52 protein-coding genes (1 of these 52 only partly in view) are annotated in these 55,512 nt (G+C 68.9%); 28 read left to right on the forward strand and 24 right to left on the reverse strand.

Annotated elements, in window-relative coordinates; translation table 11 throughout:
• The 5 genes in view from AB0H36_RS20055 to AB0H36_RS20075 are tightly spaced (at most 26 nt apart) and all read right to left on the reverse strand, a layout consistent with a single transcriptional unit that may run on beyond the window.
• Nucleotides 1–895 carry the 5' portion of an alpha-L-arabinofuranosidase C-terminal domain-containing protein gene (locus tag AB0H36_RS20055; protein ID WP_360525045.1) on the reverse strand. 632 nt of this gene lie to the left of the window's left edge, so only the first 895 of its 1,527 coding nucleotides appear in the window; the start codon lies at nucleotides 893–895; its stop codon lies beyond the left edge, outside the window.
• 26 nt (nucleotides 896–921) lie between these two features.
• On the reverse strand, nucleotides 922–1,863 hold the full coding sequence (locus tag AB0H36_RS20060; RefSeq protein ID WP_360525048.1) for a hypothetical protein: 942 nt from the start codon (nucleotides 1,861–1,863) through the stop codon (nucleotides 922–924).
• On the reverse strand, nucleotides 1,860–2,678 hold the full coding sequence (locus AB0H36_RS20065; RefSeq protein WP_360525051.1) for a carbohydrate ABC transporter permease: 819 nt from the start codon (nucleotides 2,676–2,678) through the stop codon (nucleotides 1,860–1,862). The genes AB0H36_RS20060 and AB0H36_RS20065 overlap by 4 nt, the downstream gene beginning before the upstream one ends.
• A complete protein-coding gene (locus AB0H36_RS20070; protein WP_360525054.1) occupies nucleotides 2,675–3,640 on the reverse strand; it encodes a sugar ABC transporter permease in 966 nt (321 codons plus the stop codon). Before AB0H36_RS20070 ends, AB0H36_RS20065 begins: the two co-directional genes overlap by 4 nt.
• The gene (locus tag AB0H36_RS20075; protein ID WP_360525057.1) at nucleotides 3,637–4,878 is read right to left on the reverse strand and encodes an extracellular solute-binding protein; all 1,242 of its coding nucleotides are present in this window, start codon (nucleotides 4,876–4,878) and stop codon (nucleotides 3,637–3,639) included. Before AB0H36_RS20075 ends, AB0H36_RS20070 begins: the two co-directional genes overlap by 4 nt.
• 32 nt (nucleotides 4,879–4,910) lie before the next feature.
• Here AB0H36_RS20075 and AB0H36_RS20080 point away from each other — a divergent pair, with 32 nt between their 5' ends.
• Nucleotides 4,911–5,936, forward strand: a complete 1,026-nt coding sequence (locus AB0H36_RS20080; protein ID WP_360525060.1) for a LacI family DNA-binding transcriptional regulator — start codon at nucleotides 4,911–4,913, stop codon at nucleotides 5,934–5,936.
• A 175-nt stretch (nucleotides 5,937–6,111) separates the two neighbouring features.
• Here AB0H36_RS20080 and AB0H36_RS20085 read toward each other — a convergent pair whose 3' ends face one another.
• The 5 genes from AB0H36_RS20085 to AB0H36_RS20105 form a co-directional block, all read right to left on the reverse strand.
• On the reverse strand, nucleotides 6,112–6,672 hold the full coding sequence (locus AB0H36_RS20085) for a BON domain-containing protein (RefSeq protein ID WP_360525063.1): 561 nt from the start codon (nucleotides 6,670–6,672) through the stop codon (nucleotides 6,112–6,114).
• A 66-nt stretch (nucleotides 6,673–6,738) separates the two neighbouring features.
• Nucleotides 6,739–7,716, reverse strand: coding sequence for an aldo/keto reductase (locus AB0H36_RS20090; protein WP_360525066.1), 978 nt, complete (start codon nucleotides 7,714–7,716; stop codon nucleotides 6,739–6,741).
• A 71-nt stretch (nucleotides 7,717–7,787) separates the two neighbouring features.
• Nucleotides 7,788–8,180 (reverse strand): VOC family protein, encoded by a 393-nt coding sequence (locus AB0H36_RS20095; protein ID WP_360525069.1) that lies wholly within the window; start codon nucleotides 8,178–8,180, stop codon nucleotides 7,788–7,790.
• Between the two features lie 39 nt (nucleotides 8,181–8,219).
• Nucleotides 8,220–8,720, reverse strand: a complete 501-nt coding sequence (locus AB0H36_RS20100) for an SRPBCC domain-containing protein (RefSeq protein WP_360525072.1) — start codon at nucleotides 8,718–8,720, stop codon at nucleotides 8,220–8,222.
• Nucleotides 8,717–9,289, reverse strand: a complete 573-nt coding sequence (locus tag AB0H36_RS20105) for a TetR/AcrR family transcriptional regulator (RefSeq protein ID WP_360525075.1) — start codon at nucleotides 9,287–9,289, stop codon at nucleotides 8,717–8,719. Before AB0H36_RS20105 ends, AB0H36_RS20100 begins: the two co-directional genes overlap by 4 nt.
• 123 nt (nucleotides 9,290–9,412) lie before the next feature.
• Between AB0H36_RS20105 and AB0H36_RS20110 the strand changes: the two genes are divergently transcribed.
• Genes AB0H36_RS20110 through AB0H36_RS20120 form a run of 3 tightly spaced genes read left to right on the forward strand, consistent with a single transcriptional unit; the run spans nucleotide 9,413 to nucleotide 12,329 of the window.
• Complete coding sequence (locus tag AB0H36_RS20110; protein ID WP_360525078.1) at nucleotides 9,413–10,729, forward strand: MFS transporter; 1,317 nt, start codon at nucleotides 9,413–9,415, stop codon at nucleotides 10,727–10,729.
• On the forward strand, nucleotides 10,729–11,076 hold the full coding sequence (locus AB0H36_RS20115; RefSeq protein WP_360525081.1) for a helix-turn-helix domain-containing protein: 348 nt from the start codon (nucleotides 10,729–10,731) through the stop codon (nucleotides 11,074–11,076). Before AB0H36_RS20110 ends, AB0H36_RS20115 begins: the two co-directional genes overlap by 1 nt.
• Complete coding sequence (locus tag AB0H36_RS20120) at nucleotides 11,073–12,329, forward strand: MFS transporter (RefSeq protein WP_360525084.1); 1,257 nt, start codon at nucleotides 11,073–11,075, stop codon at nucleotides 12,327–12,329. Before AB0H36_RS20115 ends, AB0H36_RS20120 begins: the two co-directional genes overlap by 4 nt.
• Nucleotides 12,330–12,361: 32 nt before the next feature.
• Here the strand turns inward: AB0H36_RS20120 and AB0H36_RS20125 are convergent, their stop codons facing one another.
• From AB0H36_RS20125 to AB0H36_RS20135, 3 genes are read right to left on the reverse strand one after another with little or no spacing between them, the layout of a single operon-like run.
• The gene (locus tag AB0H36_RS20125; RefSeq protein ID WP_360525088.1) at nucleotides 12,362–13,309 is read right to left on the reverse strand and encodes a formylglycine-generating enzyme family protein; all 948 of its coding nucleotides are present in this window, start codon (nucleotides 13,307–13,309) and stop codon (nucleotides 12,362–12,364) included.
• Between the two features lie 15 nt (nucleotides 13,310–13,324).
• Nucleotides 13,325–14,185 carry an LLM class flavin-dependent oxidoreductase gene (locus AB0H36_RS20130; RefSeq protein WP_360525091.1) on the reverse strand — a complete coding sequence of 287 codons (861 nt, stop codon included), beginning with the start codon at nucleotides 14,183–14,185 and terminating at the stop codon, nucleotides 13,325–13,327.
• A gap of 47 nt (nucleotides 14,186–14,232) precedes the next feature.
• The gene (locus AB0H36_RS20135) at nucleotides 14,233–14,985 is read right to left on the reverse strand and encodes an FCD domain-containing protein (protein WP_360525094.1); all 753 of its coding nucleotides are present in this window, start codon (nucleotides 14,983–14,985) and stop codon (nucleotides 14,233–14,235) included.
• A 56-nt stretch (nucleotides 14,986–15,041) separates the two neighbouring features.
• Between AB0H36_RS20135 and AB0H36_RS20140 the strand changes: the two genes are divergently transcribed.
• The 6 genes from AB0H36_RS20140 to AB0H36_RS20165 are packed head-to-tail and all read left to right on the forward strand — an operon-like array spanning nucleotide 15,042 to nucleotide 21,185.
• Nucleotides 15,042–16,298 carry a lyase family protein gene (locus tag AB0H36_RS20140; RefSeq protein WP_360525097.1) on the forward strand — a complete coding sequence of 419 codons (1,257 nt, stop codon included), beginning with the start codon at nucleotides 15,042–15,044 and terminating at the stop codon, nucleotides 16,296–16,298.
• 10 nt (nucleotides 16,299–16,308) lie between these two features.
• Nucleotides 16,309–17,373 carry an ABC transporter substrate-binding protein gene (locus tag AB0H36_RS20145; protein WP_360525100.1) on the forward strand — a complete coding sequence of 355 codons (1,065 nt, stop codon included), beginning with the start codon at nucleotides 16,309–16,311 and terminating at the stop codon, nucleotides 17,371–17,373.
• A complete protein-coding gene (locus tag AB0H36_RS20150; protein ID WP_360525103.1) occupies nucleotides 17,373–18,275 on the forward strand; it encodes an amino acid ABC transporter permease in 903 nt (300 codons plus the stop codon). Before AB0H36_RS20145 ends, AB0H36_RS20150 begins: the two co-directional genes overlap by 1 nt.
• Nucleotides 18,272–19,036, forward strand: coding sequence for an amino acid ABC transporter ATP-binding protein (locus tag AB0H36_RS20155; protein ID WP_360525106.1), 765 nt, complete (start codon nucleotides 18,272–18,274; stop codon nucleotides 19,034–19,036). The genes AB0H36_RS20150 and AB0H36_RS20155 overlap by 4 nt, the downstream gene beginning before the upstream one ends.
• Before the next feature lie 8 nt (nucleotides 19,037–19,044).
• Nucleotides 19,045–20,190, forward strand: coding sequence for an N-methyl-L-tryptophan oxidase (solA, locus tag AB0H36_RS20160; RefSeq protein ID WP_360525109.1), 1,146 nt, complete (start codon nucleotides 19,045–19,047; stop codon nucleotides 20,188–20,190).
• Nucleotides 20,187–21,185, forward strand: coding sequence for an aldo/keto reductase (locus AB0H36_RS20165; RefSeq protein WP_360525112.1), 999 nt, complete (start codon nucleotides 20,187–20,189; stop codon nucleotides 21,183–21,185). Before solA ends, AB0H36_RS20165 begins: the two co-directional genes overlap by 4 nt.
• Here AB0H36_RS20165 and AB0H36_RS20170 read toward each other — a convergent pair.
• Together AB0H36_RS20170 and AB0H36_RS20175 are read right to left on the reverse strand one after the other, a co-directional pair.
• Nucleotides 21,173–22,288: an aminotransferase class I/II-fold pyridoxal phosphate-dependent enzyme gene (locus AB0H36_RS20170; protein ID WP_360525115.1), complete on the reverse strand. Its 1,116-nt coding sequence runs from the start codon at nucleotides 22,286–22,288 to the stop codon at nucleotides 21,173–21,175. The two genes, AB0H36_RS20165 and AB0H36_RS20170, sit on opposite strands and share 13 nt — an antisense overlap.
• Nucleotides 22,289–22,298: 10 nt before the next feature.
• Nucleotides 22,299–23,183 (reverse strand): ornithine cyclodeaminase family protein, encoded by an 885-nt coding sequence (locus AB0H36_RS20175; RefSeq protein WP_360525118.1) that lies wholly within the window; start codon nucleotides 23,181–23,183, stop codon nucleotides 22,299–22,301.
• 33 nt (nucleotides 23,184–23,216) lie between these two features.
• Between AB0H36_RS20175 and AB0H36_RS20180 the strand changes: the two genes are divergently transcribed.
• The gene (locus tag AB0H36_RS20180; RefSeq protein WP_360525121.1) at nucleotides 23,217–23,789 is read left to right on the forward strand and encodes an XRE family transcriptional regulator; all 573 of its coding nucleotides are present in this window, start codon (nucleotides 23,217–23,219) and stop codon (nucleotides 23,787–23,789) included.
• Here AB0H36_RS20180 and AB0H36_RS20185 read toward each other — a convergent pair.
• Complete coding sequence (locus AB0H36_RS20185) at nucleotides 23,755–24,207, reverse strand: GNAT family N-acetyltransferase (RefSeq protein ID WP_360525124.1); 453 nt, start codon at nucleotides 24,205–24,207, stop codon at nucleotides 23,755–23,757. The two genes, AB0H36_RS20180 and AB0H36_RS20185, sit on opposite strands and share 35 nt — an antisense overlap.
• A gap of 33 nt (nucleotides 24,208–24,240) precedes the next feature.
• On the opposite strand from AB0H36_RS20185, the gene AB0H36_RS20190 reads away from it, so the two are divergent.
• On the forward strand, nucleotides 24,241–24,873 hold the full coding sequence (locus AB0H36_RS20190) for a hypothetical protein (protein ID WP_360525127.1): 633 nt from the start codon (nucleotides 24,241–24,243) through the stop codon (nucleotides 24,871–24,873).
• Between the two features lie 851 nt (nucleotides 24,874–25,724).
• Here AB0H36_RS20190 and AB0H36_RS20195 read toward each other — a convergent pair.
• Nucleotides 25,725–26,435, reverse strand: coding sequence for a 2OG-Fe(II) oxygenase (locus tag AB0H36_RS20195; RefSeq protein ID WP_360525130.1), 711 nt, complete (start codon nucleotides 26,433–26,435; stop codon nucleotides 25,725–25,727).
• Between the two features lie 146 nt (nucleotides 26,436–26,581).
• On the opposite strand from AB0H36_RS20195, the gene AB0H36_RS20200 reads away from it, so the two are divergent.
• Both AB0H36_RS20200 and AB0H36_RS20205 read left to right on the forward strand, forming a co-directional pair.
• On the forward strand, nucleotides 26,582–27,400 hold the full coding sequence (locus tag AB0H36_RS20200; protein ID WP_360525133.1) for a hypothetical protein: 819 nt from the start codon (nucleotides 26,582–26,584) through the stop codon (nucleotides 27,398–27,400).
• A gap of 55 nt (nucleotides 27,401–27,455) precedes the next feature.
• Nucleotides 27,456–28,325, forward strand: a complete 870-nt coding sequence (locus AB0H36_RS20205; RefSeq protein WP_360525136.1) for a LysR family transcriptional regulator — start codon at nucleotides 27,456–27,458, stop codon at nucleotides 28,323–28,325.
• Here the strand turns inward: AB0H36_RS20205 and AB0H36_RS20210 are convergent.
• The gene (locus AB0H36_RS20210) at nucleotides 28,282–29,217 is read right to left on the reverse strand and encodes an alpha/beta hydrolase (RefSeq protein WP_360525139.1); all 936 of its coding nucleotides are present in this window, start codon (nucleotides 29,215–29,217) and stop codon (nucleotides 28,282–28,284) included. The two genes, AB0H36_RS20205 and AB0H36_RS20210, sit on opposite strands and share 44 nt — an antisense overlap.
• A complete protein-coding gene (locus tag AB0H36_RS20215; protein ID WP_360525142.1) occupies nucleotides 29,214–29,747 on the reverse strand; it encodes a hypothetical protein in 534 nt (177 codons plus the stop codon). The genes AB0H36_RS20210 and AB0H36_RS20215 overlap by 4 nt, the downstream gene beginning before the upstream one ends.
• A gap of 91 nt (nucleotides 29,748–29,838) precedes the next feature.
• Between AB0H36_RS20215 and AB0H36_RS20220 the strand changes: the two genes are divergently transcribed.
• From AB0H36_RS20220 to AB0H36_RS20230, 3 genes are all read left to right on the forward strand, one after another.
• A complete protein-coding gene (locus tag AB0H36_RS20220) occupies nucleotides 29,839–30,765 on the forward strand; it encodes a 2-dehydropantoate 2-reductase (RefSeq protein ID WP_360525145.1) in 927 nt (308 codons plus the stop codon).
• Between the two features lie 88 nt (nucleotides 30,766–30,853).
• Nucleotides 30,854–31,888, forward strand: coding sequence for a histidine kinase (locus AB0H36_RS20225; protein WP_360525148.1), 1,035 nt, complete (start codon nucleotides 30,854–30,856; stop codon nucleotides 31,886–31,888).
• Nucleotides 31,876–32,547 (forward strand): response regulator transcription factor, encoded by a 672-nt coding sequence (locus tag AB0H36_RS20230; RefSeq protein ID WP_360525151.1) that lies wholly within the window; start codon nucleotides 31,876–31,878, stop codon nucleotides 32,545–32,547. The genes AB0H36_RS20225 and AB0H36_RS20230 overlap by 13 nt, the downstream gene beginning before the upstream one ends.
• A gap of 129 nt (nucleotides 32,548–32,676) precedes the next feature.
• On the opposite strand, the gene AB0H36_RS20235 is transcribed toward AB0H36_RS20230, so the two are convergent.
• From AB0H36_RS20235 to AB0H36_RS20250, 4 genes are read right to left on the reverse strand one after another with little or no spacing between them, the layout of a single operon-like run.
• Entirely contained in the window at nucleotides 32,677–33,162 is a 486-nt protein-coding gene (locus AB0H36_RS20235; RefSeq protein ID WP_360525154.1) for a hypothetical protein, read from the reverse strand.
• Nucleotides 33,163–33,171: 9 nt separating this feature from the next.
• Entirely contained in the window at nucleotides 33,172–35,205 is a 2,034-nt protein-coding gene (locus AB0H36_RS20240; RefSeq protein ID WP_360525157.1) for a glycoside hydrolase family 36 protein, read from the reverse strand.
• Nucleotides 35,206–35,214: 9 nt separating this feature from the next.
• Nucleotides 35,215–35,964, reverse strand: a complete 750-nt coding sequence (locus AB0H36_RS20245) for an FCD domain-containing protein (protein WP_360525159.1) — start codon at nucleotides 35,962–35,964, stop codon at nucleotides 35,215–35,217.
• Nucleotides 35,961–37,280 carry an L-fuconate dehydratase gene (locus AB0H36_RS20250; protein ID WP_360525161.1) on the reverse strand — a complete coding sequence of 440 codons (1,320 nt, stop codon included), beginning with the start codon at nucleotides 37,278–37,280 and terminating at the stop codon, nucleotides 35,961–35,963. Before AB0H36_RS20250 ends, AB0H36_RS20245 begins: the two co-directional genes overlap by 4 nt.
• Nucleotides 37,281–37,420: 140 nt before the next feature.
• Between AB0H36_RS20250 and AB0H36_RS20255 the strand changes: the two genes are divergently transcribed.
• The 10 genes from AB0H36_RS20255 to AB0H36_RS20300 all read left to right on the forward strand — a co-directional run bounded on the left by AB0H36_RS20255 (nucleotide 37,421) and on the right by AB0H36_RS20300 (nucleotide 52,741).
• Nucleotides 37,421–39,796, forward strand: a complete 2,376-nt coding sequence (locus AB0H36_RS20255; RefSeq protein WP_360525164.1) for a glycoside hydrolase N-terminal domain-containing protein — start codon at nucleotides 37,421–37,423, stop codon at nucleotides 39,794–39,796.
• A 25-nt stretch (nucleotides 39,797–39,821) separates the two neighbouring features.
• Entirely contained in the window at nucleotides 39,822–40,814 is a 993-nt protein-coding gene (locus tag AB0H36_RS20260) for an ABC transporter permease subunit (protein WP_360525167.1), read from the forward strand.
• Entirely contained in the window at nucleotides 40,811–41,755 is a 945-nt protein-coding gene (locus tag AB0H36_RS20265; RefSeq protein ID WP_360525170.1) for a carbohydrate ABC transporter permease, read from the forward strand. The genes AB0H36_RS20260 and AB0H36_RS20265 overlap by 4 nt, the downstream gene beginning before the upstream one ends.
• Nucleotides 41,756–41,790: 35 nt before the next feature.
• Nucleotides 41,791–43,473: an ABC transporter substrate-binding protein gene (locus AB0H36_RS20270; RefSeq protein WP_360525173.1), complete on the forward strand. Its 1,683-nt coding sequence runs from the start codon at nucleotides 41,791–41,793 to the stop codon at nucleotides 43,471–43,473.
• Between the two features lie 66 nt (nucleotides 43,474–43,539).
• Nucleotides 43,540–44,976, forward strand: coding sequence for an alpha-L-fucosidase (locus AB0H36_RS20275; RefSeq protein ID WP_360525176.1), 1,437 nt, complete (start codon nucleotides 43,540–43,542; stop codon nucleotides 44,974–44,976).
• 933 nt (nucleotides 44,977–45,909) lie between these two features.
• Nucleotides 45,910–47,214 carry a sugar ABC transporter substrate-binding protein gene (locus AB0H36_RS20280; protein ID WP_360525179.1) on the forward strand — a complete coding sequence of 435 codons (1,305 nt, stop codon included), beginning with the start codon at nucleotides 45,910–45,912 and terminating at the stop codon, nucleotides 47,212–47,214.
• On the forward strand, nucleotides 47,214–48,101 hold the full coding sequence (locus tag AB0H36_RS20285) for a sugar ABC transporter permease (RefSeq protein WP_360525182.1): 888 nt from the start codon (nucleotides 47,214–47,216) through the stop codon (nucleotides 48,099–48,101). Before AB0H36_RS20280 ends, AB0H36_RS20285 begins: the two co-directional genes overlap by 1 nt.
• On the forward strand, nucleotides 48,101–49,030 hold the full coding sequence (locus tag AB0H36_RS20290) for a carbohydrate ABC transporter permease (RefSeq protein ID WP_360525185.1): 930 nt from the start codon (nucleotides 48,101–48,103) through the stop codon (nucleotides 49,028–49,030). Before AB0H36_RS20285 ends, AB0H36_RS20290 begins: the two co-directional genes overlap by 1 nt.
• Nucleotides 49,027–51,480, forward strand: coding sequence for a beta-galactosidase (locus AB0H36_RS20295; protein WP_360525187.1), 2,454 nt, complete (start codon nucleotides 49,027–49,029; stop codon nucleotides 51,478–51,480). Before AB0H36_RS20290 ends, AB0H36_RS20295 begins: the two co-directional genes overlap by 4 nt.
• A gap of 13 nt (nucleotides 51,481–51,493) precedes the next feature.
• Complete coding sequence (locus tag AB0H36_RS20300; RefSeq protein ID WP_360525190.1) at nucleotides 51,494–52,741, forward strand: ROK family transcriptional regulator; 1,248 nt, start codon at nucleotides 51,494–51,496, stop codon at nucleotides 52,739–52,741.
• Here AB0H36_RS20300 and AB0H36_RS20305 read toward each other — a convergent pair.
• Entirely contained in the window at nucleotides 52,738–54,579 is a 1,842-nt protein-coding gene (locus AB0H36_RS20305) for an ABC transporter ATP-binding protein (RefSeq protein WP_360525193.1), read from the reverse strand. The two genes, AB0H36_RS20300 and AB0H36_RS20305, sit on opposite strands and share 4 nt — an antisense overlap.
• A gap of 139 nt (nucleotides 54,580–54,718) precedes the next feature.
• On the opposite strand from AB0H36_RS20305, the gene AB0H36_RS20310 reads away from it, so the two are divergent.
• Entirely contained in the window at nucleotides 54,719–55,138 is a 420-nt protein-coding gene (locus AB0H36_RS20310; protein WP_360525196.1) for a MarR family transcriptional regulator, read from the forward strand.
• Nucleotides 55,139–55,512: the final 374 nt, after the last annotated feature.

A 55,512-nucleotide genomic window follows, 5' to 3' on the forward strand; every position in this document is an offset into this window, starting at 1 on the left:
GGTCGTAGGCGTCCATCACCGCGGAGTGGCCGCGGATGATCCGGTCGATGTCCTGCGCCTTGATCAGCGTCCGGTAGTAGTCGTCGAGCGCGAACTCGGTCGCGCTGCCCTTGCTGTCCCAGCTGCCGGCGATCGTGTAGTAGTGGAACGAGATCGCCTGGAAGATGTTCTTCGGCTCCCGGCCGCAGCCCAGGCAGCTGATCGCCTTCATCAGCGCCTCGGTCCAGGCCAGGTCGTAGTCGGACGCTCCGGCCGCGATCCGGTAGAGCTTGTTGTCGCCGTAGCTGCGGCAGAAGGTGGCGTACCGGCGGGCCAGGTCGGCGTACGCCTCGGCGCGCATGTTGCCGCCGCAGCCCCAGGTCTCGTTGCCGACACCCCAGAACGGGACCTTCCACGGCTCGTCCCGGCCGTTCGCCTTGCGCTGCCGGACCATCGGGCTGTCACCGTCGCGGGTCAGGTACTCGACCCACTCGCTCATCTCCTGGACGGTCCCGCTGCCGACGTTGCCGTTCACGTACGGGTCGGCGCCGAGCAGCTCGCACAGCGCCATGAACTCGTGGGTGCCGAAGTGGTTGTTCTCCTCGACGTTGCCCCAGTGCGTGTTGATCATCGACGGGCGGTCGGCCTTCGGGCCGATGCCGTCCTTCCAGTGGTACTCGTCGGCGAAGCAGCCACCCGGCCAGCGCAGGTTCGGGATGTCCAGCGCCTTCAGGGCCTCGACCACGTCGAGCCGGATCCCGCCCTCATTCGGCAGGCCGGAGTCCTCGCCGACGTAGAAGCCGCCGTAGATGCAGCGCCCCAGGTGCTCGGCGAAGTGGCCGTACAGGTGCCGGCTGATGGTCGGTCCGGAAACGTCCAGGTCGATCACGACCCGTGACGACGATGCGTTCGACAACGAAGTCTCCTTGTTTTCTTGATGTTTCAGACAGTACGACGCAGGTCAAGAGCGACCGGTGCGTCGCGGTCGCAGCCGAGCCGCTCCCCGTCCGCGCGCAGTACGGCGACGTGGATGTCGGTCAGCCGCCGCGGGTCGACCACGTTGTCGACGGATCCAGAGATGCGGTGGGTGAAGTAGAAGATCCAGCCGACCTCGAGCCCGTCCTCGTCCCGGCCCACCACGACGTCCGCGTGGTGACCGACGCCGCGGTCGAGGGAGCGGGATCCGGGTTCGTCGAGGATCCGTCCGGCGGGCTCCCAGGTGGTCAGGTCGGTCGACCGGTACACCGCCTGGCCGCGCCACTCGTCGGTGATCATCCAGTAGTACTCGCCGAGCCGGAACACGTTCGGCCCTTCGTGCGGAGCGCCACCGATCACCTCGACCGGCGCCGACCACTCGGTGAGGTCCGTTGAGTCCACCGACCAGGTGGTCGACCCGTGCGCCTCGTCCTTGTACCAGAGCCGCCAGCCGCCGCCGGGCAGCTCGTGCGCGCAGGCGTCAATCACCCGATCCGACGAGAGCGGCAGTACTCCGTCGTACTGCCAGGCGACGAGGTCGCTCGAGCTGTGGTGCAGGATCGATCGCGGATGCCCTTCCCAGCGGTCGGGTACGCCGGGGATGTAGCTGGTGAACATGTGGAAGCGATCGCCGGCGCGGATCACCTCTGGCGCCCAGAGCGTGTTGCGGCCCGGATGCGGATCGAGGCCGGCCACGACCCCGTCGTACGTCCAGGTCAGGCCGCCGTCGGACGAGCGGGCCACGCCGATGTCGGTGCCGTGCACCCAACGCGTCCCGCCATCGGGCTCGCGCGCCCGGCGCTGGGTGTAGAACATCCACCACGTCCCGTCCGGTCCGGCGATCACCGCCGGATCGGTCGGCGCCAGGTGCACCGGATCGGTGTAGAGCGGCGAGGGAGCTCGGGTCACGACTTCACGCTTCCGGCCAGCAGGCCGTCGACGATGTGGCGCTGGGTGAGGATGAAGAAGACGACCATCGGGATCAGCACCAGCACACTCATCGTCATGAAGCCGGGCCAGTCGGTGGAGAACTCGCCGACCGAGCGGTACACCTGCAGCACCAGGGTGGCCTTCTCCGGCGAGCTGAGGAACACGCTCGGCGTGATGAAGTCGTTCCAGATCCACATCGTCTGGAACACCCCGACGGTGGCCAGGATCGGCCGGATCAGCGGCAGCACGATCCGCCAGTAGATCTGGAACGGACCGGCGCCGTCGATCCGGGCCGCCTCGATGATCTCGAACGGCAACCGGCTGATGTAGCCCTGGATCAGGAAGTAGACGAAGATCGAGCCGCCGGTGTAGATCACCACCAGCCCGCGCAACGTGTCGACCAGCTCGACGTCGACCAGCAGCCGGTACAGCGGGATCAGCGTCGACTGCCCCGGCACCACGAACCCGAGCAGCAGCAGCGCCCCGAAGATCCGGTTGAACCGGCTGGCCCGCATCGCCATCGCGTACGCCGCGGTGGAGCCGACGAACAGCATCACCACGATCGAGGCGACCGTGACGATCAGCGTGTTCACGAAGCTCCGCCCGAGCGGCACGGTCTCGAAGATCTGCTGGTAGTTGCCCAGGAACAGCTGCGTCGGCAGCGCCAACGGCGACCGCGTCATCTCCTCCTGCGTCTTCAACGTGTTGACGACGATGTAGTACAGCGGCACCCCGACCAGGCACGCCAGCAGGATCATCACCACACTGGTGACCGGCGAACGTCGTTGTTTCAAAGGACTCTCCGTTCGATGCGGCGGGAGACCCAGAGCTGGGCGACGGCGACCACGCTGACGGCGATGGTGAACAGGACGGCGAGCGCCGAGGCCAGGCCGTAGCGGCCCTGGGCGACGCCGCTGGTGATGATCGACTGCGTGATCGTGTACGTCGAGTAGCCCGGACCGCCCTTGGTCAGGGTGTACGGGAGGTCGTAGACCTTGAGCCCGCCGGTCATCAGCAGGAAGTTGCTGATGACAATGGCCGGGGTCAGCAGCGGCAGCGTGAGGTGGAAGAACTGCTGCCGCGCCGACGCGCCGTCGATCGTCGCGACCTCGTAGTAGTCGGACGGAATCGACTGCAGGTAAGCGAGGTAGAGCATCGCGTGCCAGCCGGCGCCGCCCCAGACCGCGACCACGATCACCGACAACCGCGCCAGCGTCGCGTCCGACAACCACGGGTACGGACCGGCGTTGAAGAGACTCTCCAGCACCGAGTTCAGTACGCCGGAGCCCAGCGGGGACAGGATGTAGCCCCAGACCAGGCCGAGGATCGCGATACTCGGGATGGCCGGGAAGAAGAACACCGACCGGACGAAGTTCCGGGCGAAGAACTTCTTGTTCAGTACGACGGCCAGCGGGATCGCGACCACCGTGATCAGCACCGCCGTACCGATCGTGAAGGCCAGCGTGAACCCGAGTCCGGCCAGCATCGACGGGTCGGTCAGCACCTTGGCGTAGTTCGACAGGCCGACGAACTTCACGTCGGCCGAGTAGCCGGTGAAGTCGGTGAAACTCCAGTAGAACGTCTGCGTCAGCGGCACTAGCAGGAGCACCACGAAGACCAGCGCGACCGGCACCAGGAACAGCTGGTTCGCGGTCGTCTCACGGGCCCGCGCCCAGCCGGTCCGCGGTGGCCGGCCCGCGGCCCCGGCCGGAACCTCGGTGGAGGTCCCGGCCGGAGCGATCAGGCCAGCGGTCACGACGTACTCGCAAGCTTGGTGTCGAGGGCGGTCGCGACCTGCTCAGGCGTTGCCTTGCCCTGCACCAGCAGCTGGAGCTGCGCGGTCGCCTCGACGTTCAGGATGTCCTCGGCCCGCTTCCAGGCGATCTGCGGCAGGTAGACGTTGCCGGCCCGGACGTCCTTGACGATCGGGGTCAGCGCCGGGTCGAGCTCGGGCTCGAAGTCGGTGGTGACGGTGATCGCGCCGGTCGCCTTCTGGTAGAGCGCCATCGCCTCCGGCGAGTCCAGGAAGGTGAGGAACTTCTCCGCGGCCTCGGGGTTCTTCGCCTTCGAGTTGATCGCGTACCCCGGGCTGGCCGCGCCGGCCAGGTACGGCTTCCCGCCGCCGATCCCGGGGATCGGGGCCATCTCGATGTTCAGCTTCGGCGCCGCCTTGCGGACCCCGGGGACGTCCCACGGGCCGGCGATCATCATCGCCGCCTTGCCGGTGGCGAACTCGGTCCGGACCTGGTCACCGGTCAGGCCGACCACTCCGCGGGTCACCAGGCCCTCGGACCACAGCCGCGACCACTGCGTCAGCGGCTCGACCCAGTAGTCCTTGAACTTCGCCGAGCCGTCGAAGATCTTCTGGTCCATGGTGTCGCCGGTGGACGCGTTCTGCGCGCCGAGGAAGGCCGACAGCGGCGTCGACATCCCCTGCACGGACTCCAGGTACGGCGTGACGCCGGCATCCTTCAACTTGTGGCACAGGGCAAGGAACTCGTCCCAGGTCTGCGGGACCGTGGTCGCGCCGGCCTTGGCCAGCAGGTCCTTGTTGTAGAGCACGCCGGCGCCCCAGGACGCGACCGACATCCCGTACACCGCGCCGTCCGGGCCGGAGTACGTGGTCTGGTTGAACTTCGGCACGTTCTTCAGGTACGCCTTGTCCTTCAGGTCGACCACGTGCTTGCCGTTGATCAGGTTCGTCTTGTTCTCGGCCGCGATCGCGAACACGTCGGCCGCCGTACCGGCGAGGATCCGCGACTGCAGGGTGGAGATGTACTCCGCGACCGGCGGGGCGTTGGAGAACTCGACCTTGAGGCCGGGGTTCTGCTCCTCGAACTTGGCGATCAGCGGCTTCATCGTCTCCTCGCCGTCCCAGGAGAAGAAGGTCAGCTTCTTGTCGTCACCGCCGCTGCCCGGGGTGCCGCCACAGGCGGCCAGCGGGAGGGCGAGGGCGAGGGCCGCCAGGGCGGCCAGAGTGCGGCGTTTCCTCATCGCAACTCCAGATCGTGTTTAAGGTATGGACCATGAAGAAGGGCAGCACCGTGGTGACGATGGCCGATGTGGCGCGGTCCGCGGGGGTGTCCACGATGACCGTGTCGAACGTGATCAACGGCCGTCCGCGAGTGGGCGCGGCGACCCGGGAGCGGGTGCTGGCGGCGATCAGCGACCTCGGCTACCAGGTCAACCTGGCCGCCCGCCACCTGCGCGCAGGCCGCACCGGGGTGGTCGGCCTCGCGGTTCCGGAACTGGAACGCCCGTACTTCGCCCAGTTGGCCGGCCGGCTCGCCGACCGGTTCGAGGCCCACGGCCTGCGGATCGTGATGGAGCGCACCGGCGCGAGCCGCGAGGGTGAGCTGGACGCCGTCGCGTTCTCCCGGCTGCGGATGTACGACGGCCTGATCCTCAGCGTGGTCGACATCGACCCCGCCGAACTGACCCAGATCCGGACCGACGCGCCGGTGGTGCTGATCGGTGAGCGGGCGCTGCCGTCGCGGTTCGACCACGTGATGATGGACAACGTCGACGGCGCCCGGCAGGCGACCGCGCATCTGCTGGCCACCGGGGCCCGCCGGATCGCCCTGCTCGGTGGGAACCCGGACACCAGCGCGAACATGCCGGCGCTGCGGGCCGAGGGCTACGCGATCGCGCACACCGAGGCCGGCGTGCCGATGGATCCCGAGCTGACCGTCCGGTGCAGCTTCCGGCTGCAGGACGGGTACGACGGGATCCGGGCGCTGGTCGATCGCGGGATCGCCTTCGACGCGGTGTTCGCGCTGACCGACGTGGTGGCGATCGGGGCGCTGCGGGCGCTGGCCGATGCCGGACGCCGGGTGCCCGACGACGTCCAGGTGGTCGGGTTCGACGACATCGACGAGGCGTCGTACCTGGTCCCGTCGCTGTCCTCGGTGAACCCCGGGCACGACGAGATGGCCGAGGCGATCACGTCGCTGCTGGTCGCCCAGATCACCGGCGGCCCCACCGGCGACCCCCGGGAGCTGATCGTCCCCGCCGAGCTGATCCAGCGCGGCACGACGAACCCCGCCGCCTGACCGCACTGCAAACCTCATCGAATCTCCCGGAAGGGTGGGCTGTCCGACAGAGGTATATCGATAAACTTAACCAGTCGGCAAGAGGTCGACTCCGATGAGTTTCCGTGCCGGGTGGGCGTGGCTCAGCCCGGCGCCACCGCTGAGGGCGAAAGCGCCGGGCTGGATTTTGGGGTGCTCAGCCAGGGGTTGGGGAGCGCCGGCCCCGGCCCTTGCCCTGGAGGGTGGGTACGTCGCCTGGCTCTTCGTGCACCGTCCACTGGGCGTCCACGGACTTCACGCCCGGGATCCGCTTGACCGCGTGCCGGGTCGCCTTCTCCTCGGCGGCGAGCATGTCGCCGACCAGCGTGACGGTCCCGTTGTCCACCCGGACCTGGACCGCGTGCGGGTGGCTCGTGTGCCGCCCGAGCTCGGCCCGGACCCGGTCGTGCAGGACCGAGTCGTCGGCCGAGCGCCCGGTGACGCGGTAGCGAGCGGCCATCGCCATCCCGCGTCCGCGGTTCGTCATGTTCCGGGACATGCCGCTCATGCCCGCGCCCATCCCGCGGCCGGCGTTCGCGGACTTGTCCCGCAACCGGGCTCGTCGTGCGCGGCCTCTGTCCGGGTCCAGCAGGTATTCGGTCACCACCCCGGCACAGACGCCCGCCACGGCAAGCCCGGCGGTCTTGAGGAACGGATGCCCGTGATCCTTCACCGCGATACCGCGGCGCCGGGTACTGCGGTCGACGATCAGTCGCATCTTTCTCTCACCCTCTCGATGATGGTCGCTCACCGATCGGGTACCCATTCGGCCGTAGGGAAATCGTCAGCGCTCCAGCAGCGTCGCGATCTCCGTCAGTTGCTCGTCCCGCAACGGCCCGAACTCCATCGCCCGGGCGTTCTGCTCGGCCTGCTCGACCGTGCGGAACCCGGGAATCGGAACGGTCCGCGGGCTCCGCGCCCACAGCCAGGCCAGCGATCCCTGCGCCAGCGTCCGCCCGTCGCTCTCCAGTACGTCGCGAATCGCCGACACCTTGTCCCACCACTCCGGCGCGGGCACGCCGCCCTTGTCGAAGTACCGCAACCAGGCCGGCGGCAGCGTCCGGATGTCCGCCCCGGTGGCCCGCTGGTTCGCGTCCCGGCGACCCAGAAGCCCCATTCCCAAAGGCGTTCGGTTGATGCTGGCCAGATCGGCCCGCTCGCACAGCGCGAAGAAGTCCGGCGCGTCGTGCAGGACGCTGGCCTCGTGCTGCACCGCCGAGCAGTGCTTGCCTTCAGCAAAGAACTCCGCGCTGGCCAGGGTGTCCGTGCTCCACGCGTAGCTGCGGATCAGTCCTTCGCGGACGAGATCCTCACACGCCTCCCGCAACGGCAGCGCGACCTCGTTGGTGGTGTCGAAGTGCAGTTGGTAGACGTCGATGTGGTCGGTCCCGAGCCGGTCGAGTGACGCCCGGACGGCCTTGCCGACGTACTCGGCCGACTTGTCCTGGTGGTGCATGACGCCGGTCGACTCGTCGAAGGTGTTGCCCCACTTGGTCGCGATCACCACCTGGTCCCGCATCCCCGCGAGCGCCTTGCCGAGCACGCGCTCGCTGTGCCCGGCGCCGTACACGTCGGCGGTGTCGAAGAAGGTCACGCCGAGCTCGACGGCCCGCCGGATCGCCCGCACGGACTCGTCGTCGTCGACCTCACCCCACCCGAGCGGCTCGCCGGCCGGATTCGTGAACGGACCCCCGATCGCCCAGCACCCGAACCCCACCGGGCTGACCTCGATACCGACTCGTCCCAAAGCACGTTTCTCCATGCTCCGAGCCAACCAGCATCACGGTCAGACGTCCAATGCATCTTTGCCGCGCAATCAATGCATGCAGAACATCAACTCACACTGGTGACTCCGCCCGCGGCGTCGGTGGTGTAGAGCCCCTTGGACAGATCCAATACGACAAGTGGGTTGCCGAACGGGTCCGCGACGACGGCGCAGCGTCCGACCGGGATGTCGAAGGGGGCCTGCACGAGGCGGCCGCCGCGGCCGACGAGCTGCTCGGCCGCCTCGTCGGCCGAGGTCACCAGCCAGCTCGGCGCGTAGTCGAGGCCGGTCGCGAGCACGATCTCGGTCTCGCTGTCCGGTAGCCGCAGCCCGGCCTGGCCGATCTCGTCGTTTCGCCACACCAGCTCGTGTCCCAGCGCGTCCCGGTAGAACGCCAGCCCGCTGTCCAGGTCCGGGACTCGCACCGTCACAGCATCCACTGCTCGCAGTAGTCCGCTCATGCGTTCCAGAATGACGCCTGGTGAGGTTGTCGGCTGAGATCAGGAAGCGCGAGCGGCCAGGGCTTCGTTCATGGCGATGAACTGCGGCTTGATGGTGTTGTTCAGCATCGACTTGGTGAACGGGATGGCGGCACCGCGGAAGGTCTCCTCGTGGATCAACCGCGTGCGGCCGTTCGGGAGCTCCTCGAGGCGGAACGAGTGCTCGCCGTCGAAGATGAACCCGGGCGGGACCTTGCCGATCCAGCGCAGCTCCCGGTTCGGCTCGACGACCAGCAGCTCCGGGGTGAACGAGGTCTCCTTGCCCTCGGTGTCGCGCAGCACGTTGGTGATCGTGCCGCCGGCCGTCAGCTCACCGGTCGAGGAGATGATGAACGGGTTCCACTCCGGATACTTGTCCCGGTCGGCGAGCACCTTCCACACCTGCTCCGGGCCGGCGTCGATCTCGATCGCGGTGTGCAGGACGAACGGCCGGACGACCGTGTAGGCGGTGTAGCCGGCGATCAGCACGATGAGGGCGCCGAGGGCAACGAGGATCTTCATGACTGCTCCTGAACAGGACCGAGCGTGCTGAGCACCAGCTCGCTCACGTAGGCGGGTGTGATCGGCTCCCCGGTGATGAGAAGCCGGTAGTACAGCGGGCCGACAAGCTGGTCGACCAGAACGGCGGGGGAGGCGTGCCCGGGGACGAGCCCGTCCTCCTGGGCTCGGGCGACGACCGCGGTGACGGCCGCGTGCCGCTCACCCCACAACGCCCGGACGCTCTCGCTGACGCGCGGTTCGCGAGCGGCGGCCGCGGTCAGGTCGGCGACCAGGGTCGTCGGTACGGCGGCCAGCGCCGAGTAGATCGCGGTGACGAGGCCGGTGAGGTCGCGGCGCGGGTCGTCACTCGGCTCGAACGGCACGGCGGTCCGCAGCCCGGCGATCATCGCGATCACCAGCTCGGCCTTGCTCGGCCAGCGCCGGTAGATCGTCGTCTTCGCGACGCCGGCCCGGTCGGCGACCCGGTCGACCGACATCCCGTCGTACCCACGCTGCCGCATCTCGGCCATGGCGGCGGCCAGCACTTTGCCCTCCACCCCGGCATCCCGCGGCCGCCCTCGCCCCACCATCACCGTCTCCTTTCCGCTACTCCGGTATCGAAAAGGTAGCTCGGGGTCCTGATTTACGCAACTGCGGTAGCGAATAAGAAAGGCTGCCACGATTTGGCAGGTTTTGCTGACAGCGTGGCGCGGGTGCTCAGCTCTCATCGGCTGCTGCTTCCGGCGGCCTTCATCACCTCCCTCGGCAACAACATCCAGCTGATCGGCGCCGCGCTGCTGCTCGTCCAGACGCACGGCTCGATGCTCGATGTCGGCTGGCTCTTCATCGCGGTGGCCGTCCCGCAGGCGGTGCTGTCGCCGTACTTCGGCCGGCTCGCCGATCGCTTCGACCGTCGCAGGCTGTGGATCGGCTGCGACGTGGTCAGCGCGGTCGCCGCTCTGTGCCTGCCAGTCGGCCTGGCGATCGGCGGCCCGCAACAGGCGGTCGTCTACGCGAGCAACTTCCTGCTGGCGATGGTCGCGGCGTTGTTCGTCCCGGCCAGTGCCGCGCTCGTGCGGGAGCGGGTGTCGGCGCCGGAGCTGCGCCGGTTCAACGGGCACTACGAGATCGCCCTGCAGTCGGGCATGTTGCTGTCGGCATCGATCGGCGGATTCGCCTTGCAGTACTTCGGTTCCACGCCGCTGTTCGTGTTCAACGCGTTCACGTTCGTTGCCTCGGCGCTGCTTGTGCTCGCGGTCGGGCGGACGGCTCGGCGGGCCGAGGTGATCGAGGAGTTGCGACCGGCTGTAAAGCCCGCCGGACGGCGGTTGCCCGTTGGTGCGCTGGCGTTGCTCTACGGCCAGGGGTTGGTGGTGGTGACGGTCTTCAATGCGTTGCTGCCGGTGCTGATCGTCGGTGAGTGGCATCGCGGTGCAGCGGTGGTCGGGATCGTCGACGCGTTGGGCGGGGCCGGGTTCCTGCTGGCCGCGGTGGCCTATCGGCGGTCCGCCGTACGTCTCGGGGATCTGCGGGTGGCGATTCTCGGGTTCGTCGCCGGCAACGCGCTGCTGGCGGTGCAGCCGCTGTTCGGGGTCGGTGTGCTGATGGGTGGTGTGTTCGTCGGGGCGTTCGTCTTCGGGCAGGCGCGGATCGCGGCCCGGTCGCTGCTGATGACGTCGGTCGAGGAGTCCCAGGTCGGCCGTGCGTTCGGCGCTGCCAACGGCTACGGTCTCGCGGCGACAGTCGTCGTGATGCTGCTCGCGTCGTTCGTCACCGGCCGCACCGACACCAGGTACGGGTTCGCCCTGCTGGCCGCGATCAATGTCGCCGCCGCCGTACTGGTCGCCGCCTGGATCCGCCGCGGCAGATCTGACAGTACTTATATAAGTGCTGTTATGATCTGGGTATGGAGGATCCGAGCGAGCAGAGTCAGTGGCGCGGGTTGCATCGGTTGCTGGCGGGGATGGATGCGGAGATCGCGCGTATCTACACCGACCGGCAGATCAAGGGACTCAAGCCCAGTTACGTGATGGAGCTGCTCCGACTGCACGCCAAGGGGCCGATGACGATCACCGAGCTGGCCGAGTCCGTCGGCCGGACTCACTCGGCGCTCAGCCAGAAGGTCTCCGCGATGCGCGCCGCGGGCCTGGTGCGGACGGTGCCGGGCGCCGACGCGCGGAGCAAGAAGGTCGCGCTCACCGCGAAGGCGAAGGGCATTGTCGAGCTGCTGGCGGCCGAGTGGCGGGCGACCGAGGCCGCGATCACCGAGCTCGAGGCCGAGCTCCCGTACCCGATGACCCAAGTGGTCCGGGACGTCGAGGAAGCCCTGGCTCGCAAGAGCTTCCACGACCGCATCGCCGAAAAGCTCGAGTCGTGAGTGCCCGGCATGCGCTGATCGACCTCGAGCCGCTGCGGGTCTCGCCCGTGTTCCGGCGGTTGTGGGCCGGGCAGGTGCTGTCGACGTTCGGCGGCCAGCTCGCGTTCGTCGCGGTGATGTTCCAGGTGTGGGACCAGACGGCCAGCGCTGCGTGGACCGGGGCGGTCGGGTTGTCGCAGGCGTTGCCGCTGATCCTGCTCGGGCTGTTCGCCGGCGTGGCCGTCGATCGGGTCGAGCGGCGCCGGTTCTCCCTGATCACGATCAGCGGCCAGGTCGTCGTGTCGGCGCTGATGGCGAGCCAGTTGGCGATCGGGCCGGTGCCGGTCGGCGTACTGCTGGGGCTCGTCGCGGCGCAGGCGGCGTTCGCGGCTGCCGGCGGGCCGGTGGCGCGGACCGTGCTTCCGCAGTTGCTGCCGCGGGAGTTGCTCGCCGCCGGGATCGCGCTCAACCGGATCGCGTTCCAGGGAGCGATGCTGGTCGGCCCGGCGGTCGGCGGACTGATCGTCAACGCCTGGGGTGTCGGCGTCTGCTACCTGATCGACTGCCTGAGCTTCCTCGCGGCGTTGTACGGCGTGCTCGGCCTGCCGACGATGCGTGTCGAGGCGGTGGCGCGGCCGGGATTGCGTGGGGTCCGGGACGGATTGGCGTTCGTGGTGTCGACGCCGGTGATCCGGGGTGCGCTGCTCACCGATCTCGCGGCGACGGTGTTGTCGATGCCCGTGAGTCTGTTCCCGGTGATCAACGCCGAGCGGTTCGGCAACGATCCGCGGACGCTGGGGTTGTTCCTGAGTGCGATCGCGGTCGGCGGGGTGGTGGCGTCGGTGCTGTCCGGTTCGTTCACGCGGCTGCCGCGACCCGGTGTGGTGATGCTCGCCGGGTCGACCGGGTGGGGGATCGCCCTGGTGCTGTTCGCGTTCTCGCCGTTGCCGTGGCTCGCGTTGGCGTTCCTCGCGGCCGCCGGTGCCGCCGACACGGTGGCGGTGGTGGCGCGGAGCACGATCGTCCAGTTGCACACGCCGAACGAGCTGCTGGGCCGGGTGACGGCCGCCGAGCAGATCGTCGGACAGGCCGGCCCCGACCTCGGAAACCTGCGCGGCGGCCTGGTGGCTCAGGCGACCTCCGGAGTCGCAGCGCTGGCCTCCGGCGCCATCCTGTGCGTCGCCGCGGTGGCAGCCGTGGCACTGACCACCCCTGGCCTCCGCGGTGCGGAACGACAGGAGGTGTCCGGCCGAACCCGCACACCTCCGGCGTAGCAGACGCGCGTGGAGGTGGATACCTCCTGTCGTTAGGTACCGACGGTGCGGAAGCCGGCGTTACCCATCGAGGACTCCGGGGTGTTCGACGACCGGGCGGCGTTGCGGTAGCGGTTGCAGTACGAGTCGTGGCACAGGTACGAGCCGCCGCGCATCACCCGGGCGGCGCCGAGGGACGGACCTCGTGGATCCTCGTCCGGGGAGAACTTGTAGTACCGCGGGCCGAACCAGTCCGCGCACCACTCCCACACGTTGCCGACCGTCTGCCAGAGCCCGTAGCCGTTCGGCTCGAAGGTGTGCACCGGGGCGGTGGTGAGGAAGCCGTCCTCCTCGGTGTTCGACTGCGGGAAGACGCCCTGCCAGATGTTGCAGCGCCAGACGCCGTCGTCGCCGATCAGGTCGTCGCCCCACGGGTACCGCGCGCCTTCGAGCCCGCCGCGGGACGCGAACTCCCACTCGGCCTCCGTCGGCAGCCGCCGGCCCGCCCACGAGCAGTAGGCGACGGCGTCGTTCCAGCTCACGTGGACGACGGGATGGTCGTCGAGCCCGTCGAGGTCGGACCGGCCGCCGCCCGGGTGCCGCCAGTCCGCGCCGCGCACGCCGGCCCACCACGGTGTGCCTGCGGCGGGACCCATCAGGTCGGCCGGGTCCGCCTGCACCGCGAGGTGGAACACCGCGGAGAACCCGAAGATCTCCGCCTCGGTCCGGTAGCCGGTGTCCTCGGTGAAGCGGGCGAAGTCCCGGTTGGTCACCGAGGTCGCGTCGATGCTGAACGGCTTCACCCGCACCTGGTGAATCGGTGTCTCGCCGTCCCCCGGGTTGCCGTCGCCGTAGCCGTCACCCATCGCGAACAGGCCGCCCTCGAGCGCGATCTGCTCGATGTCATGCTGCCCGGGCGCGGACGCAGGTGCGGGTGGCGTCGTACTGATCCCGACCACCGGGCGCGACGGCGCACAACACGACGGCTGTTCCTCACTCATGAACCCAGGATCTCATCACAGGGTCGGCGGGCCTTGCTCGATGCGTCGGAGGATGGGGTCGAGGCGGTAGAAGTCGGTGCCGCGGATGAGTTGGCGCTCGTCCCACCAGGTGGCGCCGGCTTCGGCCAGGGGCTCGATGGTGGCGCGGGCGTCGGCGGGGGTGGTGATGCCGCCGACGATCACGTCGTACGGCGTGGTCTGGTCGTCGCGGAGGCTGCGCAGGTAGGTGACCAGCTCGCGGAGTTGGTCGACCGGCGGGGCCTCGCCGTGGTTGGCGTCCAGGAACAGGGGTACGGCGCCGTCCCAGCGGGCCGCGCGTCGCATCGGGGCCTTGCGCGGCCAGTAGCCGGCGATCCAGACCGGCGGGCGCGGCTGCTGAACGGTTGCTGGGAGCAACGTTACGTCGTCGGCGTGGTAGTGGCGGCCGTCGTGGTCGACCCGCTTACCGGACCAGTACGCCGTCAGCAGGTCGAGGCCCTCGTCGAGGCGTTCGGCCAGCACCTTCGGGTCGGTCTCGTCGCCGAAGCTGCCGAACTCGTCGTCGATCGGACCGCCCAGGCCGGCGCCGAAGACGACCCGGCCGTTGCTCATCGCGTCCAGCGTCGCGACCTGCCGCGCGAGCTGCTCCGGCCGGCGCCGGGCGACCGGCGTCACCAGCGGGCCGAGGGTGATCCGCGACGTCGCGAGCGCGGCCGCGGTCAGCAACATCCACGGATCGCCGAACGGCTGCCCCTGCCGCTGCTTCTTGCTGTGGACCACATGATCCCACAAGAACAGCCCGTCCCACCCCGCCTCCTCAGCCGCCCTGGCCACCCGAGCCACGGTGCGAGCGTCCGCAAAGTCCCCGAAGTTCGGAATGTTGATCGAAAAGCGCACCCCCGCATCCTGCCCCGTCGCACCGACAGCATCAATCGGTTACCCGGTCAGTCCGGGGTGGGGAGGGCTTCTTCGTGGAGGCTGGTGAGCATTTCGTCGCGGAAGTGGATGAGGTGGCGGCGCCAGACTTCGGCGGCTTGGGTGGGGTTGCCTTGGACGACGTACTGGATGACCTGGCGGACCTCCTCGACGTGACCTTCGCGGGTGGGTTCGGGGCGCAGGGCCGAGGAGCGGAGCTGCATCCAGTGCTCGGACTCGGTGTGCCGGAGGGCGTCCTCGAGAGCCGTCTCGAGGACCGGGTTCCGGGCGGCGCGCGCGACGGCGCGGTGCACCGGCAGATCACTCCGGTAGTGGCCGGTCCGCTCGAACTCCTCCTCGAGCGCGGCCCCGGCCTCCCGCAGCGCCGCCATGTCCTCGGGGTAGCGCTTCTCCGCCGCGAGCCGGGCGAGCTCAGGCTCGATCACCAGCCGCGCCTCGAACACCTGGTTCGGCGTCACCTCGGCGCCCCAGTTCGCGACGTGCGCCGCGGACGCGATCACCACCGTCCCGTGGCCCTGCCGGGACCGCACCAGCCCGGCCAGCTCCAGCCCGGCGAGCGCCTCACGCAACGTGGGCCGGCTGACGCCGAGCGTCCGGGCCAGCTCCCGCTCGGCCGGCAACCGCTCGAACCGCTGGATCCGCCCGTCCCGGATCGCCGCCACCACCTGGTCCGCGACCTGGGCAGGCGCGCTCCGCGGTACGACGACCGGCGCGAACGGCCCCTCGTCGCCGGGTGTGCTCGTTTTATCGGACGCACTCACACGACAAAGTGTAGAACAGGTTGACAGGTGGTCAGACCAATTGTCATAGTCCCGCCATGAATTGGTCTGACCACCTGGCGAATCCGAGCAGCAACGGCCGCGAGATCCTGTACGGCGCCCAGACCGCCCAGGCACTCGCCAACTTCCCGCTGGCCGGCCCCCGCCTCGCGGACCGCCCCGAGCTGGTCAACGCCGTCGTCGCGGTGAAGATCGCCGCCGCCTGGGCGAACTCCGCCCTCGGTGAGCTGGACGAGGAACGGGCCCGCGCGATCGTCACCGCCGGCGAAGAGGTGCTGGACGGCAAGCACCGCGACCAGTTCGTCCTCCCCGTCGTCCAGGGCGGTGGCGGCACCTCGACGAACATGAACGTCAACGAGGTCCTGGCGGCCCGCGCCAGCGCGCTGTGCCGCCGCAACGTGCACCCCAACGATCACGTCAACCGCGGCCAGTCCACCAACGACGTGATGCCGACCGCGATCGCGATCGCTGTCATCCCGCTCGTCAACCAGGCGCTCGTCGGACTGCGCCACGTCGCCGAGTCCCTACAGAAGAAGGCGATCGAGTACGACGCCCTGGTGCATCTCGGCCGGACTTGCCTCCAGGACGCCGTACCCATTCCGGTTGCCGACTTCCATCGGGGTCAAGCGGCGAGCATCGACCCGGCGGCGGACGCGTTGGCCGCGGCGGCGGATCCGCTGTACGCCGTACCGCTCGGAGGGACTGCTGTCGGCACGGGGCTCGGCGCGGCGCCGGGGTTCGCCGAACGGGCGCTGGAGGAACTCGCGGCGATCACGGACCTTCCACTCACCTCGTCGCCGAGTCCGTCGTACGCACTGGCGAGTCTCGAGCCGCTGACTGCGGTCACCGAGGCGGCGAGCCGGGCCGGTCGCGTGCTGGCCCGGATCGCCCGGGACCTGCGGCTGCTTGCTTCCGGGCCCGTCGGCGGGATCGGTGAGATCGAGCTCCCCGCCGTACAGGCCGGCAGCTCGATCATGCCGGGCAAGGTGAACCCGGTGATCCCCGAGCTGGTCATGCAGGTGTCGTTCCTGCTGAACGGCGCGACCACCGCCGCGCGCGGCGCCACCGAGGTCGGCGAGCTGGAGGTCTCTGCGATGGCGCCCGTCGTCACGCTCGGCCTGCTCGATGGCCTCACCAACCTGCACCGCGTCGCCGAAGTCTTCGCCGATCGCTGCATCAACGGGCTCCGCTGGCGCGAAGACGCTGTCAACCGCAACCTCGCCGGCTCCCTCGAGCCCGCCGTACGCACCGCCACCACCACCGGCTATGACACCGCCGCGAGGGCACATCGATAAGGAGACTGTCATGTCCCACCGATCCCGCCTGCTTGCCGCAGGTCTCCTGCTCTTGACCATGGCCGCGGGCTGCGCGGACCCGACCACCGTGTCCGACGCCGCCTCGACCCCGGACCCGACCTCGGGTTCGACCGGGCCGAGTGCTCCGGCGACGGTGCCGGTGACCGAGGCCGACCCCGAGGTCGAGGCGTTGGTGCCGGCGGAGATGAAGAAGAAGGGCACGCTGGTGTTCGCGACCAACGCGCCGTACCCGCCGCTGGAGTACTTCAAGGAGGACAACAAGACGCTGATCGGGTACGACATCGATCTCGGCAACGCGATCGGCGCCGCGATGGGGCTGAAGGTGGAGTGGAAGAACATCTCCTTCGACGCGATCATCCCGGGACTCCAGGCCGGCAAGTACGACGCCGGGATGGCCGGGTTCAGCATCGAGCACGAGCGGCTCGGCACCGTCGACTTCGTCTCGTACTACCTGTCCGGCGGCGGCTTCCTGATCAAGAAGGGCAGCGGGATCAAGGTCGGCTCGTTCGACGATCTCTGCGGTTACCGGGTCGCCGTTCAGAAGGGCGTCAGCCAGGTCGACGCGCTGGTCGAGGCGAGCGAGCACTGTGTCGCCGAGGGCAAGAAGGCGATCACGGTGAACCAGATCCCGGACCAGAACGTCGTCGTCCTGAACCTCGCCTCCGGCCGCGCCGACGTGGTCGTCGGTGACAAGCCGCAGGTCGAGTACGCCGCCGGGCACGCGGACGGGCTGTGCGTGATCAGCACGTACCAGACCGGCCACAGCATCGCCGGCATCGCCGTACCCAAGGGCAAGAAGGACCTGACCGCCGCGCTGCAGGCGTCGATCAACCACCTGATCGAGAACGGCGACTACGCGCAGATCTCGAAGGTCTGGAACACCGGGGTCGCGGTCGAGGGCGCCACGCTGTCGGACCAGTACCAGAAGGTCAGCCAGCCCTGGGGCGTCGGTCCGGACGGCACCGTGAACAAGTCGCTCGTCTTCACCGATCCGGCCGCGATCCCGCCCGGGCACACCTACTACTACCAGCCGGTCCGTGAAGGTTGTGCCTGATGACGACCGAGGTGCAGAACGCACCGAAGACCGGTGAGCTGGAGATCCGGGCGATCCCGCCCAGACATCCCTGGCGATGGGCTGCCGCGGCCATCGTCGTACTGCTGGCCGCGATGCTGGTCCACTCGATGCTCACCAACCCGCGGTACGAGTGGGACGTCGTCTTCTCCTGGTTGCTGGCCAAGACGATCCTGCGCGGCCTGCTACTGACGCTGGCGCTGACCGCGGTCTCGATGCTGGCCGGCATCGTGCTCGGCGTCGTCTTCGCGGTCATGCGCGGCTCGGAGAACCGGTTGCTGTCCGGTGCCGCCGGCATCTACATCTGGTTCTTCCGCGGTACGCCGTTGCTCGTCCAACTGGTCTTCTGGTTCAACCTGAGTGCGCTCTACCCGCAGATCGGGATCGGCGTGCCCTTCGGCGGCCCCGAGCTCACCTCGCTCGACGCGAACGCGCTGATCTCGCCGATGACGGCCGCGTTCCTCGGGCTCGCGCTGAACGAGGCGGCGTACATGGCCGAGATCGTCCGGGCCGGGATCGTCTCGGTCCCGGCCGGCCAGGTGCAGGCGGCGTCCGCGCTCGGCCTGACCCGGATGAAGACGATGCGCCGGATCGTGCTGCCGCAGGCGATGCGGGTGATCATCCCGCCGACCGGCAACCAGACGATCTCGATGCTCAAGACCAGCTCCCTGGTCAGCGTCCTGGCCATCCCTGAGCTGCTCTACAGCGCGCAGATCGTGTACTCGCGGACGTTCCAGACGATCCCGCTGCTGATCGTCGTCAGCCTCTGGTACCTGGCTCTGACCTCGGCGCTGACCGTTGCCCAGGGCAAAATCGAGCGCAGGTTCTCACCGGACGCCGATCCGGTGGTACGGCGCTCCTGGCGGTTGGGAGCACGCGGATGACACAGCCGTTGCTGCGCGCCGAGCGCGTCCACAAGAACTACGGCGCCAACGAGGTGCTGAAGGGCGTCGACCTCGACGTCATGCCGGGCACGGTGGTCTGCATCCTCGGTCCGTCGGGGTCCGGGAAGAGCACGTTCCTGCGGTGCATCAACCACCTGGAGCGGATCCGGTCCGGCCGGATCTCCGTCGACGGCGACCTGATCGGCTACCGCCAGGTCGGTGACAAATTGCACGAACTGGACGAGAAGGCGGCCAGCCGGCAGCGCGCCGAGGTCGGCATGGTGTTCCAGGAGTTCAACCTGTTCGCGCACTTCACCGCGGCCGAGAACGTGATGGCCGGGCCGGTGCTGGTCCGCGGCGTGGACCGCAAGCAGGCGCGGGCGCAGGCCGTCGAGTTGCTGACCCGGGTCGGCCTGGCGGAGAAGGTTGACGCGTACCCGAGGCAGCTGTCCGGTGGCCAGCAGCAACGTGTCGCGATCGCCCGTGCGTTGGCGATGCGGCCGAAGCTGATGCTGTTCGACGAGCCGACGTCGGCGCTCGATCCCGAGTTGGTCGGCGAGGTGCTCGATGTGATGCGCACGCTGGCGGCCGAGGGGCAGACGATGATCGTGGTGACTCACGAGGTCGGGTTCGCGCGGGAAGTCGCGGACGTCGTGGTGTTCATGGATCAGGGCGTCATCCTCGAGGTGGGGCCGCCGGACGCCGTACTGAACCATCCTGTCAATCCACGGACCCAGGCCTTCTTGTCGAAGGTGCTGTGAGGAGCTTCATGCCTGTGTACGACGTCGCCGTACTCGGACTCGGCGCGATGGGTGCGACCGCGGCCTGGCGAGCCGCCGGGCGCGGACTGTCGGTGATCGGGTTCGAGCAGTTCACGCCTGCGCACGCCCGTGGTTCGTCGCACGGTGGTTCGCGGATCTTCCGGAAGACGGTGTTCGAGGGGATCGAGTACGTCCCGATCGTCGATCGTGCCGAGCGGTTGTGGGGCGAGCTCGAACGGGAGTCGGGAGCAACGATCTTTCGGCGGTCAGGCGGGCTGTGTATCGGGCCGGCTGATGGTGAGCTGGTTCGGGATGCGAGGCGGTGTGCGGTCGATGGTGGGGTAGAGGTCGAGTTGCTCGATGCGGATGCGTTGGCGGCTCGGTTCCCGCAGTTCGCGGTGTCGCCGGGGGATGTCGGGGTGCTCGAGCCGGGAGCCGGCGTACTCGATCCTGAAGGATGCATTCGGGCTGCGCTCGACCTGGCGAAGGCCGCTGGTGCGGAGCTGCGCTTCGAGACGAGGGTGACCGGGCTGCAGCATGACGACGACGTTGTGCGGATCTCGGTGGGGGAGGAGACGTTCTTGGCGCGCCGGGCGATTGTTGCCACCGGCGCCTGGTTCACGGATCTGGTGCCGGAGTTGGCGTTGCCGTTGCGGGTTCAGCGGTCGCCGTTGGTGTGGTTCTCGGGACCGGATCGGAGTGCGTTCGAGGTGGGGCGGTTTCCGACGTTCATTTGGGAGAGCGGGGAGCTGGATGGCTGGGGGATCCCGGACGTGGACGGGCGCGGCGCGAAGGTCGGCGCGGGGCCGTCTGTGCCGAAACGCTGGCTCGAGCACGCGGCGGACAACAACTATCCGATCGGCCCGGCGGACACGGGTCCGGGGGAAGCGTTCGTGCGGCGTGCGTTCCCCGGGCTGGAACCGGTCGCGGTGGCCGCCGCGGCCTGTATGAACTCCAAGTCGCCCGACGGCGACTTCGTCATCGGGACACCAGCGGCTGCGCCCGCGCTGGTGCTGGCCGGTGGGTTCTCGGGGCATGGATTCAAACACGCTGCCGCGGTCGGTGACATCACCGTCGACCTGGCCGTGGACGGCGCGAGCGAGATCGCGTTGGCGCGGTTCTCGCCGGATCGGTTCTTCGGAGGACAGGGATGAAGCTGCGCACACTGGGACGGGCCGGCGTCCGGGTCAGCCCGATCGCGCTCGGCACGATGAACTTCGGTCCCGTGACGCCGGCGGACGAGGCGCACCGCATCCTCGACGCCGCGACCGACGCCGGGGTCAACCTGATCGACACGGCGGACGTTTACGGCGCCGACGCGAACCGGACGATCGCCGACGACTCGATCGAGAAGGGCCGGACCGAGCGGATCATCGGCGACTGGCTGGCTCAACGGCCCGGCTGGCGGGATCAGATCGTTCTTGTCTCCAAGGCTTACGGGCGGATGGGGCCTGGGGCGAACGATCTGCATCTGTCGTCGGTGCATCTGCGGCGGGCGTGTGAGGCGTCGTTGCGGCGGTTGCAGACCGACTACCTGGACGTGTTCATGCTGCATCACGTCGACCGCTCGACCAGCTGGGACGAGATCTGGGAGACGCTCAGCGACCTGCGCCAGGCCGGCAAGATCCGGTACGCCGGAACCAGCAACTTCGCCGCCTGGCAACTGGTCCAGGGCCAGGAGGCGGCCGCCCGGCGCGACCTGCTCGGCATCGTGGTCGAGGAGAGCATCTACAACCTGATGGAACGCACCGTCGAGCTCGAGGTGCTCCCCGCGTGCGCGTCGTACGGCATCGGCGTCATGCCGTACTCGCCCCTCAACTCGGGCCTGCTCGCCGGCATCCTCTCCAAGACCGACAAGGCCTCCCGCAGCGCATCATCCCGCGCCACCAGCAACCTGGCACTCCACCACGCCAGGCTGGAACGCTACGAAAAGCTCTGCCGCGACCTGGGCCACCCACCCGCCGTAGTAGCCCAAGCCTGGCTCTGCGCCCAACCCGCAATCGTCGCCCCGGTCGTCGGCGCCCGCACCCTCCAACACCTCCAAGACGGCCTCGCCGCCGCCAACCTGACCCTGGACCCCGCCACCCTGTCCGCCCTAGACGAAATCTTCCCCGGCCCAGGCCCCGCCCCCGAGTCCTACGCCTGGTAGGTCTGCAGAACCTTGGTGATGTTGGTGAGGGCGGCGTTCAGGTAGTCGGGTTGTAGACCGTGCGTGATGCGCAGGTGGTGTTCTACGCCGAAGTGGTGGCCGGCGCCGACCAGGACGCCGGCTTGGGTGCGGAGGGTGTCGGCGACTTCGGCGCTGGTCAGCGGCAGGTGGTAGCGGACGAAGGCGAGGGCGGTGGCCTCCGGCGGGACCACCGACAGGAGCCCGTTGCTCTCGGCAACCCATTGGGCGAGGCGGGTGTAGCCGTCGCGGATCAGCCCGCGGTTGCGGGTGAGCAGGCGGTCCTTCGACTCCAGCGCGATCTCGGCGAGGTGCATGGACAGCATGCTCGTGGCGATCGTCGCGTACTCGTGCCGTCGCCAGGCCGCCTCCACCAACGCCGGAGGCGCAACCAGCCACCCCAACCGCAACCCCGGGAGCCCGAAAGCCTTCGACAGACTGCCGACGCAGACGAGCTTGTCGTACCGGCTGCACAGGCTCGGCGTGATCTCGTCGGTGAGGCGCTCGGTGCCGCGATACACCTCGTCCGCCAGCACCCAAGCCCCGACCCGCGCGGCCGCGGCGACGACCGCATCCAGCTCGTCCGGGGTCAGGATCGTCCCGACCGGGTTGTTCGGATTCGTGATCGCGATCAGCTTCGTGTCCGGCCGTACGACGCTGTCCAAGGCCGCAAGGTCCGGACGCCAGCCGTTGTCGGGGTCGAGCGGGAACGCGTCCACCTCGGCGCCGGCGTTCAGCGCGAGCCCACGCACCTGCCGGTACCCCGGCTCCATCACCACGACGTGATCACCGGCTTCGACGAGGCTGGACACCGTGATCGCGTTGGCCTCGGCCGCGCCCACAGTGACCAGCACGTTGTCGGAAGCCGCTCCGTGCCAGTCGGCGATCAGCGCCCGCAGCGCATCCGTCCCACCGACCGGCGGGTAGTGCAGTTCGGTCTCGAGCATCTGTCGTACCGCTGCGGGATCGTCGCCGAGCAGCTCGCCGAGCGCGACCGGATGGCAGCCGCTGTCGGCGAGGTTGTAGTCGACGGAGTGTTCGTACCGGGACTGCCACTCTTCGAGGGCGAACGGCGTGAACGTCATGAGGTTCCTTTCAGAGCAACCGTGCGACGGCCAGGTCCTCGAGACCCAGGCCGATCGAGCGGAAGAAGACGGGTCGGTCACCGGACGGGCGTTCGCATGCGTCGGTGAGGAGTTCGGGAAGGTCGCCGCGCAGGCGGTCCGGCGACCACACACCCTGCTCGGCCGCGATGAGTAGCTCGCCGGCCGATCCGGTGACGGTCGCGCGATAGTCGCCGTACACCTCGAGTCCCGGCAACGCCGCCGGGTCGATCTCGTGGGCGCGCGGCGCGTTGGTGCTGATCGACGTGACGAGCGTGCCGGGGGAGAGCGCGGTGACGTCGATGACCGGCTCGGCGGCCGACGTACAGAGGAGTACAACGTCCGCGCCCGATGCAGCCTCGTCGGCGCTGGCTGCGAGCGTCACGCCATCCGGCGCCTCGCGCAACGAGCGGCTGTACATGCGTACGTCGGTGAACGACCGGACCGCGTGGGCGTAGCGCAGGTGCGCATGGGCCTGCGCGCCCGAGCCGATGATGGCCAGCGTGGACGCGTCCGGGCGGGCGAGCAGGTCGACGGCCAGGGCAGTCGTGGCTGCGGTTCGCTCGACAGTGAGTGCAGCCGAGTCGCACAGGACCGCCGGACGACCGGTCTGGGTGCTCAACACGAGCGTCCACGCGGTGACGACGGCCGGACTGCTCGGCTGAGGCAGGTACGGCGACACCTTCACGCCGTACGCGTCACCCGCCGCGGCCTGGTAGGCGATGACGTCCCCGCCACCGGGCAGCAGCGTGACAGTCTGGGGCGGCTGGACCGCAGTACCGGCCGCCAGCTCGGTGAACGCCGTCCGCAACGCGTCGAGGACGTCGGCCACCGGCAACTCGGGAAGCTGTTCGACAACAGGTATGCTAGTGCTCATAATGAGCAATATAGTGCACATCAAGGAGTGCGGGTGTCAACCGAGACCAATCGCAGTACGGCGTTCATCGAGCAACTCGGCGGCGAGGTGCGCCGGCGTCGGCAGGCCGACGGGCTGACCGTGCAGGCGCTCGCCGACCGCGCCGGGCTGAGCCGGCGGATGCTCACTCAGATCGAGCAGGGTACGGCGAACCCGAGCCTGGTGACCGTGGACAAGATCGCCGAGGCGCTCGGCGTCGACTTCGCCACCCTGACCGCGCCGTCCACGACTGACTCGCTGCAGCTCTCCGACCCCGTCGAGATCTGGCGCAGCGACGCCGGCAGCCGCGCCGTCCTGCACGTCGCCGCATCCCGCCGTGGCGGCCCCGAGCTCTGGGAGTGGACCCTCCAACCCGGCGACCGGTACGACGCCCAATCCGACCCACCCGGCTCCGAAGAACTCCTCCTGGTCACCGCCGGCGCGCTCACGCTGACGACCGACAACCGGTCCCTCACGCTGGCGCCAGGCCAGTCCGCCCGCCTGGCCAGCGACCGCAACTACTCCTACGCGGCGTCCTCCGCCGGCGCCACCTTCACTCGCGTGGTGACGCTAGGCGCAGCTCGATGAAGGGGATAGTGTCGCCGGGGAGCAGGTAGGTCTCGACCTCTTCGAAGCCGTGTGACTTCGCGAACTGCAGTCCGTCCTCGTTGGTCGCCAGGATGTGGGTCTCGATGCCCTCGGCGCTGAGCTCCCGGCCGCGTGCCAGGCTGCGTTCGTAGATCGCCGTACCGAAGCCCTGCCGCCGGTGCTCGGGCAGCACCCGCGCGATCACCGTCGCCGCCGCGGTCTCCTCCGACGGCGGCCGGACCGTCGAGCATCCGACCAGGACATCACCGGCGTACGCGACCTCGAGCACGTGCCGCCCGGCCCGCTCGCGAACCTCGTCCACCGACAACGGCGCCGTCGGGATGATCTCGTTGTGTACCCGCTGCCAGTCCAGCAGCGTCCCCTCATCACTCACCGGCACAATCCGCAGCTCAGGCACCCTGCGAGTCTAGTGGCGTGCGAGGCTAGGGCCGTGCGGATTCTCTACGTGGGTAACAGCTTCACGGCGCGGAACAACCTGCCCGGGCTGATCAAGGCGATGGCGGCGGCTCGCGGGATCGAGATCGAGTACAAGCTGATCCAGGCCGGTGGCGCCTCGCTGCGGCAACACCTCAACGCCGGGAAGGCGCTCGAGGCGATTGCGAGTGGTGCGTACGACGTCGTCGTACTGCAGGAGCAGAGCACGCTGCCGATCAAGTCACCGGCACGCTTCCGCGAGAGCGCCCGGGACTTCGACGCAGCCATCAAAGCAGCCGGCGCCCGCACGGCGCTCTACATGACCTGGGCCCGCCGAAACGCCCCCGACACCCAGCAAGCCCTCACCACCCAGTACGCCGCCGCCGCAGCCGAACTGGACGCCACCCTCATCCCGGTAGGCCTCGTCTGGCAACACTTCCTGGCCACCCACACCGAGCCGCCGCTGCACGACAAAGACAACAGCCACCCAGCCCTCCCCGGCTCCTACCTAGCCGCCTGCGTCTTCCTGATAGCCCTCCTCAACGAAGACCCCGCCCCCATCGATGTCCCCATCAAATCCCTAGACCCCGAAACCGCCACCCACCTCCGCCAATCCGCCTGGACCATCTACGAGTCCCTCACCGCCTAACCACCGAAGGACATGGCCAAAGGACACGGCCTCCGGCCGCGACTGTTCTCTTGGCCACCTCCGGCGGCGCGCCCAAGCAAGTTGCGGTGGAGGTGATCGGCGACAGGCAACCCGCTCCCAGCCACGCCGCCAACCGGAGGTGGTGACGTCGCCGACCTCAGCGCGTTCGGTCGCTCGTCGGTGTGCTCGTCAGTGTCACCAGGTCGTGTGGCAAGGCGCGATTCGGTGAAGGTGGTTGGCGGCGGGCAACCCCGTCCACGCCAGGCCGCCGTACGACCGGAGGTGGTTCGGTGAGTTGTGGATTCGTGTTGAGGATCCGCTTGCTGGAGGACCGAATTCGACAACTCGGCGACCGCGCCACCGGCACGTTGGGTCCCTCGTCGGTGCGCTGCTCACCAGTTCGTTGGCCAGGGCACGGTTCGGGTGGAGGTGGTCTGCGGCAGGCGACCCCGTCCGAGGCACGCCGCCGTGCGACCGGAGGTGGTTCGGTGAGTTGTGGATTTCGGTTGTAGCCCAAAGCATGCTGGAGGACCGAAATCGACGACTCGGGGACGTTGCCGACACCGGCGCGGATCGGGCCCCGGTTGCGCTGGGCAGGTGGCACCAGGTCGTGGGCCGGCGGAGGCGGCCGATGGACAGCTGCTCCGGGGTGAACCTGGACGGGCGTCTGCCGGGGATGCGGCGGGTGGGGGCGGGGCTCGACTCGGGTTCGGGTGGCTGTTGTGAGTTGCGACGTTCCTGCATGCACCGGTCGGGGTGGTCCCGCGCTGATCGCATGGGCTTGAACGCCGGTTGCGGCTCGGAAGAACTGTCGCCGCCGGAGGCGGGGACCTTTCGTGGGGGCGGGGGGCTTACTTGGCGTCGTGGAAGACTAGGCCTAGGGTTTGGCGGTGGCCGGTGTGGATGGGGGAGACGCCGTGGCGGACGGGGGCGGCGGACCAGCCTCGGGTTGATTTGACGGGGCGGTCTCGGGTGGTGAAGACGAGGCCGTGGCCGTGCGGGATGAGGGTGGCGGTACCGCGGGACTGGGCGCGGGGGCGTTGTTCGACCAGGAGGAACTCGCCGCCGGTGTGGTCGACGCCGGGGTCGTTGAGGTTGATGACGACCTGGAGGGGGAAGACCTTGTCGCCGTACAGGTCGCGGTGCAGGGCGTTCCAGTCGCCGGGGCCGTAGCGCAGCAGGATCGGGGTCGGGCGGGTCTGGCCGGCGCGGTGGCAGATGTCGAGCCACTCGTCGAGGGTTTCCGGCCACTCGGCGTCGCGGCCGAGCTTCTCGTACCAGTCGCGTGCTATTGGCAACAATCGCGGGTAGAGGGCGTGCCGCAGCGAGTCGACCGCCTCGGGGAACGGCTCGGCGAAGTACCGGTACTCGCCCTCGCCGAACCGGTGGCGCGCCATGTTGACGGTCGCCCGGAAGCGCGAGGCGTCGTCGTAGAGCGCAGCGATCCGGGCCGCCTCCGCCGGGGTCAGCAGTTGCGGCAGCAACGCGCGCCCGAGGTCGTTCACCTCGGCCGTGACCTGGTCCCAGTCCGCCTTCGCCACCCGTCGCTCGTATCTGTCCATGACAGTGGAACGGCCCAGGCCGCAGATGTGTGAGAGGGGCCCGTCACAATCCGCCGGGGCAGTCGGTCCTTGCTTGTGAAGGCGGGCGTCTCTTGACTGCGGGCGCGCGCGGAGCGACGGTTGGGGGAGAGGTGGGTGGGCACCGGATGCGTATGTCGGACAGTGGTTGGGAAGCGTACCGCCGCGGCTGGAAAGCAGCAGTGGTGGTGCTGGCCGGCCTCGGCCTGGTGACTGCGCTGGTCTTCGTCGGATGGTCGACCAACCTGGTCGCCTTCCTGATGGGCGGGACGCTGGTGGCCTCGGTGTACCTGAGTGTCGGGCTGGCCCAGGAGCGGAAGACCCCCGAGCTGGTCCGGGACGTGCTCCGGTGGGCCGGGCGGGCCGGGCTCTGCGTGGTGGCGATCTGTGGGTACGCGACCGCGATCGGGATGGCCACTCTCTGGCTGGTCCTGCTGCTCGGCGTCACCTCACCGCCCCTCGTCAACTGGCTCTGGCCCCACCAGGAGGGTCCGGTACGGCGACCTGCCCCGGAGCCCCCGGTCGAGCGCCAACCCCGCACGAACCGAAAACCCGACCGCAAGCCGAAGATGGACCGCAAGCCGAAGCCCGACCGCAAACCGAAGACCGACCGCAAGGCGAAGAGCGACCGCAAGCGGCAGCCGATCCCCGAGCCCCCGCCACCGCTCCCGGAGCCGGTCGTGCACGAACCGGCCGCGCCGGTCGACCTGTCCAACTTCACCGACCTGGACCTCTGCCTCGCCTGGCGCCGCAGCTTCACCGAGCTCGAGGGCTGCACGACGGACGCCCAGCGCCTCGCCGTGATCGCCGCCCGGCACGCCTACCTGGACGAGCTCGAACGCCGCGCCCCCGACGCCTTCGCCCAGTGGCTCGAGTCCGGCCCCCGAGCCGCCGGCAACCCCGCCAAGTTCTTCGCCCCGCGCACCAACCACGGCGAACCTGAGTAAACAGTCGATTGACGATCTCCCGTCACCGGCCGGGGTGCATAGATACCATCGATGCATGCTCGATCTGGTTCGGCTTCGGGTATTGGCGGCCGTGGCGGCTCACGGGTCGGTGACCGCGGCCGCGCAGGCCCTGCACTACACGCAGCCGACGGTCAGCCATCACCTCGCGCGCTTGGAGGCGGCCACCGGTGCGCGCCTGGTGCAGAAGGTGGGGCGTGGGATCCGGCTGACGCCCGAGGGGCAGGTGCTCGCGCGGCGGGCGGCCGAGATCATCGGCCGGGTCGACGCCGCGGACGCGGAGCTGGCGGCGCTGATCGGGCTGGAGGCCGGCCGGGTCCGGCTCGGCGCGTTCACCTCGGCGCTGACCGTGCTGGTCCCGCCCGCGGCCGCCGAGCTCCGCCGCCGGCACCCCGACATCGAGCTCGAGCTCACCGACGTCCATCCGGTCGTCGCGCAGCAGCAACTCCGGGACGGAGAGCTCGACCTGGCGATCGTCTTCCGGTACGACGACGATCCGCCGAGCGACGGCATCCGGTACACCTACCTGCTCGACGACCCGGTCTACCTGCTGAGTCGCCGTACCGGGGACAAGCTCACCGACCATCGCGACTCCGCCTGGATCGCGGGGTGCGTGAACTGCCGGCAGGAGTTCGTCGACCTCTGCGCGGAGGCCGGGTTCACCCCGCGGATCGCGTACACGAGCGACGACCTCATGGTGAAGCAGGCCTTCGTCGCGCACGGCCTCGGCGTCACCACCATGCCGGGCCTGGCGCTGCGCACCCACCTGGCCGACCGGGTGAAGGCGACGAAGGTGAGCGCCGTACGCCGCATCTATCTCGCGACGTACGGCGAACCACCCGACCCGCCGGCGACCGCTGCGTTCATCGAAGCGCTGGAAAGGCATCACGGAGGTCGGCCCCGATGAGGTCGATCGCGTGCCGTCCGGCCGACAGCACTCCCGGGAAGTTGAGGAACGCGTGCATCGTGCCGGCGTACTCGACCAGTCGCGCCGGTACGTCGTCCGCCGCGAGCCGGGCCGCATAATCTCGTGCATCGTCGCGGAGCGGATCGCGTCCGGCCGCGAGGATCAACGCCGGCGGCAGGCCGTGCAACGACCCGGCCCGCAGCGGTACGGCGGTCGCCGGCAACTCACCGGCCGGGAAGTACTGTGCCGACGACCAGCGACCCGGCGCGATGCTGAGGAACGTCCCGTCGAACAGGCGGTACGACTCGGTGTCCTGGTCGACGTCGAGACTCGGATAGCAGAGGATCTGCCGGTCGGGGAGCGGCCGGCCTACGTCCCGGGCGAGCAGGCAAGCCCCGGCGGCGAGGGCGGCGCCCGCGCTCTGACCGCCGACCGCGATCCGGCCGTCGCCGTTGAGCTCAGCAGCATGCTCACGCAACCAGTCGAGCGCGTCGCGTACGTCGTGCAGCCCTGCCGGATAAGGGTCTTCCGGCGCGAGCCGGTAGTTGAGTGAGACGACGGTGACGTCGCCGACGGCGGCGATCCCGGATGTCGCGCACTCGATGTCGCGTAGGTGCCCGCCGATGAATCCACCCCCGTGCAACCAGAGCAGCAGCGGCCTCGGCTTCTCGGTCAGCGGCCGGTACAGCCGGGCTTCCAGGGTGCCGATGGTCAGGTCCTTGACCTCGATGCCCGGGGCGACCGGGCCCGCGAGCTCGGGGTCGGGCAGCTCCTCACGGTCGAGCAGCAGGGCCTGGTACGGATCGAGCTCCGGACCTGCCGGCTCGGCCGCGAACCGGGCCAGCAGGGCATCGGTCTCCGGCGCGAAGGCGGGCTGGTCGACGATCGTCATGCCGGGACCTGTGCGGGCTTGAGGTGGCGGGCGGCGTGGCCGAAGAGGGCGCCGTCCGGCGGGGTCGCGGCGTACTCGGCGAGTGCTCCGATCCCGCCGTCGTACCCACCGCCGGTCGCCGGGTCATTCCACGCGTTGTCGTCGTACTGCTGGATCTCTGCGACGAGCGCGTCGGTGACGCTGTGGAACCGATGCAGGAGCAGCCCCGACGGGATGTGCCGGCCCGCCTCGACGCCGCCGACGTTCAGCGCACTGCCCGCGTCCGCGGTCTCCCAGCGCGGATCCAGACTCCAGTGCAACCGCCCGGCTGCGGCATCCCGCAGTACCGCGAACGTGATCTCGTCCCACATCAGGATGTGTGCGGTCAGGTCGTGCAGCGAGTCGCAGAAGTGCCCGAGCGGCCCCGACACCACCCGGTACGGCGCCCGCAGCTCAGCCTCACTGAGCCCGTCGATCCGCTCCGCCAGCAATCCATGGTCGTCCATCACCAACCGAGCCGCCTCGCCCGGAGTAGTCGTCGCTTTACGCATGTCTGCAGCCAACCATCCCGCCCTGCGGAGCCGGCCCGAATTGACGAATCTCCTCAATCCATTGCCTTGTGGCGTCTGCGAGGATGGTCGGGTGACGACGATCGCGGTGGTTGGGGCTGGTGGGGTCGGCGGGTACTTCGGGGGGCGGCTGGCGCGAGCCGGGGTGGAGGTGAACTTCGTTGCGCGCGGCAATCACCTGGAGGCACTGCGGGCTGACGGCCTGGCGGTGCGGAGTGTGGCCGGCGACTTCGACGTGGCGCCGGTGCGGGTGACGGGGGACGCCGCAGAAGTTGGGGTGGCCGACTACGTCTTGGTGTGTGTGAAGACGTGGCAACTGGCCGATGCGATCGCCGCGATCGAGCCGCTGGTCGGTGACGCGACGGCGATCGTGACCGTGCAGAACGGGGTCGAGGCGCCGGATCAGGTGGCGACGGTCTACGGGCGGGAGCGGGTTCTGCCGGGCGCCGCGGAAGTGATTGCGTACGTCGAGGGCCCGGGGACCATCCGGCACCTCGGCGGGCCCGGCCGGCTGACCTTCGCCGAGTGGGACAACCAGCCCACGCCGCGGACCGACTGGTTGCTGACCGCCTTCACCGACGCCGGCCTGCTCGCGCGAAACCCGGACGACATCTGGGCCGCCCTCTGGACCAAGTTCCTGTCCGTCGTCCCCGGCGGCGGCCTGGGTACGGCGACCGGCGCCGGCTACGGCGTCCTCCGCTCCCGGCCCGGGACGCGGCGACTGCTGACGGAAGCGACCACCGAGATCCGCGACGTCGCCCTGGCGCTCGGGATCGAGCTGCCAGCGGATGTCGTACCGAACACCCTGGCCTGGATCGACAACTTGCCCGCGAACGGGACCACGTCGCTGCAGCGCGACATCCTGGCCGGCCGTCCGCACGAGCTCGACGCGTGGACCGGCGCGGTCGTCCGCCTGGGCGACCGCGCCGGTGTCCCCACCCCCGTCAACAGCTTCCTCTACGAGATCGCCGCCGCCCGCGCTGAAGGGCGTGGCTCCTGACTCCCCGCCTACTGCGCGGCACTCGGCACGGCACCTCGCCGCACTGGCGCGAAGGCCACGATGCTCCGCATCGAGACCTCCGCTCCAGGTGTGCGCGATCCTGTTCCGCCCGTTGCGCGGCAGCATCCAGGACACGGTCGACCGCCGCTTCAATCGGTCCCGGTACGACGCCCTGCACCGGATGGCCGGCTTCCTCGACGACGTCCGGTCCGGTCGCCGTACCCCCGAGGAGGTGCAGACCGTCCTCCGCGAGATCCTCGCCGACCCCGGCCTCGAGCTGCTCGTCTTCCTGCCGGAGAGCCAGCGGTACGTCGACCTCGCCGGGCACACCCGGACCGACGACGACCGGCACCGGATCGCGATCGAACGCGGCGACCAGCCGATCGGGGTCGTCCTGCACGCCGGCACGGCCGAGCTCAGCCCGGAGCTGCTTCGGCGCGTCGTCGAGGATGGCGGTCTCGCGGTCGAGATCGCTCGGCTGCGGGCGGAACTGCGGCTGCAGCTGAACGAGGTCAAGGCGTCCCGGGCCCGGATCGTTGCCGCCGGCCACGCCGAGCGCCGCCGGATCGAACGCGATCTGCACGACGGTGCCCAGCAGCGCCTGGTCTCCATCGGGCTTGCGCTCCGGCACGCCCAGCACCAGCTCGGCTCGGCGCCCACGGCCGCCGGTGCAACGCTCGATCGTGCGGTCGAGGAAGCGACCCTCGCGATCGGCGAGCTCCGCGAGCTCGCTCGTGGCCTGCCGCCGACCCAGCTCGACGACGGGCTGGCGCCGGCCTTCCACGACCTCGCGCGACGGGCTCCGTTGCCGGTATCGGTCGACGTGCCCGACGAGCGGTTCGAGTCCGGCGTCGAGGCGGCGGCCTACTTCATCTGCTGCGAGGGCCTCACCAACGCGGTCAAGCACGCGAACGCCACGCGGGTCGGTCTGGCGGCGAGGCATCAGGACCACAGCCTGCTGGTGACGGTGACCGACGACGGCGTCGGTGGTGCGGCCGCGGGCACCAGCACCGGCCTCACCGGGCTCGCCGACCGGGTCGCGGCGCTCGGCGGGATCTTCCGCATCGACAGCGAACCGGGCCGCGGTACGACGCTCATCGCGGAGCTGCCATGCGGATCGTGATCGCGGAGGACCAGGTGCTGCTGCGTGAAGGGCTCAAGATGCTCTTCGTGGACGGCGGCCACGAGGTGGTCGCGACGCTGGGCGACGCGGATGGGCTGCTTGCGGCGGTGGCGTCGTACCAGCCGGATCTGGTGGTGGCGGACATCCGGATGCCGCCGACGTTCAGCGACGAGGGGGCGCGGGCGGCCGAGGCGGTGAAGAGCGCGCACCCGGAGGTCGGTGTGCTGCTGCTGTCACAGCACATCGAGACAACGCACGTGGTGAGGCTCGTGTCGTTGGGCGGATTCGGTTACCTGCTGAAGGATCGTGTGCTCGACGTGGGGGAGTTCCTGGCCGCGGCCGAGCGGGTTGCGCGGGGTGGGTCGGCGCTCGATCCGCAGGTCGTGGCCGGTTTGGTGGCACAGCGCGGGGACCACGATCCGCTGGCCGCGTTGACCGAGCGCGAACGGCATGTGCTCGAGCTGATGGCCGAGGGACTGACCAACAGCGCCATCGCACGGCGGCTGTTCCTCAGCGAGCGTACGGTCGAGGCGCATGTCCGGCACGTGTTCACCAAGCTCACGTTGCCGGAATCCGAGGACGGGCATCGTCGCGTTCTCGCCGTACTGGCTCATCTCAGTGCGGCGACTCCAGACCGAGGTCGGCCAGGATCTCCGTGACCGGCCGCCCGGGTGGGGCCGCGGCGGTGAGGCCGCGGATGCAGCCGGTCATCACCATCCGGAAGTAGGCCTCGCTGCTGATCTTCGCCCACCTGCGCCAGGCGGGCTGACCGAGCGCGGGCGCCGCGATCAGGGTTGCGGCGCCCGCTTCTTCCGTTGCCCGACGACGATCAGTACGGCGCCGATCGCGGCCAGCACGAAGAACGAGCCGACGGCGCTGAGGGCCGGCACCATGAACGTGGCAGCGGTGTGGCGGCGGCCGACGAAGTACGTCGCGCTCTCGTTGGTGCACACGACCTCGACCGCCTGCGCCGGGACCTTCTCGACCGAGTGCGCGACCACGTAGTAGAGGTCGCCGGCGTCGTCGAACTGCTCCGAGCGGGACGGCGCCTGCAGCGCGATCGCCGTACCGCTCGCGTCGGTCGCCGTACAGGTCTGGCCGGCGCCGCGCTCGGACGCGAAGATCGTCAGCCCTTCGCCGTCGAGCCGGACCGGGCCGTCCCCGATCGGCGCCGGTGTGCCTGGGATGGCGCGCATCAGCTGCACGCCGAAGAACCCGCTGATTACGAATGCCAGCACCAGGCACCCGGCACCGGCCCACGTCAATTTCCGCATCCGCGAAGGTTAGTGGCTCAGGCGCAGGATGCGGGCAGAGGGTTCGGGGACGTCGGTTGTGATGCTGAGCGAGTTCTCGTCGGTCCAGGTGTAGGTCCACCCGGTGGTGTCGGTCGGGAAGTGTGGCGTGATGGTGGATCTGGGGACAGGGAGGGTGATGGCGGCCGGTCCGGGCGCGCGGTGCCAGAGGGCCAGGTAGGAGACATTGGGGCCGCTCAGGGACAAGGCCAGCCACTCGTCGGTCCACTCCGGGAGGCCGAGCGGCCAGGCTGGGACGAGTGAGTCGAGCTCGTCGAGCAGGACGCGGTGAGCGGCCAACGCGGACCGGACCAGGTCGAGCTCGGACGGCGTCATCCGATCGAGGTGGCCGGAGAGGTAGAGGCGACCGGGGATGCCGTTGACGAGAGCGAAGACGAATTCCTCCTCCGTGCTCCCGCTGATCGGGTAGGCCCAGTGGCCGGCCTGCTCCGGGAGTACGGCGGTGGGGGCGGCCGCGGTGATCGGTGCGTAGAGCAACGGATGTTCCTGGTCCGAGGTCGACTGCAGGTGCAGGCGGGACAACATCGCGTAGTCCATCCGCATCGCGCCGGACGCGCAGTTCTCGATCAGCAGCTCGGGGTGGCGTTCGTGGAGGCCGTCGAGCCAGCTGAGCAGTGCCCGGTTGTGTTCCAGCAGTCCGTGACCGAGCGACCTACCGTCCTTGTCGGTGCCCGGTCCGGTGGTCGTGTTGTTGTCGAACTTGAAGAAGCCGACGCCGAAGTCGCCGACCAACCGGTCGACGGTGTCGTCGAGGTGCTTGCGCGCCGCCGTACTGCGCAGGTCGAGGAGATAGCGGCCGGATTGGGCGACCCGTACTCCCCGGCGGCTGAGGAAGCTGTCGTCGGGGAGTTCCCGGGCGAGCGGTGACCGGACCCCGATGACCTCGGGCTCGAGCCAGAGGCCGGGAACCATGCCGCGGCTGTGGATCCGGTCGATCACCTCGGCGAGACCGTTCGGGAACCTGGTCGTCGACGGCTGCCAGGCCCCGACGGTGTTCCACCAGTCACCGTCGGCGTACCAGCCGGCGTCGATGCAGAAGTAGTCCGCGCCGACCTCCGCGGCCGCATCGATGAGCGGCAGCAGCTTCTCGGTGGTCGGATCACCCATCAGGGTGTTCATGTAGTCGTTGAAGACGACCGGCATCCGGTCGTCGATCGGGCGCCGGTGGCGGATCGCACGGCGTTGCCGGGTGAGGGCGCCGAATACGCTGTCCAGATCCGTGCCGGCGACGAGCGAGACCGGCACAGTCGTGAACGGACGGCCGGCCGTGAGCGTGACACTCCACTGGTGCTCCTGGTCGGTCGGACCGCTCAGCAGCAGGTAACCGCCACGTTCGTTCTCGCCGAGCTCGTAGTGCCACGGCCCGTTGTGCTCGATCTGCCAGCCGATCGCGTACGGCGTGGTCCGGCCGATCAACGCACCGAGCGGAAGTCGCTCCCCGGTGGACCACGAGCCGATGCTCGTCACCGCCTGCCGGCTACGAGCCACATGATGGTGCGGATCGCGGTCGATGTCCGCCAGCGCCGCAGAACGGAGCGACTGCACGGACCACCGGTTCTCGGCCATCCAGGTGTTGGCCGCGGAGTACAAGTCGGCGTCGATCGACACCAACCCGACGACCAGCGACGACAGGAAGGTCAGCTTGAGGCTGCCGGTCCCGCTCATCGACGCCTCGGACCACGCGCGGACGCCGGCCCGCGCTTCGAACACACTGGTGACGCGCAGCCCGGTGTTCGGCTCCTCCTGGATGATGCGCAACATCGCGTCGGTCTCTTCATGGCGGACGTAGCGCAACTTCTGCCCGAGGCTCGTTCCGGCCTGCCGGCTGTGGCTCGCCGCGAGTCCGTGCCCGACGGCCGAGACCTCGACCAAGGGCTGGCTGGGATCCGTTTCACCACCGTCCGGCTGGGAGGCTTCGCGTACGCCGATCAGCCGGACCGGACCGTCGTCGTCGAGAGCGAAGGTCAGGGTCAGGTCAGGGGTACTCCACTGCAGCAGGGGCATCCAGTCGCCTCATTTCGTGGCCGGGCTCACGGTGGCTCGTTCGAGGAGGTAGTCCTCGACGGTGAACAGGTGGGCCGCCATCCGGGTTCGGGCCCGGTCCGGGTGGTGGGCGGCGAGGGCGGCGAGGATCGACAGGTGTTCGCGGTGCGCGGTCTCGTCGGCCCCCGGCTGCGAGATGGATCGGCGCAGCCGGTCACGCATTGTCCGTCCACCGAGCGCGTCGATCAGTGCGGCCAGGATCGGGTTCCCGGCTGCGTTCGCGATGATGCGGTGGAAGGCGATGTCGTTCTCGATCACGGTCTCGTGGTTGGGTTCCTCGAGTGTCAGCTCGGCCTCGTTGTGGCGCAGCAACTCGGCTGCCGCCTCGAGATCGGCCGCGTCGATCTGCAGGGCTGCCAGGGCGGCGGCCTCCGTCTCGAGGATCCGGCGGACGGCGTGCAGGTGATGGGTTCCGCTGCCGTCCTGGAGGTCGACGACGAATCCCATCGGAACCAGCAGCATCGACGGATCGAGCTTGGTCACGTAGGTGCCGGCGCCTTGCCTGGTCTCGAGAACCCCCATCATCGAGAGCGCCCGAACCCCTTCCCGCAACGGGTTCCGGGAGACCCCGAGGGCCGCGCCGAGCTCCTTCTCGACCGGAAGCCGGTCGCCGGGCCGGAGCCGGCCGTCGAGGATCATCTGCCGGATGCCCTCGACGACGACGTCGGTCTGGGAGACGCCGGGCGTGCGTGGCGGGTCCGCGAGCTCGCCCGGGTTCACGGCACCGGGTCCTCGGCTTGGCGGGCGGCCCAGTAGTCGCCGTCCGGAAACTGGTAGGTCTGGAGTGACTCCCTGTGCATCTCGGCACTGTAACCGGGCGCTGCAGGCAGCACGTACGCACCGTCGCGGACCACGCAGGGTGCGACGAAGTGCTCGTGCAGATGGTCGACGTACTCGGTGACCCGGCCGTCGAGGCTCCCGGAGACAGCGACGTAGTCGAAGATCGCGAGGTGTTGAACGAGCTCGCACAGACCGACTCCACCAGCGTGCGGGCAAACGGGTACGTCGAACCAGGCGGCCAGAAGGTAGACCGCCAGGACCTCGTTGACGCTGCCCAGCCGGGCCGCGTCGAGCTGGCAGTAGTCGATCGCGCCGGCCTGGAACATCTGCTTGAAGAGGACCCGGTTCATCCCGTGCTCGCCGGTGGCGACGCCGATCGGCGCCACCGCCTTGCGGATCGCGGCGTGCCCGAGGATGTCGTCGGGACTGGTGGGTTCCTCGATCCAGACCGGCTCGAACTCGGCCAGCGCCTTGACCCACTCGATTGCCTCAGGCACGTCCCACACCTGGTTCGCGTCGATCATCAGGTGACCGTCCGCCCCGAGCACTTCGCGAGCGATCCCGCACCGCCGGATGTCGTCCGCGAGGTCGGCGCCGACCTTGAGCTTCACGTGTTTGTAGCCGGCGGCAACGGCTTCCTCGCAGAGCCTGCGCAGCTTGGCGTCTGAGTAGCCCAGCCAGCCGGCCGAGGTGGTGTAGCAGGGGTACCCGGACGCCTCGAGCTGCTCGATTCGTCGCTTACGGCCCTCTTGTTGCCTCGCCAGCAGGGTGACCGCCTGCTCCGGCGTCAGGACGTCGGACAGATACCGCAGGTCGGCGGCGGCAACGAGCTGCTCGGGTGACATGTCGGCCAGCAGTCGCCACAGCGGTACGCCGGCTCGCCGGGCGGCCAGGTCCCACACCGCGTTCATCACCGCGGCCAGGGCCAGATGGATGACACCCTTGTCCGGTCCGAGCCACCGCAACTGACTGTCGGACTGCAGCTCGCGGTAGATCCCGCCGAGGTCTTCGCACAGCTCGTCGACGTCTCGGCCCACCAGCGGCTCACCGCGCTGAGCCGCGGCGGCGACGCACAGGTCGTTGCCGCGCCCGATGGTGAAGGTGAAGCCTTGGCCGGTGAGCCGGGGGTCGTCCGTGTGCAGGACGACGTACGCCGCCGAGTAGTCGCCGTCCTTGTTCATGGCGTCCGATCCGTCGCTGGTCAGCGAGGTCGGGAAGCGGATGTCGACGACCTCCACCGAGGTGATGTGTGGCATGGCGCGCCCCTCAGGATCAGACAATAGATGGGATCTTTCTTCAGATCCGACGCCGTTCAGTATGGACCAAGAGCGGACACAGCGCTACGATCCCGGAAAATCATGGGATCAATTCCCGTGACGCGACGGAGGGTTGTGAGATGGGCGACATGCTGGGCCCGGACCGCTCCGGCCTGCAGCGGCTGGTGTACGACCGGCCGGCCGGAACCTGGCTGGAGGCGTTGCCGCTGGGCAACGGCCGGATCGGCGCGATGTGTTTCGGCGGTGTCGGCACTGACCGGATCGGGCTGAACGACGAGACCCTCTGGTCGGGCGGCCCGGAGACCGCGCGATTGTTGTCGACTCCGCTCGGAGCGACCGGCGCCGAGGCCGTGCAGGCTGTCCGCGACGCGCTCACGGCAGGCGACATCCGCCGGGCGCACGAGCTGGCCCGAGGTCTTCACTCCGGCTACTCGCAGGCGTACCTGCCGCTGGGCGACCTCCTGCTGGAGTCACGCATCGATGGGGTGACACCTACCGAGGGTGACGTCACGCAGTACCGACGAGAGCTCGATCTCGACGGTGCCCTGGCCGTCGCGGAGTTCGAGGTGGGCGGTGTCGCCGTTCGCAAGGAGGCCTTCGTCAGCGCGCCGGACGGCGTACTGGTGCAGCGAATCACCGCATCGCGACCCGTCCTGGCGCTCACGTGCCGGCTGACGTCGCAGTTGCGGTCGGCCCCGCACGCGGTCGAGAACGGACTCGGACTGTTCCTGCAGGCGCCGGCCGATGTCGCTCCGCCGCATCGCGACGTACCAGAGCCGATCCGGTACTCCGACGGCGCGGATCGGGGCATGGCGGCGGCCATCGCCTTGCGCGCACGGACCGACGGCCGGCTCCGGGCGAGCGAGGCCGAGCTCATCGTCGAGGACGCAGCGGAAATCGTGCTGATCGTCTCGACCGCGACCGGGTACGACGGTCCCTTCACCGCGCCGACCCGGACAGCGGAGGAGTGCTGGTCCGCGGCGGACCAGGTCGTGCTCGCCGCGCTCGATCGGGAGTACGGCGACCTCGTGGCAGATCATCAGCGTGATCACCGGCGGCTGTACCGCCGGTCGTCGCTCGAGCTGGCCGGATCGCCGGAGCGGTCCGGGCTGCCGACCGATGAGCGGGTGGCCCGGGCGGTCGAGGTCGAGGACCCTGCCCTGGCCGCACTGATCTTCAACTACGGCCGCTACCTGATGGTGGCGAGTTCGCGACCGGGTGGCCTGCCGACGAACCTGCAGGGGATCTGGAACGACATCCTGCGGCCGCCGTGGAGCTCGAACTACACGGTGAACATCAACACCGAGATGAACTACTGGCCGGCCGAGACGACCAACCTCTCCGAGTGTCACGAGCCGCTGCTTCGGTATATCGATCACCTTGCCCAGGCGGGCCGCAGTACAGCCCGCGAACGGTACGGCTGCGGCGGTTGGACCGCGCACCACAACGCCGACGCCTGGTGCTGGACCAACCCCGTCGAGGGCGACCCGCGGTGGTCGAACTGGCCGCTGGCCGGCGCCTGGCTCACCAGCCACCTGTGGGACCACTACGAGTTCACCGGTGACCTGGAGTTTCTCGGTACGACGTGGCCGGCGATGCGCAGCGCGGCGGAGTTCTGCCTCGACTGGCTGGTCGAGCGGCCGGACGGCAGCCTCGGTACGTCGCCGTCGACCTCCCCGGAGAACGACTACCTGGCCGACGACGGTCAACCGGCCTCGGTCACCGAGTCGTCGACCATGGATCTGGCGCTCATCTCGGAACTGTTCCGCCGGGTCGAGCAGGCGGCCGAGTTGCTCGACGTCGTGGATCCGCTCGTCGACGAGTTCGCCACGGCACGCAAGCGACTTCCCGAGCCACCGGTCGGCGCACGAGGTCAACTGCAGGAGTGGGCGGCGGACTTCGCGGAGGAAGATCCGCACCACCGGCACATGTCCCACCTGGTCGGCCTCCACCCGGGCAGCGCGATCACGCCGGACGGCACGCCGACTCTGGCAGCGGCGGCCGCGCGCACGCTCGACCTGCGCGGCGACGAGGCGACGGGCTGGTCGCTGGCGTGGAAGATCAACCTGCGAGCCCGGCTCCGCGACGCGGCCGCGGCACATCGGCTGGTACGCGCCTTTCTGCGCCCGGCGAACGACACCTCGACCGACTACGTGGGCAGTGGCGCCGGCGTCTACCCGAACCTGTTCTGCGCGCATCCGCCGTTCCAGATCGACGGCAACTTCGGGGCGACGGCAGGAATCGCGGAGATGCTGCTGCAGAGCCACACCGGCGAGATCGAGCTGCTGCCGGCGCTGCCCGCCGAGTGGACCAGTGGACGAGTGACCGGCCTCCGGGCCCGCGGCGGGGTCGTCGTCGACATCGCCTGGACACCGAACGGCATCGAGGCCCTCCTGACGGCTGACCGGGACCAGGAGCGGATCGTGCGCCACGGCCACGACCGGGTGCCGGTGAGTTTGACGGCCGGTGTCGGTCACCGCGTGAGCCCGAGCTGATCGCCGGCCTGGACGAGGAGGTTCGATGGCAGTCCTGACAAGCATCCCGCCGCCCGTCGGCGAAGCACCGGCCCAGCAGCGCCGGCGCCGGCGGCGTGAACGCACCACCGTCACCGGTCTGCGGCGGAGTCTGCGCCGGCACTGGACCCTGTACCTGCTGATGGTCGTGCCGCTGGTCTGGTTCGTGGTGTTCAAGTACATCCCGATGTCGAACGCCGTGCTGGCGTTCAAGAACTACAACGTGGTGGCCGGCATCTGGGGCAGTCAGTGGACCGGCTTGCGTAACTTCGAGCTGTTCTTCCAGAACCCGGTGTTCTGGACGCTGCTGAAGAACACCTTCCTGCTGTCCGTCTACACGGTCGCGGCCAGCTTCCCGCTCGCGATCGTCCTGGCACTGGCGCTGAACGAGATCCGCACCGGGTTGTTCAAGAAGACGGTCCAGCTGGTGACGTACGCGCCGTACTTCATCTCCACCGTGGTGGTCGTCTCGATGACGATCCTGGTGTTGTCGCCGCGGCTCGGCATCGTGAACGAGGGGCTCGGGTTCTTCGGCGTACCGGCGGTGGACTTCCTGGGCAACCCGGACTACTTCCGGCACATCTATGTGTGGTCCGACGTCTGGCAGACGACCGGGTACTCGGCCGTGATCTACCTGGCGGCGCTGGCCGGGATCGACCCGGCCCTGCACGAGGCCGCCAAGGTCGACGGCGCCGGACGGCTGCGGCGGATCCTGCACGTCGATCTGCCCGGCATCATGCCGACCGCGGTGATCATCCTGGTGCTCGCGGTCGGCAACATCATGGCGATCGGGTTCGAGAAGGCGTTCCTGCTGCAGAACCCGCTGAATCTCAGCGAGTCCGAGATCATCGCCACCTACGTCTACAAGACCGGGCTGCTGAACGCCGACTTCAGCCTGGCCACCGCCGTCGGCCTGTTCAACTCCGTCATCAACCTGGTCCTGCTGCTCGGCGTCAACATGGTGGCCAAGCGGATCACCGGAAACGGACTGTGGTCATGAGCGCCGGAACGAGAACCCTGCCGAACAAGCGGACCGAGCGCCGGGCGGCGCGCGCACGCCGGATCCAGGAGTCGCGCACGGACCGGATGTTCATGTTCTGCGTCTACCTGCTGCTGATCGTGTTCCTCGCCGTCGTGCTGCTGCCACTGCTGTACATCGTGGCGAGCTCGTTCAGCAGCCCTGAGGCCGTGTCGTCCGGGCGGGTGCTGTTCTGGCCGGTGGAGTTCTCGCTGCGCGGGTACCGCGCGGTGTTCGAGAACCCGCAGATCATCCAGGGCTACGTGAACTCCTTGTTCTACACGGTCGTCGGCACGCTGGTCAGTGTCGTGATGACGATCGCGATCGCGTACCCGATGTCGCGCCGTACTCTGGTCGGCCGGAACGTCGTGATGAGCCTGATCCTGTTCACGATGCTGTTCACCGGCGGGCTGATCCCGACGTACCTGGTGGTCCAGCAGGTCGGACTGCTGGACACCCGGTGGGCACTGATCGTCCCGCAGGCGATCGGCGTCTGGCAGGTGATCATCGCTCGGACGTACTTCCGCACCGTGATCCCCGAGGAGCTGGTCGAGGCCTCGCAGCTGGACGGCTGCGGCGACCTGCGGTTCCTCTGGTCGGTGGTGATTCCGCTGGCCAAGCCGATGATCGCCGTGATCGCTCTGATGTACGCGATCATGCAGTGGAACTCGTACTTCGACGCGCTGATCTACCTGAAGAACCCGGATCTGTTCCCGCTGCAGCTCGTGCTGCGCAACATCCTGATCCTCAACACCTACAGCGGCGGCGCGATCGACGCCTCCGTCGTTCTGCAACGGCAGCAACTGGCCGATCTGCTCAAGTACTCGCTGATCGTGGTGGCCAGTGTGCCGGTGCTGCTCATCTATCCGTTCGTGGCGCGCTACTTCACCAAGGGAATCATGATCGGCGCCGTCAAGGGCTGATCCTTCGCACCATCTCTACCCCTGTGAGGGACAACATGACAACTCAGCTCAGGAGAACCAGGTTCGCGGCGGTCGCCGGGCTCTGTGTTCTGGCACTCGGCCTGGCCGCCTGCAGCGGATCCGGCACGTCGGCGGACGAGAGCAAGCCGCTGCCCACCGTGACCGGGAACCCGGCCGTGACACTGGACGTCTTCGCGCCCCAGGGCGCCGAGACCAACCTGGCCACGAACGAGTTCACCCAGAAGGTGAAGCAGCAGTTCAACATCAGCTTCAAGTGGCAGACCAGCACGTTCGACGGCGGGCCGGCCAAGGAGAAACGGCAGATCTCGCTGGCCAGCGGCGACTACCCGGACCTGTACCTGCTGATCCCGTGGGTCGACCAGTTCACCCCCGCCGAGCTGCTCAAGCTGGGCAGCCAGGGCGTCCTGGTTCCGCTGAACCAGCTGATCGACCAGTACGCGCCCAACATCAAGAAGGCGCTCGACGCCGAGCCGGAGTGGAAGGCGATGGCGACGGCTCCGGACGGCAAGATCTACGGCATGCCGCAGTGGGTCGACTGCTACCACTGCTCCTACCAGGGCAAGTTGTGGATGAACACCGCCTGGCTGAAGAAGCTCGGACTCGAGCAGCCGAAGACCACGGAGGACATGCGCAAGGTCCTGCAGGCGTTCAAGACCCAGGACCCGAACGGCAACGGCAAGGCGGACGAGATCCCGCTCAGCGCGAGCGTGCGGGACGCGTTGATCCCGTACTTCATGAACGCGTTCATCTACGACCCGCAGGGCACCAGCGGCAACAACAACTCGACCCTGGTGCTGAAGGACGGCAAGGTCGACCTGCAGGCCAACAAGGACGGCTGGCGCGAGGGACTCAAGTACCTGAACTCACTCTACAAGGAGGGCCTGATCGACAAGGGCGCCTTCACCCAGAACCCGGACGCGCTGCAGCAGCAGGGTGACGGTGGCAAGGCGCCGCTCCTCGGCTCGGCCACTGTGCTGCACCTGGGCATCGCGGTCAGCAACCTGCCCGACGGTCGCCAGAAGCAGTACGACGCGGTCCCGCCGCTGACCGGGCCGGGCGGTGCGAACTTCACCGGGTACAACTTCCCGAGTGCGCCGGGTGCGACGTTCGTACTGACGAACAAGGCCACCCAGGAGGAGCAGATCCAGGCGATCAAGCTGCTCGACTACATCTTCACCGACGAGGGGCAGATCAACGGGCAGTTCGGCAGCGAGGGCAAGACCTGGACGAAACCACAGCCAGGCGACGTCGCGCTCGACAAGTCGCTGAAGCCGGTGTTCAAGCAGATCCCGCAGCCCTCCGGCGCAACTCCGCCGAACTCCGGGTGGGGAGCGCTGGCGCAGTACAACAACACCGAGAAGTTCCGGAACTCCGAGGCGATCGCGACCGACATCTACAGCCCGGCCGGGTACGAGCGGCGGTTGTTCGAGGCAACCAAGCTGTACGAGGGCAAGGAGGACAAGGCGCTGATCTACCCGTACTGGAAGGTCTGGATCGACCCCTCGCTGGGCAGTGAGGTCGCGACCTTGCAGACCAACATCGAGAACTACGTGCAGCAGAACGCCCTGCAGTTCATCACCGGGTCGAAGAACATCGACTCCGACTGGGACGCCTACGTCAAGGGCCTCGAGGGCCTGGGCCTGAAGCGCTACCTCGAGATCCAGCAGACCGCGTACGACAAGATGCCCGGCAAGTAGCGCAACCGTGGGCCGGCCGGCGTGAACCGGCCGGCCCACACACCCATCACCGACCAGGAGCAACCAGTGCCGTTCGACGCAACTTTCGAGTCCCTGTCCACGTTCGAATGCCCGGACTGGTTCCGGGACGCGAAGCTCGGCATCTGGTCGCACTGGGGACCGCAGTCGGTGCCGCGGTACGGCGACTGGTACGCACGCCACATGTATCGCCAGGACAGCGACCAGTATCGCTACCACCTGCGTACGTACGGCCATCCGTCGGAGTTCGGCTACAAGGACGTCGTACCGCTGTGGAAGGCCGAACGGTTCGATCCGAAGGACCTGATGGACCGGTTCGTCACGGCCGGCGCCCGGTACGTCGTGGCCCAGGCCGTGCACCACGACAACTTCTTCAACTACGACTCGGAGGTCAACCCCTGGAACTCGGTGCGGGTGGGCCCGGGCAAGGACATCCTGGCGCTGTGGAAGGCCGCCGCGGCCGAGCGCGGGCTGCCGTTCGGGATCACCGAGCACCTGGGCGCCGCACTCGGGTGGATGGCCGTCAACAAGGGCAGCGACAAGCACGGGCCGCTCGCCGGCGTTCCGTACGACGGCACCGATCCGGCGTACCGCGACGTGTACCTGGACAACAGCCGCTACCTTCCCGCGGACGACGTGGTGGTTCCGGATCCGTGGTACTGCGACGATCCCGCCTGGCGCGACTACTGGCTCGCGGCGGTGACCGAGATGATCGACCGGCACCAGCCCGATCTGCTCTACACCGACGGCCCGTTGCCGTTCGGCGAGGTCGACTACGAGCCCGGTCTGCGGGCGGTCGCGCATCTCTACAACACCAGTGCGCGGATCCACGGGACGAACCGCGCCGTGTACCAGCAGAAGGACCGCCGGCCCGAGGTGCACGTGGTCGGTGTGATGGACATCGAACGCAGCCAGACTCCTGGTATCCACTCCGAGCCCTGGCAGACCGACACCTCGGTCGGTGACTGGTTCTACAACGTGCGCGACGTCTACAAGACCGCCGGTCACGTGATCGAGATGCTCGTCGACATCGTGGCGAAGAACGGGAACCTGTTGCTGAACATCCCGCAACTGCCCGACGGCACGCTCGATCTGGAGTGCTCGCAACTCCTCGACGACCTCGGCGCCTGGATGCGGGTCTGCGGCGAAGGAATCTACGGGACGAGACCGTACCGGGTGTTCGGCGAGGGACCGTCGAGTGTCGTGATCAAGGGCTTCACCGAGGACCGCGTGAACTGGACCGACGCCGACTACCGCTTCACCCGCCGCGAGGACACCGTCTACGCTTTCCAGCTGGCCTGGCCGTCCGACGGCCGCGCCGTCATCCGAAGCCTCGCCGGGAGCGAGACAGTCACCGGCGTCCGCCTCCTCGGCCACGGCCCGGTCCCCTTCGACCAGGCCCACGGCATCCTGATCGCCCGCCTCCCCGACAACCCTCCTCTCGCGGCCGCGAACTGCCTCGCCCTCACCGTGGCAACCACCTGAAACCACTTGGAACGGACGCCGCCTCCGGCGAACCGACACCGCCTCCGGCGGCGGCAGTTTGTTGCCGCCTTCGGCGGGGTCGCGGGTGGGGTTGTCATGGCGTGGAGGCGGTCCGGGTTCCGGGAGCGTGGTGGCCTCCGGTGCAGTTCGACAGGACGTATACCCACGGCTGGCTGCTCCCTCGCCTGAACCGGCTGGGGATCGGGGTCGAGGGCCGGACACCTCCTGTCGAAAAGGACACAAGCCGCATTACGACCCCAACGTTGGTTGCCGCGGCGCTAGCTGCTCGGTAAGTCTCGCGGGCGACGACATCACGGCGTTGCACCGGCTTCTCCGCCGATGGGCGCCTGGCGCGTCTCACCGGTTGGCGCAGCCGCCGGAGGCGGCCGCTAGAACAGCCGCCGCCGAAGGCGTGTCCGTCCTGCGGTGGGCGGTTCTGTCCGCCGATGCCCTCGAGCCGGACGCCGGTTCGCGACCCCCCCGACGGCGGCTGCAGAACAGCCGCCGCGGAAGGCAGTGTCCGTCCTGCGGCCAGGCGTTCTCTCCGCCGGTCGCCTCCGGCCGGACAGCGGTCGACTCCGCCGAAGGCGGCTGGAGAAACAGCCGCCGCCGAAGGCGTGCCGTCCTGCGGTTGGCGGTTCTCTCCGCCGGTCGCCTCCGGCCGGACAGCGGCTTGCGACTCCGCCGAAGGCGGCTGGAGAACGGTCGCCGCCGAAGGCGGTGTCCTTGGACCTGAGCCGCCCGGAGTTGTAGAAACCCGCAGAACTTACTCGGTTCAGCTTGTGCTGGGTGGGGCGCGGCCGGCTGGTCACGGTTTGGCAACTGGGTGGCGAGGTCTTGCCAGGGGTTATTCCAATGGTTAGTTTAACCGGCACTCAAACGCTCAGGGTTCAACAGAAACCCTCAGGGTTCAACAGGCAAGGAGGGCCAGCGATGGCCATGGACGGGACGCAGCTTTCGCGTCGGGGTTTTCTCGGGATGGGTCTGGCCGCGGGCGTCATCACGCTCACCGCCTGCGGGGCCGACAGTGACGACCAGGGTTCGTCGTCGGGCAACGCCAGCGCCGCCAACCTGGTGATGACGGTGTGGGGCGGGGAGAACGACAAGACGACGTACCAGAAGCGGATCGACCTGCTGGTCAAGAAGTTCCCCGAGCTGAAGGTGACGCTGCAGCTGATCCCGGGCGACGGGTACGCGCAGAAGGTCCAGACGATGATTGCCGGCGGCAAGGGCCCGGACATCATGCAGGTCGCCGAGAGCGTCAACGTCTACTCGAGCAAGAACCAGATCCAGCCGCTGGACGAGCTGGCCGCGAAGGCCGGGATCGACCTGGAGAAGCGGTTCGGCTCGATCGGGAAGCTGTACTCCTACCAGGACAAGGTCTACGCGGTCCCGGACCGCTCCGGCGCGATGATCGTCTTCTACAACAAGGCGCTGTTCGAGGCCAAGGGCATCAAGGCGCCGAGCGCGGACTGGACCTGGGACGACGCGCTCAGCGCGTTCAAGGAGCTGACCGTGCCGGGCAAGCAGTGGGGTTACGCCGGCTCGGGCTGGTGGGCCCAGTGGTGGAGCTTCGTGTACCAGAACGGCGGCAAGATCATCGACGACAGCGGCAAGCCCGCGGTCGCCACCGACGAGGTGATCGAAGCGCTGCAGTGGGCCGGTGACCTGATCTTCAAGCACGGCGTCGTACCCACCCAGAAGCAGTACGCCGACATGGGCGCCGACGTCGGCGGCGACGCGGCGTTCGCGAACGGCAAGGTCGCGGTCAACACCACCGGGTTCTGGGGTATCAGCGGCCTGACCAAGTCCAAGATCGAGTGGGACATCGCCCCGCTGTGGAAGGGCAAGGAGCAGGCGGTGACCGCGTTCGGCAGCGGCCTGGCGGTGTCGCGGACGGCGAAGAATCCCGAGGCGGCGCTGAAGGCGATCGACTTCCTCACCTCGCCGGAGGCCCAGCAGCAGATCATCGCCACCGGCCAGGACGTGCCGGCCAACATCGAGGTGCAGAAGAGCGAGGCGTTCCTGAAGCCGGCCTGGATGACCAAGCCGGTGAACATGAACGTGTTCGGCGAGTCCAGCGACTTCGTCTACCGGGCGCCGTTCATCCCGGCCTGGAACGAGATGCAGAAGGCGTTCGACGACGGGCTGGCCGACTTCTGGCTGGGCAAGCAGGACGCCCGGACCGCGCTGACCGCGATCCAGAAGCGGCTCGAGACCATCGTCAAGCCGAGCTGATGTCCAGGTTGCGCCGCCGCGAGGCGATGTGGTTCTACCTGTTCGCGTCGCCGTGGATCATCGGCTTCGTGGTGTTCCTGCTCGGCCCGATGATCGCCTCGGTCTACATCTCGCTGACCGACTGGGACTCGTTCACGCCGCCGAAGTGGGTCGGGCTGGAGAACTACACCCGGCTGCTGACCGAGGACCCGGTGTTCTGGAAGGCGTTGTGGAACACGTTCTACTACGCCGCGATCTCGGTGCCGCTGGGGCTCGGGATCGGGCTGTGGCTGGCGAACCTGCTGAACAAGCAGGTTGGCCTCCGCAAGGTGTTCCGGACGCTGATCTACCTGCCGACCCTGGTGCCGCTGGTCGCGACGGCGATGATCTTCAAGATGGTGCTGGCCCCGTCCGGCCCGCTCAACGACGTGCTCGGGGTGTTCGGCATCCCGGGCCCGTCGTGGCTGCTGGAGGCGGTCTGGGTGAAGCCCGCGCTGATCCTGCTGTCCGTCTGGGGCGCCGGCGGCGCGACCGTGCTGTTGCTGGCGGCAATGAAGGGCATCCCGCGCGAGCTCTACGAGGCGGCCGAGGTGGACGGCGCCGGGCCGATCCGGCAGTTCTGGAGCATCACCGTCCCGCAGCTGACCCCGATCATCTTCTTCAACCTGATCATGGGGCTGATCGGCGCCTTCCAGGTGTTCTCCCAGGTCTACATCCTGACCAAGGGCGGGCCGAACAACGCCAGCCAGATGATGGTGCCGATGCTGTTCGACGAGGCGTTCTCCTTCTACCACATGGGCTACGCATCGGCGCTGTCCTGGCTGCTGTTCGCAGTCATCCTGGTGTTCACGCTGCTTGCCTTCCGCACCGCCCGGCGCTGGGTGTTCTACGAGACCGAGGTGAAGTAATGGCCACCGTCCTCTCTCCTGCTGCACCGCCGCAGCAGGACCAGCGGCGTACGCCGGAGCGGCCGCCCGGCCGGGATCGGGTGCTCGGCGTGTTTCGGGCGTCGCCGTTCACGTATGCGACGTTGATCGTGGTGTCGGCGGTGTTGTGTGTGCCGTTGGTGTTCGTGGTGTCGATCGCGCTGGCCAGTGACCAGACGGTGAACGCCAACACCTTCACGATCCTGCCGCGCGAGTTCCACTGGGACAACTTCACCCGGGTGTTCAGCACCGACCTGCCGATGCAGCGGTTCCTGCTGAACTCGGTGATCATCTCGACCGGCGCGGTGATCGGCCAGGTGCTGTCCAGCGGCCTGGTCGGCTACGCGTTCGCCCGGTTGCGGGCGCCGGGCAAGAACACGCTGTTCATCATCGTGCTGGCCACGATGATGATCCCGGCGCAGATCACGATGATCCCGCAGTTCATCCTGTTCAAGGAACTCGGCTGGGTGAACACCTACCTGCCGCTGATCGTGCCGAACTTCTTCTCCAACGCGTTCAACGTCTTCCTGGTCCGGCAGTTCGTGTCCCGGCTGCCGAGTGAGATCGACGAGGCGGCGATGGTGGACGGGCTCGGCTTCTTCGGCATCTACCGCCGGATCATGCTGCCGATGCTCAGCCCGGTGCTGATCGCGATCGGGATCTTCACCCTGACCGCGACCTGGGGCGACTTCATGGGCCCGTTGATCTACCTGAACGACGAGACCAAGATGCCGCTCGCCCTGGGCGTGCAGTACATCACCAGTACGTCGGCCGCGCTCCAGGCGCCACCGTGGAACCTGGTGATGGTCGGGTCGATCCTGCTCACCTTGCCGATGATCCTGGTGTACTACCTGGGTCAGCGGTACCTGTACGAGATGGACATCAGCGGCGGCAGCGCGGGGGTCAAGTGAACGCGGTTTCCATGGATGCCCAGGGCATCGTCATCGACGGCAAGCCACAGGTCGTCCTGTGCGCGTCCCTGTTCTACTTCCGGCTGCCCCGCGAGCAGTGGCAGGAGCGGCTCGAGCAGGTGCGCGCGTCGGGCTATACGTGTGTCGATGTCTACCTGCCATGGAACTTCCACGAGCTCGCGCCCGGCCGCTGGTCGTTCGACGGGCGGCGGGACGTGGCCGCGTTCCTCGACCTCGCCCACGCGACCGGGCTGCACGTCATCGCCCGGCCCGGTCCGTACATCTGCTCGGAGTGGGACGGCGGCGCGCTGCCGGCCTGGCTCGGCCTCGACCCGGACCTGCGCGTCCGGCAGAACGAGCCGCGCTTCCTCGCTCAGGTGAGCGCCTGGTACGACGAGGTGCTGCCGCTGCTCGCAGCCCGGCAATTCGGCGCGGGCGGCTCGGTCATCATGGTCCAGCTGGAGAACGAGCTGGACTTCTTCGACTGCGAGGACCGCACCGGTTACCTCACTGCCCTGCGCGACCAGGCGGTTGCCCACGGCATCACGGTGCCGCTGGTCGCCTGCGCCGGTCAGGGTGACCTGTTCGGTGCCACGGGCAACGTGCCGGGCGTCGTACCGGCGTGCAACTTCTACCCGAACGACGACTCGCCGTACATCGAGGAAGAGGTACGGCGCTACGCGCAGCTGCTCGCGGACCGCGGGTTGCCGCTGCTGATCACCGAGACCAACCGGCGGCACCGGACGCTGCGCCGGTTGCTGGCCAGCGGTGCGTCGCTGATCGCGCCGTACCTGCAGGCCTCGGGGTGGAACTTCGGGTACACGCCGTCGAGTGGCAACTGGGGCACGCCGGGCAACTTCATGAGCCACGGGTACGACTTCGGCGGTTTCGTGTCCTCGACGGGGATCGGGCGGCCGGAGTACGGCGAGGCGCAGGTGCTCGCCCGCGTCCTCGAGGCACTGGGCTCCCGGTTGGCGCTGGCCACGTCGGGAGCGTCGGTCGAGGTGGTCGCGGACTTCCCGACCAGCTCGTCTCCGTCCGCACTGGACCTCCACGGCGGCGGACAGTTGGTCGCGGTGCCGAACCTGGGATCGGAAGACGGGCGCGCCCGCGTCCGGGACGTGTCTGTGGCGGTTGCGGCGGACTCGTGCCCACTGATGCCGATCGACCTGCCGCTGGGCGACAAGACGCTCACTCTGGCGTCCGCCGACCTCGTCGGGCTGTCCGATGACGGGCTGATCTTCTCGTCGAAGGTCCCGGTGACCGTTGTCATCGGCAACACCTCGGTGGAGCTCGCGGTCGGGACCAACTTGGTAGTCGACGGCGTACGGGTCAGCGTGGAGGCACCGGTGGAGGTCGGTGCGTCCGAGAAGGTCGAGGCGCAGGACGTGACTGTGGTGCGCCGGCGGGAGACCGAGGCCCCGGACAAGCCCGCGGGGACTCACGAGCTGCCGCCGACGCTGGAGTCGCTTGGGGTCTATCGCGGACGCGGGACGTACCGCGCGACGGCTGACCTGGCGGGTGTCGACGAGCTGTTGCTGGTCGGTGCGTCGGACATCGTTGACCTTTCGGTCGGCGGGCGGGTTCAAACGCTGGCCGGGTTCGGCGCCACCGAGCGGATCGACGTCCGTGGACTCACCGGCGAGATCGAGGCGACGGTCGAGATCTGGGGTCATGCCAACTTCGACGACGCGCGGCTGCCGGCGCTTCAGCTCGGTGCGTTGCGCGGCCTGGGCGCACTGTGGTCGATTGTCGACAATCAAGACATCTCGGCGTTGTGGATCGTCGATGGGCACTGGGCCGGCGACCCGGCGCCGCTGCGCAGCCTGACCGGGTGGAGCAGTACTCGCGTCGGCACGCCGGTCACCTACACGCGCCGGATCGACACGACGATGACGACGGCCTTGCACCTGGACGGCGTACGCGAGCCAGTGCACGTGACGGTCGGCGACGGTGAGCCGGTCACGGTGCACGCCGAGAATCCGTGGGTGCTCGTTCCGGCCGGGACCAAGCAGATCTCGGTGACCGTGCCGCACAACCCGAGTGGTGGCGGCCTACGCGCCGAGTTGCTGAGCTTGCAGCCGGTGACCGATTGGACGTGCGCCGTACAGGACGACGAGCTGCTGACCGCGTTCGTGCTGCAGGACGGCCCGGCGACGGAGATCGAGCTGCCGCTGACGCTGGAGCCGGGGGAGGAGGTCTGGCTCGACGTACGGCTTCCATCGTTGCAGAATGGATCGGTTGTCCGGCCCGAGGGCACGCAGGTGCGGGTCACCGGCTGGGCGTCCGGCGAGTGTGTGGGGCGGGTCTGGACCGGGGAGCGTCCAGCCTTCTCCGGCGGCGATCCCGACGTACTGTGGATTCCGCCGGGCTGGTCCGGCCTGACGCTGCTGGTCCGGGGCGTCGGTGGCCCGGGCACGCCGGAGCTGCGAAAACTGAGTGTCGAGTGATGGAGGGGGAAGGTTGCCGAGGCAGACGTCTCGCGATCTGCGCAACGAGAGCCGGTTCGAGGTTCTGCACGCGCTGTTCTCGCTCGGTCCCTCGACCCGGCAGGAGATCGCCAAGCACACCGGGCTGAGTACGGCGACCGTCGCCACGCTGGTGACGCAGTTCCTGGCCGAGGGGGTGCTGCGGATCGCGACGGTCGAGCAGAACACCGTCGGCCGTCCGTACGAGCGGCTCAGCATCGACCCCGACCGCGGCCGGATCATCGGCATCGACGTGGCCGAGACCTACGTCGACGCGACCGTGTACGACGTGACGCTCGGGCCGCTCGGGCAGAGCGAAGTGGCTCTCGACGAGCACGAGAACGACCCGGCGTACGTCGTCGACGGCATCGTCCGCGCGATCAAGGCGGCCGTCGCGGCCAGCGGGACCCGGCGCGACGCGATCATCGGCGCCGGGGTGAGCATGCCCGGCCAGGTCCGCCCGGACGCCGGCGTCTCGGTCTTCGCGCCGAACTGGGACTGGCACGAGGTGAAGATCGAGGCGCTGCTCGAGGAACGCCTCGGCATGCCGGTGTACGTCGACAACCCGCTGAAGGCGGTCGCGCTGTCGGAGATGTGGTTCGGCGTCGGCCGGGAGACCAAGACGATGGCCGTGGTCAACCTCGGGACAGGGGTTGGCGCGGGGATCGCGATCGACGGCTCACTGCTGCGGGGCGCGGCCAACAATGCCGGCGAGTGGGGTCACACGCTGCTGCAGCTGGACGGCCGGCCGTGCCGGTGCGGGCGGCGCGGCTGTGTCGAAGCCTACCTCGGGGTGCACGGGCTGGAGATGTCGCTGGCCGAGATCGATCCGGATCATCCCGCGCTTCGGCAGCCGCTGCAGCGGGGGTTCGTCGACGCGGTGGCCGAGGGGCTTGCCGCCGACGACCCGGCGCTGCTCGAGCTTGCCCGCCGTACGTCGCACTACCTGGCGGCCTCGCTCGGCGACCTGGTCAACCTGCTGAACGTCCCGCACGTCACGCTCACCGGGTGGACGACGAAGACGCTGGCCGAGTGGCTGCTGCCCGCCGTACGGGAGGAGCTGCCTGAGCACGTGCTGCCTGGTTCGCGGCCGGGGCTGACGGTCGGGGCCTCGCGGGTGCCGGGCAATCCGGTGGCGCTCGGGATGGCGGCGTTCACGTTGGAGCAGTTCCTGGGCGCGCTGGGGCTGGCAAGCTCGGCCAGCGCGCCGGGCACGCGCCGCCGCCTCCGCGCCAAAGCCTAGGCAGCTTCCTCGAACTGGGTGGTGTAGAGCTCGGAGTACAGGCCGCCGGCGGCGAGCAGCTCGTCGTGCGTGCCGCGTTCCCGGATCCGGCCGTCGTCCAGGACGAGGATCAGGTCCGCGTTGCGGATTGTCGACAATCGGTGTGCGATCACCAGCGAGGTCCGTCCGGACAGCGCGTTCGCGAGCGCGGCCTGTACGGCGGCCTCGGACTCGGAGTCCAGGTGTGCGGTGGCCTCGTCGAGGATCACGATCGACGGCGCCTTGAGCAGCAGCCGGGCGATCGCCAGCCGCTGCCGCTCGCCACCGGACAGCCGGTAGCCGCGGTCGCCGACCACGGTGTCGAGTCCATCGGGCAGGCTGTTCACCAGGGTTGCGATCTGGGCGGCCTCGAGCGCCTGCTGCAACTCGTCCTCGGTCGCCTCCGGCCGGGCGAAGAGCAGGTTGGACCGAATCGTGTCGTGGTACATGTGCGAGTCCTGCGTGACCACGCCGATCACCGATCGCAGCGAGTCCTGCGTGACCTCGCGGACGTCCCGGCCGCCGACCAGGATCGCTCCACCGGTCACGTCGTACATCCGGGAGACCAGGGAGGCGAGGGTCGTCTTGCCGGCGCCGGACGGGCCGACGACCGCGACCAGCTGGCCGGGCTCGACGGTGAAGCTGACGTCCTTCAGCACCTCCTCGCCGGTCTCGGCGGACAGTGTCGCGACGGACTCGAGCGAGGCCAGCGAGACCTCCTCGGCGGACGGGTAGTGGAAGGACACGTGCTCGAACTCGATCGACGGCTCGACGGTGGCCGGGAGCTCCTTCGCGTCCTTGCGGTCGGCAACCATCGGCGGGAGGTCGAGCACCTCGAGCACGCGCTCGAAGCTGACCAGCGTAGTCATGATGTCGACCTGGATGTTGGACAGCGCCGTGAGCGGGCCGTAGAGCCGGTTCAGGTACGCCGTCAGCGCGACGACCGTCCCGATCCCGAGTGCTCCCTGGACCGCGAACACGCCGCCCACGCCGTACACGAGAGCCACGGCGAGCGCGGCGACGAGGGTGAGCGAGACGCGGAAGATGGCGGCGTACATCGCGGTGGTGACGCCGATGTCGCGCACCCGGGCGGCCTTGCCGGCGAAGTCCTGCGAGGAGTCCTGCGTCCGGCCGAAGACCTTGGCCAGTACGGCGCCCGCGACGTTGAAGCGCTCGGTCATCGTCTGGGCCATGGTCGCGTTCAGCCGGTAGGTCTCGGCGGTTGCCTCCCGCAACCGGCCGGCGATCAGCCGGGCGGGCAGGATGAACAGCGGCAGCAGGACCAGCGCGAGCAGCGTGATTTGCCAGGACATCACGAACATCGCGCCGAGGACGAGGGCGACGCTGAGCAGGTTGGAGACCACGTTCGACAGCGTCGAGGTGAAGGCTTGCTGGGCGCCGAGGACGTCGCCGTTCAGGCGCTGGATCAGCGCGCCGGTCTGGGTCCGGCTGAAGAACGCGACCGGCAGCTGCTGGACGTGGTCGAACACGGCGGTGCGCAGGTCGTAGACGAGACCTTCACCGATCCGGGAGGAGAACCAGCGCTCGGCCAGCGTGAGTGTGCCGGCGAACACCGCGAGAGCGCCGACGGCCAGCGAGAGCCAGATGACCAACTGGGTGTTGCCGGGGACGATGCCGCGGTCGATGATCTCGCGGAACAGCAACGGGGTGGCGGCGCCGGTGGCCGCGTCGACGGCGACCAGGACCAGGAAGACGGCCAGCTGGCGGCGGTAGGGGACGGCGAACTTGAGGATCCGCCGGAGCGTGCCGGCGGAAAGCTTGTGGTTACGGACCGAGGAGTCCTTGAGCAGCGAGCGCATCGCTCGACCGCCGCCGGCTCCTGAGCCCGGAAGTCCGGAGATCTGTGACATCGGTGCCTTTCGGTCGGGGACCAGATATACTGAGTTTAGCTCACTATGAGCTGGGCTCACAAGATCCGTCAACCCTTAGGCTTTGCTCGTGCCCGGACCGGATGACACCGCTGAACAGATCGCGGCGCTGCTCGAAGGCATCGTCCGCCGGCAGCGGCGCGCGCTGAAACAGGACGTCGACGTCACCCACGGCCAGTTTCGTCTGCTGCGCACCCTGGACCACGCCGGCCAGCCCCTGCGGCCCAGCGAACTGGCCAATCAGCTCGGCATCGTGCCGCGCTCGGCCACCACGGTCGTCGACGACCTGGAAGCCGCCGGCCTGGTCGCCCGCCGCCCCGACCCCGCCGACCGCCGCGCCACCCTGGTCGCCCTCACCCCAGCCGGCACCAAGGTCCTCACCACCATCCGCCGCCAACGCCGCGACGCCATGGTCTCCCTCATCGAACGCCTGACCCTCACCGAACAATCAACCCTCCTCCACCTCCTAACCCGCCTATCCGACGACTAACCACGCCCCCCACCACCCCGCCACGACCGCCCCGCCGCCACCGCCCCCCGCGTCCCGCCGCCGCGCCCGCCGCACCCGCCGCGCCGCCGCACTGCCGCACCCGCCGCGCCAGCCGCCCCCGGCGTCCCGCCGCCCCCCGCGTCCAGCAGCCGCGCCCGCCGTACCCGCCGCGCCCGCCGTACCCGCCGCGCCGCCGTACCCGCCGCGCCGCCGCGCCCGCCGCCCCCGCGCCCGCCGCCCTCCGGCGCGCCCCCATCCCACGTTTGAAGGGATAACCCCTTCGCTTGTGGGTTCTCCCCTCGCAGACGAGAGGAGAACCCACAACTCGAACGGATATCCCTCCGAAGGTCAGGCCCCGATGCGCAACGCTGCCC

This window comes from Kribbella sp. NPDC050820, assembly GCF_040653975.1.
GTDB lineage: Bacteria > Actinomycetota > Actinomycetes > Propionibacteriales > Kribbellaceae > Kribbella.

What these genes read in the sequence shown, in the direction of transcription:
- AB0H36_RS20075 (WP_360525057.1), bottom strand. Translation starts at nt 4,878, where the DNA reads ATGAGGAAACGCCGCACTCTGGCCGCCCTGGCGGCCCTCGCCCTCGCC.
- AB0H36_RS20080 (WP_360525060.1), top strand. Translation starts at nt 4,911, where the DNA reads ATGAAGAAGGGCAGCACCGTGGTGACGATGGCCGATGTGGCGCGGTCC.
- AB0H36_RS20085 (WP_360525063.1), bottom strand. Translation starts at nt 6,672, where the DNA reads ATGCGACTGATCGTCGACCGCAGTACCCGGCGCCGCGGTATCGCGGTG.
- AB0H36_RS20090 (WP_360525066.1), bottom strand. Translation starts at nt 7,716, where the DNA reads ATGGAGAAACGTGCTTTGGGACGAGTCGGTATCGAGGTCAGCCCGGTG.
- AB0H36_RS20095 (WP_360525069.1), bottom strand. Translation starts at nt 8,180, where the DNA reads ATGAGCGGACTACTGCGAGCAGTGGATGCTGTGACGGTGCGAGTCCCG.
- AB0H36_RS20100 (WP_360525072.1), bottom strand. Translation starts at nt 8,720, where the DNA reads ATGAAGATCCTCGTTGCCCTCGGCGCCCTCATCGTGCTGATCGCCGGC.
- AB0H36_RS20105 (WP_360525075.1), bottom strand. Translation starts at nt 9,289, where the DNA reads ATGGTGGGGCGAGGGCGGCCGCGGGATGCCGGGGTGGAGGGCAAAGTG.
- AB0H36_RS20115 (WP_360525081.1), top strand. Translation starts at nt 10,729, where the DNA reads ATGGAGCTGCTCCGACTGCACGCCAAGGGGCCGATGACGATCACCGAG.
- AB0H36_RS20125 (WP_360525088.1), bottom strand. Translation starts at nt 13,309, where the DNA reads ATGAGTGAGGAACAGCCGTCGTGTTGTGCGCCGTCGCGCCCGGTGGTC.
- AB0H36_RS20140 (WP_360525097.1), top strand. Translation starts at nt 15,042, where the DNA reads ATGAATTGGTCTGACCACCTGGCGAATCCGAGCAGCAACGGCCGCGAG.
- AB0H36_RS20145 (WP_360525100.1), top strand. Translation starts at nt 16,309, where the DNA reads ATGTCCCACCGATCCCGCCTGCTTGCCGCAGGTCTCCTGCTCTTGACC.
- AB0H36_RS20150 (WP_360525103.1), top strand. Translation starts at nt 17,373, where the DNA reads ATGACGACCGAGGTGCAGAACGCACCGAAGACCGGTGAGCTGGAGATC.
- AB0H36_RS20155 (WP_360525106.1), top strand. Translation starts at nt 18,272, where the DNA reads ATGACACAGCCGTTGCTGCGCGCCGAGCGCGTCCACAAGAACTACGGC.
- solA (WP_360525109.1), top strand. Translation starts at nt 19,045, where the DNA reads ATGCCTGTGTACGACGTCGCCGTACTCGGACTCGGCGCGATGGGTGCG.
- AB0H36_RS20165 (WP_360525112.1), top strand. Translation starts at nt 20,187, where the DNA reads ATGAAGCTGCGCACACTGGGACGGGCCGGCGTCCGGGTCAGCCCGATC.
- AB0H36_RS20170 (WP_360525115.1), bottom strand. Translation starts at nt 22,288, where the DNA reads ATGACGTTCACGCCGTTCGCCCTCGAAGAGTGGCAGTCCCGGTACGAA.
- AB0H36_RS20175 (WP_360525118.1), bottom strand. Translation starts at nt 23,183, where the DNA reads ATGAGCACTAGCATACCTGTTGTCGAACAGCTTCCCGAGTTGCCGGTG.
- AB0H36_RS20195 (WP_360525130.1), bottom strand. Translation starts at nt 26,435, where the DNA reads ATGGACAGATACGAGCGACGGGTGGCGAAGGCGGACTGGGACCAGGTC.
- AB0H36_RS20200 (WP_360525133.1), top strand. Translation starts at nt 26,582, where the DNA reads ATGCGTATGTCGGACAGTGGTTGGGAAGCGTACCGCCGCGGCTGGAAA.
- AB0H36_RS20205 (WP_360525136.1), top strand. Translation starts at nt 27,456, where the DNA reads ATGCTCGATCTGGTTCGGCTTCGGGTATTGGCGGCCGTGGCGGCTCAC.
- AB0H36_RS20210 (WP_360525139.1), bottom strand. Translation starts at nt 29,217, where the DNA reads ATGACGATCGTCGACCAGCCCGCCTTCGCGCCGGAGACCGATGCCCTG.
- AB0H36_RS20215 (WP_360525142.1), bottom strand. Translation starts at nt 29,747, where the DNA reads ATGCGTAAAGCGACGACTACTCCGGGCGAGGCGGCTCGGTTGGTGATG.
- AB0H36_RS20230 (WP_360525151.1), top strand. Translation starts at nt 31,876, where the DNA reads ATGCGGATCGTGATCGCGGAGGACCAGGTGCTGCTGCGTGAAGGGCTC.
- AB0H36_RS20235 (WP_360525154.1), bottom strand. Translation starts at nt 33,162, where the DNA reads ATGCGGAAATTGACGTGGGCCGGTGCCGGGTGCCTGGTGCTGGCATTC.
- AB0H36_RS20240 (WP_360525157.1), bottom strand. Translation starts at nt 35,205, where the DNA reads ATGCCCCTGCTGCAGTGGAGTACCCCTGACCTGACCCTGACCTTCGCT.
- AB0H36_RS20250 (WP_360525161.1), bottom strand. Translation starts at nt 37,280, where the DNA reads ATGCCACACATCACCTCGGTGGAGGTCGTCGACATCCGCTTCCCGACC.
- AB0H36_RS20255 (WP_360525164.1), top strand. Translation starts at nt 37,421, where the DNA reads ATGGGCGACATGCTGGGCCCGGACCGCTCCGGCCTGCAGCGGCTGGTG.
- AB0H36_RS20260 (WP_360525167.1), top strand. Translation starts at nt 39,822, where the DNA reads ATGGCAGTCCTGACAAGCATCCCGCCGCCCGTCGGCGAAGCACCGGCC.
- AB0H36_RS20265 (WP_360525170.1), top strand. Translation starts at nt 40,811, where the DNA reads ATGAGCGCCGGAACGAGAACCCTGCCGAACAAGCGGACCGAGCGCCGG.
- AB0H36_RS20270 (WP_360525173.1), top strand. Translation starts at nt 41,791, where the DNA reads ATGACAACTCAGCTCAGGAGAACCAGGTTCGCGGCGGTCGCCGGGCTC.
- AB0H36_RS20280 (WP_360525179.1), top strand. Translation starts at nt 45,910, where the DNA reads ATGGCCATGGACGGGACGCAGCTTTCGCGTCGGGGTTTTCTCGGGATG.
- AB0H36_RS20285 (WP_360525182.1), top strand. Translation starts at nt 47,214, where the DNA reads ATGTCCAGGTTGCGCCGCCGCGAGGCGATGTGGTTCTACCTGTTCGCG.
- AB0H36_RS20290 (WP_360525185.1), top strand. Translation starts at nt 48,101, where the DNA reads ATGGCCACCGTCCTCTCTCCTGCTGCACCGCCGCAGCAGGACCAGCGG.
- AB0H36_RS20305 (WP_360525193.1), bottom strand. Translation starts at nt 54,579, where the DNA reads ATGCGCTCGCTGCTCAAGGACTCCTCGGTCCGTAACCACAAGCTTTCC.